General features: G+C 42.6%; 55 protein-coding genes and 3 tRNA genes (1 of these 58 running past the window's edge). 47 read left to right on the plus strand and 11 right to left on the minus strand.

Annotation, left to right across the window (positions count from 1 at the left end):
• The first annotated feature begins 36 nt into the window (after window positions 1-36).
• The 10 genes from PGU50_RS05885 (at window position 37) to PGU50_RS05930 (ending at window position 11,918) form a co-directional block, all read left to right on the plus strand.
• Window positions 37-110 (plus strand) — tRNA-Met (locus tag PGU50_RS05885).
• Between the two features lie 19 nt (window positions 111-129).
• A tRNA-Phe gene (locus tag PGU50_RS05890) sits at window positions 130-202 on the plus strand.
• A gap of 34 nt (window positions 203-236) precedes the next feature.
• Window positions 237-309, plus strand: a tRNA-Lys gene (locus PGU50_RS05895).
• Window positions 310-516: 207 nt separating this feature from the next.
• Complete coding sequence (locus PGU50_RS05900) at window positions 517-2,229, plus strand: ABC-ATPase domain-containing protein (protein ID WP_270246422.1); 1,713 nt, start codon at window positions 517-519, stop codon at window positions 2,227-2,229.
• A 27-nt stretch (window positions 2,230-2,256) separates the two neighbouring features.
• Window positions 2,257-3,720, plus strand: coding sequence for a D-alanyl-D-alanine carboxypeptidase family protein (locus tag PGU50_RS05905; protein ID WP_195255469.1), 1,464 nt, complete (start codon window positions 2,257-2,259; stop codon window positions 3,718-3,720).
• A gap of 465 nt (window positions 3,721-4,185) precedes the next feature.
• A complete protein-coding gene (gene ileS, locus PGU50_RS05910; RefSeq protein ID WP_117824583.1) occupies window positions 4,186-7,347 on the plus strand; it encodes an isoleucine--tRNA ligase in 3,162 nt (1,053 codons plus the stop codon).
• A gap of 38 nt (window positions 7,348-7,385) precedes the next feature.
• Window positions 7,386-9,854, plus strand: a complete 2,469-nt coding sequence (locus PGU50_RS05915) for a glycogen/starch/alpha-glucan phosphorylase (protein WP_008375560.1) — start codon at window positions 7,386-7,388, stop codon at window positions 9,852-9,854.
• Window positions 9,855-9,895: 41 nt separating this feature from the next.
• Window positions 9,896-10,795 (plus strand): SpoIID/LytB domain-containing protein, encoded by a 900-nt coding sequence (locus tag PGU50_RS05920; protein WP_118219794.1) that lies wholly within the window; start codon window positions 9,896-9,898, stop codon window positions 10,793-10,795.
• Between the two features lie 43 nt (window positions 10,796-10,838).
• Entirely contained in the window at window positions 10,839-11,615 is a 777-nt protein-coding gene (locus tag PGU50_RS05925) for a M23 family metallopeptidase (protein ID WP_270246423.1), read from the plus strand.
• Window positions 11,616-11,660: 45 nt separating this feature from the next.
• Window positions 11,661-11,918 (plus strand): GIY-YIG nuclease family protein, encoded by a 258-nt coding sequence (locus PGU50_RS05930; RefSeq protein ID WP_173689179.1) that lies wholly within the window; start codon window positions 11,661-11,663, stop codon window positions 11,916-11,918.
• Between the two features lie 115 nt (window positions 11,919-12,033).
• On the opposite strand, the gene trhA is transcribed toward PGU50_RS05930, so the two are convergent.
• Window positions 12,034-12,684 (minus strand): PAQR family membrane homeostasis protein TrhA, encoded by a 651-nt coding sequence (trhA, locus tag PGU50_RS05935; RefSeq protein WP_117835332.1) that lies wholly within the window; start codon window positions 12,682-12,684, stop codon window positions 12,034-12,036.
• Between the two features lie 332 nt (window positions 12,685-13,016).
• Between trhA and PGU50_RS05940 the strand changes: the two genes are divergently transcribed.
• Window positions 13,017-14,612: a DEAD/DEAH box helicase gene (locus PGU50_RS05940; RefSeq protein WP_270246425.1), complete on the plus strand. Its 1,596-nt coding sequence runs from the start codon at window positions 13,017-13,019 to the stop codon at window positions 14,610-14,612.
• 141 nt (window positions 14,613-14,753) lie between these two features.
• Here the strand turns inward: PGU50_RS05940 and PGU50_RS05945 are convergent, their stop codons facing one another.
• Both PGU50_RS05945 and PGU50_RS05950 read right to left on the minus strand, forming a co-directional pair.
• Window positions 14,754-15,299, minus strand: coding sequence for an NADH peroxidase (locus tag PGU50_RS05945; RefSeq protein WP_008375550.1), 546 nt, complete (start codon window positions 15,297-15,299; stop codon window positions 14,754-14,756).
• A 155-nt stretch (window positions 15,300-15,454) separates the two neighbouring features.
• Window positions 15,455-15,844 carry a Fur family transcriptional regulator gene (locus tag PGU50_RS05950; protein ID WP_117559496.1) on the minus strand — a complete coding sequence of 130 codons (390 nt, stop codon included), beginning with the start codon at window positions 15,842-15,844 and terminating at the stop codon, window positions 15,455-15,457.
• Between the two features lie 315 nt (window positions 15,845-16,159).
• On the opposite strand from PGU50_RS05950, the gene PGU50_RS05955 reads away from it, so the two are divergent.
• Window positions 16,160-17,080: a C40 family peptidase gene (locus tag PGU50_RS05955; protein WP_270203219.1), complete on the plus strand. Its 921-nt coding sequence runs from the start codon at window positions 16,160-16,162 to the stop codon at window positions 17,078-17,080.
• A gap of 233 nt (window positions 17,081-17,313) precedes the next feature.
• Window positions 17,314-17,523, plus strand: a complete 210-nt coding sequence (locus PGU50_RS05960; protein ID WP_022220329.1) for a DUF1858 domain-containing protein — start codon at window positions 17,314-17,316, stop codon at window positions 17,521-17,523.
• Window positions 17,524-17,622: 99 nt separating this feature from the next.
• Here the strand turns inward: PGU50_RS05960 and PGU50_RS05965 are convergent, their stop codons facing one another.
• Window positions 17,623-18,417: an adaptor protein MecA gene (locus PGU50_RS05965; RefSeq protein ID WP_008375545.1), complete on the minus strand. Its 795-nt coding sequence runs from the start codon at window positions 18,415-18,417 to the stop codon at window positions 17,623-17,625.
• A 386-nt stretch (window positions 18,418-18,803) separates the two neighbouring features.
• Between PGU50_RS05965 and PGU50_RS05970 the strand changes: the two genes are divergently transcribed.
• From PGU50_RS05970 to PGU50_RS06050, 17 genes are all read left to right on the plus strand, one after another.
• Window positions 18,804-19,037, plus strand: a complete 234-nt coding sequence (locus PGU50_RS05970) for a hypothetical protein (RefSeq protein WP_022220330.1) — start codon at window positions 18,804-18,806, stop codon at window positions 19,035-19,037.
• A 174-nt stretch (window positions 19,038-19,211) separates the two neighbouring features.
• A complete protein-coding gene (locus PGU50_RS05975) occupies window positions 19,212-21,071 on the plus strand; it encodes a glycosyl hydrolase family 18 protein (RefSeq protein ID WP_270246491.1) in 1,860 nt (619 codons plus the stop codon).
• 75 nt (window positions 21,072-21,146) lie between these two features.
• Window positions 21,147-21,890 (plus strand): N-acetylmuramoyl-L-alanine amidase family protein, encoded by a 744-nt coding sequence (locus PGU50_RS05980; RefSeq protein ID WP_243034401.1) that lies wholly within the window; start codon window positions 21,147-21,149, stop codon window positions 21,888-21,890.
• 38 nt (window positions 21,891-21,928) lie between these two features.
• On the plus strand, window positions 21,929-23,467 hold the full coding sequence (locus PGU50_RS05985; protein WP_173689193.1) for an L-threonylcarbamoyladenylate synthase: 1,539 nt from the start codon (window positions 21,929-21,931) through the stop codon (window positions 23,465-23,467).
• Window positions 23,449-24,078 carry a uracil phosphoribosyltransferase gene (upp, locus tag PGU50_RS05990; protein WP_270246426.1) on the plus strand — a complete coding sequence of 210 codons (630 nt, stop codon included), beginning with the start codon at window positions 23,449-23,451 and terminating at the stop codon, window positions 24,076-24,078. The genes PGU50_RS05985 and upp overlap by 19 nt, the downstream gene beginning before the upstream one ends.
• A gap of 11 nt (window positions 24,079-24,089) precedes the next feature.
• Entirely contained in the window at window positions 24,090-24,578 is a 489-nt protein-coding gene (locus PGU50_RS05995; protein ID WP_008375533.1) for a deoxycytidylate deaminase, read from the plus strand.
• A 133-nt stretch (window positions 24,579-24,711) separates the two neighbouring features.
• On the plus strand, window positions 24,712-24,918 hold the full coding sequence (locus PGU50_RS06000; RefSeq protein ID WP_008375529.1) for a pro-sigmaK processing inhibitor BofA family protein: 207 nt from the start codon (window positions 24,712-24,714) through the stop codon (window positions 24,916-24,918).
• Window positions 24,919-25,237: 319 nt separating this feature from the next.
• The gene (locus PGU50_RS06005) at window positions 25,238-26,164 is read left to right on the plus strand and encodes a hypothetical protein (protein ID WP_270246427.1); all 927 of its coding nucleotides are present in this window, start codon (window positions 25,238-25,240) and stop codon (window positions 26,162-26,164) included.
• The gene (locus tag PGU50_RS06010; RefSeq protein WP_270246428.1) at window positions 26,139-27,509 is read left to right on the plus strand and encodes a CpaF family protein; all 1,371 of its coding nucleotides are present in this window, start codon (window positions 26,139-26,141) and stop codon (window positions 27,507-27,509) included. Before PGU50_RS06005 ends, PGU50_RS06010 begins: the two co-directional genes overlap by 26 nt.
• Window positions 27,481-28,053, plus strand: a complete 573-nt coding sequence (locus PGU50_RS06015; RefSeq protein WP_055248076.1) for a type II secretion system F family protein — start codon at window positions 27,481-27,483, stop codon at window positions 28,051-28,053. The genes PGU50_RS06010 and PGU50_RS06015 overlap by 29 nt, the downstream gene beginning before the upstream one ends.
• Before the next feature lie 2 nt (window positions 28,054-28,055).
• Window positions 28,056-29,369: a hypothetical protein gene (locus PGU50_RS06020; protein WP_270246430.1), complete on the plus strand. Its 1,314-nt coding sequence runs from the start codon at window positions 28,056-28,058 to the stop codon at window positions 29,367-29,369.
• An 11-nt stretch (window positions 29,370-29,380) separates the two neighbouring features.
• A complete protein-coding gene (locus PGU50_RS06025) occupies window positions 29,381-29,581 on the plus strand; it encodes a Flp1 family type IVb pilin (protein WP_022220442.1) in 201 nt (66 codons plus the stop codon).
• A 37-nt stretch (window positions 29,582-29,618) separates the two neighbouring features.
• On the plus strand, window positions 29,619-30,986 hold the full coding sequence (locus tag PGU50_RS06030; RefSeq protein ID WP_270246432.1) for a DUF5702 domain-containing protein: 1,368 nt from the start codon (window positions 29,619-29,621) through the stop codon (window positions 30,984-30,986).
• Window positions 30,987-31,018: 32 nt separating this feature from the next.
• Window positions 31,019-31,927 carry a hypothetical protein gene (locus PGU50_RS06035; RefSeq protein WP_008374202.1) on the plus strand — a complete coding sequence of 303 codons (909 nt, stop codon included), beginning with the start codon at window positions 31,019-31,021 and terminating at the stop codon, window positions 31,925-31,927.
• Window positions 31,912-32,337: a prepilin peptidase gene (locus tag PGU50_RS06040; RefSeq protein ID WP_270203213.1), complete on the plus strand. Its 426-nt coding sequence runs from the start codon at window positions 31,912-31,914 to the stop codon at window positions 32,335-32,337. The genes PGU50_RS06035 and PGU50_RS06040 overlap by 16 nt, the downstream gene beginning before the upstream one ends.
• Window positions 32,331-32,747: a TadE family protein gene (locus tag PGU50_RS06045; RefSeq protein ID WP_055261909.1), complete on the plus strand. Its 417-nt coding sequence runs from the start codon at window positions 32,331-32,333 to the stop codon at window positions 32,745-32,747. Before PGU50_RS06040 ends, PGU50_RS06045 begins: the two co-directional genes overlap by 7 nt.
• A complete protein-coding gene (locus PGU50_RS06050; protein WP_008374199.1) occupies window positions 32,744-33,496 on the plus strand; it encodes a DUF6382 domain-containing protein in 753 nt (250 codons plus the stop codon). The genes PGU50_RS06045 and PGU50_RS06050 overlap by 4 nt, the downstream gene beginning before the upstream one ends.
• A 94-nt stretch (window positions 33,497-33,590) precedes the next feature.
• Here the strand turns inward: PGU50_RS06050 and PGU50_RS06055 are convergent, their stop codons facing one another.
• Window positions 33,591-34,322 (minus strand): ATP-binding protein, encoded by a 732-nt coding sequence (locus tag PGU50_RS06055; protein WP_270246433.1) that lies wholly within the window; start codon window positions 34,320-34,322, stop codon window positions 33,591-33,593.
• Between the two features lie 111 nt (window positions 34,323-34,433).
• Between PGU50_RS06055 and PGU50_RS06060 the strand changes: the two genes are divergently transcribed.
• Both PGU50_RS06060 and PGU50_RS06065 read left to right on the plus strand, forming a co-directional pair.
• Window positions 34,434-34,847, plus strand: a complete 414-nt coding sequence (locus PGU50_RS06060; RefSeq protein WP_008374196.1) for an HIT family protein — start codon at window positions 34,434-34,436, stop codon at window positions 34,845-34,847.
• A 17-nt stretch (window positions 34,848-34,864) separates the two neighbouring features.
• Window positions 34,865-35,419 (plus strand): RNA polymerase sigma factor, encoded by a 555-nt coding sequence (locus tag PGU50_RS06065; RefSeq protein ID WP_022220438.1) that lies wholly within the window; start codon window positions 34,865-34,867, stop codon window positions 35,417-35,419.
• 78 nt (window positions 35,420-35,497) lie between these two features.
• Here the strand turns inward: PGU50_RS06065 and PGU50_RS06070 are convergent, their stop codons facing one another.
• On the minus strand, window positions 35,498-36,565 hold the full coding sequence (locus PGU50_RS06070; protein ID WP_270246434.1) for an undecaprenyldiphospho-muramoylpentapeptide beta-N-acetylglucosaminyltransferase: 1,068 nt from the start codon (window positions 36,563-36,565) through the stop codon (window positions 35,498-35,500).
• Between the two features lie 143 nt (window positions 36,566-36,708).
• On the opposite strand from PGU50_RS06070, the gene PGU50_RS06075 reads away from it, so the two are divergent.
• Window positions 36,709-37,707: a DUF4367 domain-containing protein gene (locus PGU50_RS06075; protein WP_270246435.1), complete on the plus strand. Its 999-nt coding sequence runs from the start codon at window positions 36,709-36,711 to the stop codon at window positions 37,705-37,707.
• 58 nt (window positions 37,708-37,765) lie between these two features.
• The gene (locus tag PGU50_RS06080) at window positions 37,766-38,236 is read left to right on the plus strand and encodes a DUF6147 family protein (protein ID WP_270246436.1); all 471 of its coding nucleotides are present in this window, start codon (window positions 37,766-37,768) and stop codon (window positions 38,234-38,236) included.
• 454 nt (window positions 38,237-38,690) lie between these two features.
• Here the strand turns inward: PGU50_RS06080 and PGU50_RS06085 are convergent, their stop codons facing one another.
• Window positions 38,691-38,942: a TIGR03905 family TSCPD domain-containing protein gene (locus PGU50_RS06085; RefSeq protein ID WP_055261919.1), complete on the minus strand. Its 252-nt coding sequence runs from the start codon at window positions 38,940-38,942 to the stop codon at window positions 38,691-38,693.
• Between the two features lie 190 nt (window positions 38,943-39,132).
• Between PGU50_RS06085 and PGU50_RS06090 the strand changes: the two genes are divergently transcribed.
• The 9 genes from PGU50_RS06090 (at window position 39,133) to PGU50_RS06130 (ending at window position 49,102) form a co-directional block, all read left to right on the plus strand.
• Window positions 39,133-39,825 (plus strand): 5'-methylthioadenosine/adenosylhomocysteine nucleosidase, encoded by a 693-nt coding sequence (locus tag PGU50_RS06090; RefSeq protein ID WP_270246437.1) that lies wholly within the window; start codon window positions 39,133-39,135, stop codon window positions 39,823-39,825.
• A 138-nt stretch (window positions 39,826-39,963) separates the two neighbouring features.
• Window positions 39,964-40,869, plus strand: coding sequence for a hypothetical protein (locus tag PGU50_RS06095; RefSeq protein WP_270246438.1), 906 nt, complete (start codon window positions 39,964-39,966; stop codon window positions 40,867-40,869).
• Between the two features lie 271 nt (window positions 40,870-41,140).
• Window positions 41,141-42,262, plus strand: coding sequence for an ABC transporter ATP-binding protein (locus PGU50_RS06100; protein ID WP_270246439.1), 1,122 nt, complete (start codon window positions 41,141-41,143; stop codon window positions 42,260-42,262).
• Window positions 42,246-43,112 (plus strand): ABC transporter permease, encoded by an 867-nt coding sequence (locus PGU50_RS06105; RefSeq protein WP_270246440.1) that lies wholly within the window; start codon window positions 42,246-42,248, stop codon window positions 43,110-43,112. Before PGU50_RS06100 ends, PGU50_RS06105 begins: the two co-directional genes overlap by 17 nt.
• A 12-nt stretch (window positions 43,113-43,124) precedes the next feature.
• Window positions 43,125-44,579, plus strand: coding sequence for a Gldg family protein (locus tag PGU50_RS06110; RefSeq protein ID WP_270246441.1), 1,455 nt, complete (start codon window positions 43,125-43,127; stop codon window positions 44,577-44,579).
• 18 nt (window positions 44,580-44,597) lie between these two features.
• Window positions 44,598-45,539, plus strand: a complete 942-nt coding sequence (locus tag PGU50_RS06115; protein WP_270246442.1) for a DUF4340 domain-containing protein — start codon at window positions 44,598-44,600, stop codon at window positions 45,537-45,539.
• Between the two features lie 441 nt (window positions 45,540-45,980).
• Complete coding sequence (locus PGU50_RS06120; protein ID WP_173688807.1) at window positions 45,981-47,282, plus strand: ABC transporter substrate-binding protein; 1,302 nt, start codon at window positions 45,981-45,983, stop codon at window positions 47,280-47,282.
• Window positions 47,283-47,342: 60 nt separating this feature from the next.
• Window positions 47,343-48,257, plus strand: coding sequence for a carbohydrate ABC transporter permease (locus PGU50_RS06125; RefSeq protein ID WP_270246443.1), 915 nt, complete (start codon window positions 47,343-47,345; stop codon window positions 48,255-48,257).
• Window positions 48,258-48,271: 14 nt separating this feature from the next.
• Window positions 48,272-49,102: a carbohydrate ABC transporter permease gene (locus PGU50_RS06130; protein ID WP_270246444.1), complete on the plus strand. Its 831-nt coding sequence runs from the start codon at window positions 48,272-48,274 to the stop codon at window positions 49,100-49,102.
• Here the strand turns inward: PGU50_RS06130 and PGU50_RS06135 are convergent.
• Window positions 49,097-49,969, minus strand: a complete 873-nt coding sequence (locus tag PGU50_RS06135) for an AraC family transcriptional regulator (protein ID WP_270246445.1) — start codon at window positions 49,967-49,969, stop codon at window positions 49,097-49,099. The two genes, PGU50_RS06130 and PGU50_RS06135, sit on opposite strands and share 6 nt — an antisense overlap.
• A 4-nt stretch (window positions 49,970-49,973) precedes the next feature.
• Complete coding sequence (locus PGU50_RS06140) at window positions 49,974-50,849, minus strand: AraC family transcriptional regulator (RefSeq protein ID WP_270246446.1); 876 nt, start codon at window positions 50,847-50,849, stop codon at window positions 49,974-49,976.
• A gap of 102 nt (window positions 50,850-50,951) precedes the next feature.
• Here PGU50_RS06140 and PGU50_RS06145 point away from each other — a divergent pair, with 102 nt between their 5' ends.
• The 3 genes from PGU50_RS06145 (at window position 50,952) to PGU50_RS06155 (ending at window position 55,285) form a co-directional block, all read left to right on the plus strand.
• The gene (locus PGU50_RS06145; protein ID WP_270246447.1) at window positions 50,952-53,174 is read left to right on the plus strand and encodes an alpha-galactosidase; all 2,223 of its coding nucleotides are present in this window, start codon (window positions 50,952-50,954) and stop codon (window positions 53,172-53,174) included.
• Between the two features lie 103 nt (window positions 53,175-53,277).
• Window positions 53,278-54,693: an aminotransferase class I/II-fold pyridoxal phosphate-dependent enzyme gene (locus PGU50_RS06150; RefSeq protein ID WP_270246448.1), complete on the plus strand. Its 1,416-nt coding sequence runs from the start codon at window positions 53,278-53,280 to the stop codon at window positions 54,691-54,693.
• Complete coding sequence (locus tag PGU50_RS06155; protein WP_270246449.1) at window positions 54,686-55,285, plus strand: guanylate kinase; 600 nt, start codon at window positions 54,686-54,688, stop codon at window positions 55,283-55,285. Before PGU50_RS06150 ends, PGU50_RS06155 begins: the two co-directional genes overlap by 8 nt.
• Before the next feature lie 327 nt (window positions 55,286-55,612).
• Here the strand turns inward: PGU50_RS06155 and PGU50_RS06160 are convergent, their stop codons facing one another.
• The gene (locus tag PGU50_RS06160) at window positions 55,613-56,539 is read right to left on the minus strand and encodes a SufB/SufD family protein (protein WP_270246450.1); all 927 of its coding nucleotides are present in this window, start codon (window positions 56,537-56,539) and stop codon (window positions 55,613-55,615) included.
• A 17-nt stretch (window positions 56,540-56,556) separates the two neighbouring features.
• Complete coding sequence (locus tag PGU50_RS06165; protein ID WP_022220430.1) at window positions 56,557-57,282, minus strand: ABC transporter ATP-binding protein; 726 nt, start codon at window positions 57,280-57,282, stop codon at window positions 56,557-56,559.
• A 334-nt stretch (window positions 57,283-57,616) separates the two neighbouring features.
• Between PGU50_RS06165 and holB the strand changes: the two genes are divergently transcribed.
• On the plus strand, window positions 57,617-57,671 hold the 5' portion of the coding sequence (gene holB, locus PGU50_RS06170) for a DNA polymerase III subunit delta' (RefSeq protein WP_117558721.1). Its footprint extends 935 nt past the window's final position; 55 of the gene's 990 nt are visible here — the first part of the coding sequence; it begins with the start codon at window positions 57,617-57,619; its stop codon lies beyond the right edge, outside the window.

A 57,671-nucleotide genomic window follows, 5' to 3' on the forward strand; every position in this document is an offset into this window, starting at 1 on the left:
CATATTTAAAAAAAATGTGCTATAATGAGATATCATCGCGGGATGGAGCAGTCTGGTAGCTCGTCGGGCTCATAACCCGAAGGTCGTAGGTTCAAATCCTGCTCCCGCAACTCACACATTAGTGTGTATGCCCAGATAGCTCAGTCGGTAGAGCAGAGGACTGAAAATCCTCGTGTCACTGGTTCGATTCCGGTTCTGGGCACTGTCTTCGAAAGAAGGCAAGCTGTATAACAGATGGAGCATTAGCTCAGGTGGTAGAGCACTTGACTTTTAATCAAGTTGTCCGGGGTTCGAATCCCCGATGCTTCATGATTTAGAAGATGTAAATCCTGTATAAATTGGGTTTACATCTTTTTTCGTTTTATAGAAAATTTAATATGTACCAAGTAAATTTTTGCTAGTAAAATAGAATGATACCAGGGTCAAAAGGTCAGAAAGCCGATGCAAGCTTGCCTGCAAGAGGATTTTTGACCTCTTGACCCCAACATCATAGAATTTGATAAGAGGGAGCAGGATATGAAATCAGCAGCAGAATTAGAAAAAAATTTGATGAGTATCAATCGAAGAAGCTATCCAGCTTACAAAGATTTGAGAGGAAGCTATCAGTTTCAGGGATACCAGCTCAATATTGATCATGTACAAGGAGATCCATTTGCTTCTCCGTCAAAGCTGAGTATTCAGGTGAAGAAAATCCAGGCGAGATTTCCAGAAGAATATTATAAAGAAGAACACAGAAGAATTGCGCTTCAGGATTATCTGACAAGACAATTCGGAAAAGCTGTTTCCAAATTTATTTTCCAGGCAAAGGGTTCCGGGAAAAGTGGATTGATTGGGATAAGCCGTTGTGGACAGGAGGTTCTGGACAGGACTGCATTTGAAATTAAGGATGGAGATCTTCTGGTACGGTTTGAAGTTGGATTTCCGGCAAATGGACGGACGATCAATGCATTTGAACTGAGGAAGATTTTGTTTGAGTATCTTCCGGAAATAGCTGACAGATCTTTATATTATAAGAACCTGAATCAGCAGGAAGTGAAAAAGTGTATAGAACTTGCGGAAGATCAACATTATATAAGAAGAGAACTGACAAAGCGGAGACTTATTGCATTTGTGGCAAATGGTTCTATACTGCCAAGAGAAAGCGGTGTATCACAGAAGCCTATGAAAGGTGCAATTGCTTTTGAAGCACCGGAAAGAATGGAAGTAGAGATGGAACTTCCACACCGGGGTAAAATAAAAGGAATGGGAATCCCGGAAGGAATTACTTTGATCGTGGGTGGAGGATATCATGGAAAATCAACACTTCTGAAGGCACTCGAGCAGGGAATTTACAATCACGTTGCCGGAGATGGAAGAGAATACGTGATTACTTCGGATACTGCGATGAAGATCCGGGCCGAGGATGGAAGATGTGTATCCCATATCAATATTTCACCGTTTATCAATGATCTGCCGAATAAGAAAGATACAGTAAATTTTTCCACAGAGGATGCCAGTGGTTCGACTTCGCAGGCTGCAAATGTGGTAGAAGCGGTACAGTCAGGTGCAAAATGTCTTTTGATCGATGAAGACACCTGTGCGACGAACTTTATGGTCAGGGATGAGCTGATGCAGGCTGTCGTATCAGGTGAACAGGAACCAATCACACCATTTACTCTTCAGGCAGGTAACCTGTATCAAAAGCAGGGAATTTCTATTATTCTGGTGGCCGGAAGTTCTGGATCTTATTTTTACATTGCTGATCATGTGCTGCAGATGGATAATTACCGAACGTACGATATCACAGAAAAAGTGAAAACGGTGATTGGTGAAAAAAGTGAGACCGGAGAGAAAAAGGTTCCGGTTGATGTAGCTGTCTTATTTGATAAAGATCATCACAGAAGCTTAAAGGCCGGAAAAATGGAAAAGAAGAGAGATCAGGTGAAGATAAAACAGTTTGGTAAAGATTCATTTTCTATTGGAAGAGAAAATGTGGATCTGAAATATGTAGAACAAATCCTGGATGCAGAACAGACAACGGCATTAGCGTACTGCCTGAAGAATCTGCTGGAAGAAATGGAACGGAAGGAACAGGATGTTGATCTTTGCGTGGAAAAGCTCTGGAGTCAGATTAAGAAGCAAGGTCTGGCATCCCTTTGCAAAGGAAGTTATCTTTCTGTATCAATGGCACAGGTCCGTAAACAGGATATTTACGCATGCCTGAACAGATATCGGGGATTTATCGGATAAGATTAAAGAATTTGGAGGAGAAGATCCGTGAGGAGATGGAAGAAAATTTTAAGTGCATCGCTGGTGGCAGTGATGGTTGGAAGTCTTGGAATGACCGCATTTGCAGAAGATACGTCAGCAAATGAACCAATTGATACAACGGTCAGCAATTATAATCTGACAGAGGAAGAAACTTCCGGAAAAAATCAAGAAGAAATTAAAGCCCTGCAGCAGCAGAAAATCGATGAAGTAACACAGCAGGCATATGATATGAAGATTGCCAGCAATGAGCTGGAGAACTGGCCGGAAGGACCGGCTACTTACGGAGAGGCTGGGATTGTCATGGAGGCAAAAAGCGGTGCAATCCTTTATGCGAAAAACATTGACGGAAAGGCTTATCCTGCCAGTATTACAAAGATTTTAACGGCACTTGTCGCATTGGAAAACGGCAATCTTGATGACAAGATCACGATTACACAGAATAGTGTGGATTGTGTAGCAGAGGGGGATGCTTATATCGGAATGATCGCGGGGGAGGAAATTTCTTTAAATGATGCGCTTCACGCACTTCTGATGGCATCTGCAAATGAAGTTGCTTATGCGATTGCTGAAAATGTGGGTGGTTTAGGATATGATGGCTTTATTGCAAAGATGAATGAACGCGCAAAAGAGCTGGGAGCAGTAAATTCTGATTTTGAAAATCCGAATGGACTGAATGCGCAGAACCATTATACGACGGCACGTGATATGGCACTTATTACACAGGAACTGCTTGAAAATCATGAAGAATTCAAGACGATTGCCCAGACACAGCAGTATACGATCGGTGCAACCAATCTGGTAAATCAGGCGAGAACCTTTCAGCAGAGTGATCTGATGTTTTACGAGGGAAACGACTATTATTATCCAAAGACAATAGCCGGAAAAACCGGTTATACGGATGAAGCACTCAACACACTGGTATCCTGTGCAGCGGATGATAATCTGGAGCTGATCAGTGTTGTCTTGAAGACACATGGGAAAAATGTATACCCAGACTCCGTCAATTTACTGGAGTATGGATTTAATAATTTCGCAAAATATACGATTGCGGATTATGAAGACTCCGCAGATTTTAAAGAAATTGATCCGAATGCATATGTTGTACTTCCGGAAAATGTAAATTTCCAAAGCCTGGATTACGAAATTACGCAGGATGACACGAACAGCAGCACCGGAACAGTAACTTATACTTATCAGGGCAACCCGGTCGGAAAAGCAGCTGTGACATTAAGTGATGAATATCTGCAGAAGGATAACACAGAAAATGAAGCACAGGTGTCCGGCGATAAGTCAGACAGTGAAACACAAAAGCAGGCTCAGAGTACAATACCACGAGAGGTAATCCTTGTAATCTGTGTGATTGCAGCAGTACTCATTCTTATTATTGTATGGAGGGCTGTTCTGAAACATTTGAGAAAGAAGAAAGTGGAAACAAACAGAAAGCGCAGAAGAGAAGTTGACAAAGATTAACGTCTGGTCAGCTAAATATAAGGAAAGAATCACGAAATCCCGCAGAACCCCTTGACGAAGCAAGGGGTTCTTTATTATAATAACCTAGAAATGGTGAAAAAAGATCAAAAGACATTGACGAAGACAGTAAGGTTTATTTGAAAGGTAAAGCGAACCGGAGATGGTGGAAGACCGGTACAAGTAGGGTAGATCTGAACATCACTTCCGAGTTGCAGTAACTGAAAGTAATCTGGCGAGTAAGTTCTGACGGTTATTTCCCCCGTTACAGGAAACTCATATGCTGGTATGCAGTAACAGGTGGTTAACGATGTACAGACTTTCGTCCTTTTACGGGTGAAAGTCTTTTTTAATTTTACAGGAAATTCCAAATACTTCCTGCAAAATTAAGGGCACTACGTGCCGGGGCACATTTTTCTATATACCCAAAAATGCATACAAAGTCATTGATTCAGAAAGGAGCTTATCATGGCTAAGTACAAAAAAGTGGATACAGACCTGAAGTTTGTAGACAGAGAAAAAGAAGTTGAAAAATTCTGGAATGAAGAAGATATTTTCAAGAAAAGTATGGAGAACCGTAAAGAAGGAGAAACTTATACTTTCTACGATGGACCTCCGACAGCAAATGGAAAACCGCATATCGGACACGTTCTTACCCGTGTAATCAAAGATATGATCCCGAGATACCGTACAATGAAGGGCTACATGGTTCCGCGTAAGGCAGGATGGGATACTCACGGACTGCCGGTAGAGCTGGAAGTAGAAAAGCTGCTCGGCCTTGATGGAAAAGATCAGATTGAAAAATATGGTGTAGAACCATTTATCAATAAATGTAAAGAAAGTGTCTGGAAATACAAAGGAATGTGGGAAGATTTCTCTTCTACAGTAGGTTTCTGGGCAGATATGGAAAATCCATATGTTACTTATGATAATAACTTTATCGAGTCTGAATGGTGGGCTCTGAAGAAAATCTGGGATAAGGGACTCCTTTACAAAGGATTTAAGATCGTTCCGTATTGTCCACGTTGTGGAACACCACTTTCAGCACAGGAAGTTGCACAGGGATATAAGGACGTCAAAGAACGTTCTGCTATCGTTCGTTTCAAAGTGAAAGACGAAGATGCATACATCCTTGCATGGACAACCACACCTTGGACTCTTCCGTCTAATATCGCACTCTGCGTAAACCCGGAAGAAGATTACGCCAAAGTAAAATGTGCAGACGGATATACTTATTATATGGCATGCGCTCTGCTTGACACCATTCTTGGGAAATTTGCAGAAGAAGACAAACCGGCATACGAAGTTCTGGAAACTTACAAAGGAAAAGATCTGGAATACAAAGAATATGAACCGCTTTACCAGTGTGCATATGACTGCGCAGCAAAACAGAAAAAGAAAGCATTCTTTGTTACCTGTGATGATTATGTAACTCTGACAGATGGTACTGGTGTTGTTCATCTGGCACCAGCATTTGGTGAAGATGATGCGAAAGTAGGACGCAAATATGACCTTCCATTCGTACAGCTCGTTGACGAGAAAGGGGATATGGGCGAAACAACTCCATTTGCAGGACTTTTCGTAAAGAAAGCAGATCCGGAAGTACTTAAAGATCTGGATGCTCGTGGACTGCTCTTCGATGCTCCGAAGTTTGAACACAGTTATCCACACTGCTGGAGATGTGATACTCCACTGATCTACTATGCAAGAGAATCATGGTTCATCAAGATGACAGAAGTTAAAGATGACCTGATCGCAAATAACAATACTATCAACTGGATCCCGGAAAGCATTGGTAAAGGCCGTTTTGGTGACTGGCTTGAAAATGTTCAGGACTGGGGTATCAGCCGTAACCGTTACTGGGGAACTCCACTGAATATCTGGGAATGCGAATGCGGATGCCAGCACTCGATCGGAAGCATTGAAGAACTGAAATCCATGTCAGACAACTGCCCGGATGATATCGAGCTTCACCGTCCATATATTGATGATGTAACAATCAAGTGTCCGAAGTGTGGAAAACAGATGCACCGTGTACCGGAAGTTATCGACTGCTGGTTCGACAGCGGATCCATGCCGTTTGCACAGCATCACTATCCATTTGAAAATAAAGAAGTATTTGAACAGCAGTTCCCGGCTCAGTTCATTTCTGAAGCCGTTGACCAGACAAGAGGATGGTTCTATTCTCTGCTGGCAATTTCAACCCTGATCTTCAACAAAGCACCATACCAGAACGTAATCGTTCTCGGACATGTACAGGATGAAAATGGTCAGAAGATGAGTAAATCCAAAGGAAATGCGGTTGATCCGTTTGATGCTCTGGAGACATACGGTGCAGATGCGATCCGCTGGTATTTCTATGTAAACAGTGCACCGTGGCTGCCGAACCGTTTTCATGGAAAAGCGGTTATGGAAGGACAGAGAAAGTTCATGGGAACACTCTGGAACACCTATGCATTCTTCGTATTGTATGCCAATATTGATGATTTTGATGCAACAAAATATGCACTTGAATATGACAAATTATCTGTAATGGATAAATGGCTCTTATCAAAACTGAATACACTGATCAAGACAGTAGATAATCATCTTGCAAATTACCGGATTCCGGAAGCTGCAAGAGCACTTCAGGACTTCGTAGATGATATGAGTAACTGGTATGTAAGACGAAGCCGCGAACGTTTCTGGGCAAAAGGAATGGAACAGGATAAGATCAATGCTTACATGACTCTTTATACAGCACTCGTTACTGTATCAAAGGTTGCAGCACCTATGATTCCGTTCATGACAGAAGAAATTTACCAGAACCTGGTAAGAAGCGTAGATGAAAGTGCTCCGGAAAGTATCCACCTTTGTGATTATCCGGTTGCAAATGAAGCTTATATCGATAAGACTCTGGAAGAGAACATGGATGAAGTCCTGAAGATCGTTGTAATGGGACGTGCATGCCGTAATACAGCCAACATCAAGAACCGTCAGCCGATCGGAAAGATGTTCGTAAAAGGTGCTTCTAATCTGCCGGAGTTCTATCAGGATATCGTGACAGATGAGCTGAATGTAAAAGAAATCGAACTTACAGATGATGTTCGTGCATTTACTTCTTATACATTTAAACCACAATTAAAGACAGTTGGACCAAAATATGGTAAATTGTTAGGTGGAATCAAGAATGAACTCAGCAATTTGGACGGAAATGCTGCTATGGACGAACTGAATGCGACAGGTGTTCTGAAGCTTCAGGTAAATGGACAGGAAATTGAACTTGCAAAAGAAGACCTTCTGATCGACATGGCACAGATGGAAGGATATGTATCTGAGAGTGACTATGGTATCACCGTTGTACTGGATACAAACCTGACAGAAGAACTTCTGACAGAAGGATTTGTACGTGAGATCATCAGCAAGATCCAGACTATGCGTAAGGAAGCCGGATTTGAAGTTATGGATAAGATCAAGGTAACTTACGACGGAAGCGAAAAGGCAGAAAAAGTATTTGCAGAGTATGCAGAGCAGATCGGACAGGAGACACTTGCGGTAGCAGTTGAAAAGGCTGAACCTGCAGGCTATGTGAAAGACTGGAAGATCAACGGTGAAGCTGTAAATATGGGCGTAGAAAAGCAGGGAGAATAATCCCTGCCGCTGCGCAAAAATGAGAAGGGAATATAGGCATGTACAGTAAAAGATTTGAAAAAGAAACTTTTAAAAATGATGTGAAAGAAAATGTGCGGACACTGTATCGTAAAGAGATTGAAGAAGCAACTCCGCAGCAGATTTTCCAGGCAGTATCTTATGCAGTAAAAGAAGCAATTGTAGATGACTGGCTTGCGACACAGAAAACATACGAAAAAGAAGATCCAAAGACCGTATATTATATGTCAATGGAATTTCTTATGGGACGTGCACTTGGCAACAACCTGATCAACATGACTGCATATAAAGAAGTAAAAGAAGCCCTTGATGAGATGGGCATTGATCTGAATGTGGTAGAAGATCAGGAACCGGATGCGGCACTTGGTAATGGTGGTCTTGGACGTCTTGCAGCTTGCTTCCTGGATTCACTTGCATCTCTTGGATACGCAGCTTACGGCTGTGGAATCCGTTACCGCTACGGTATGTTCAAACAGAAGATCAAAGATGGCTATCAGGTAGAAGTACCGGATAACTGGCTCAAAGATGGCAATCCGTTTGAAATCCGTCGTGACGAGTATGCAAAGGAAGTCCGTTTTGGTGGTACCATTCGTGTACAGTATAATGAACAGACCAAGAAAGAAGATTTCATCCAGGAAAATTATGAATCCGTACTTGCTATTCCATATGATATGCCGATCGTAGGATATGGCAACCACGTAGTCAATACACTGCGTATCTGGGATGCACAGGCAATCACAGACTTTAAACTGGATGCATTTGACAGAGGAGAATACCATAAAGCGATCGAGCAGGAAAACCTTGCAAAAACGATCGTCGAGGTTCTTTATCCAAATGACAACCACTATGCAGGAAAAGAGCTTCGTCTGAAACAGCAGTATTTCTTTGTATCTGCCAGTCTTCAGGTTATGCTTGATAAATATAAAAAGAAACACAAAGATGTGCGCAAACTGTATGAAAAAGTTACGATCCAGATGAACGATACTCACCCGACTGTAGCAGTTGCAGAGTTGATGCGTCTGCTCATTGACCAGGAAGGTCTTGGATGGGATGAAGCATGGGAAGTAACAACAAAGACGGTTGCTTACACCAACCATACGATCATGTCAGAAGCACTTGAAAAATGGCCGATCGATCTATTCTCAAGACTGCTTCCGCGTGTATACCAGATCGTACAGGAAATTAACCGCCGTTTTGTAGAACAGGTTCGCCGTATGTATCCGGGCAATGAAGATAAAGTCCGTAAGATGGCTATCCTGATGGACGGTCAGGTAAGAATGGCACATATGGCTATTATTGCAGGCTACTCCGTAAATGGTGTTGCAAGACTTCATACAGAGATTCTGAAACATCAGGAATTAAAAGATTTCTACGAAATGATGCCGGAGAAATTCAACAACAAGACCAATGGTATCACACAGAGAAGATTCCTTCTTCATGGAAACCCGCTGCTTGCAGACTGGGTAACAGACCACATCGGAGACGGCTGGATCACAGATCTGTCCCAGATGTCAAAATTAAAACCGCTTGCAGATGATCCGAAGGCAAGAGCAGAATTTATGGATATCAAATACAAGAACAAAGAACGTCTTGCAAAATATATTCTGGAACACAATGGAGTAGAGATCGATCCGAGATCTATTTATGATGTACAGGTTAAGCGTCTTCATGAATATAAGAGACAGCTTCTTAATATTCTGCATGTAATGTATCTGTACAACCAGATCAAAGAACATCCGGAGATGTCCTTCTATCCGAGAACATTTATCTTTGGTGCAAAAGCTTCCGCAGGATATGTCCGTGCAAAAGAGATCATCAAACTGATCAACTCTGTAGCAGATGTGGTAAATAATGACCTGAGCATCAATGGAAAGCTGAAAGTCGTATTTATCGAAGATTACCGCGTATCCAACGCAGAATGGATCTTCGCGGCAGCAGATGTCAGCGAACAGATTTCTACCGCTTCCAAAGAAGCTTCCGGAACAGGTAACATGAAGTTCATGCTGAACGGTGCACCGACACTTGGAACTATGGATGGAGCCAATGTAGAGATCGTAGAAGAAGTTGGAATTGAAAATGCATTTATTTTCGGCCTCAGTTCTGACGAAGTTATCAACTATGAGAATAATGGCGGATATAACCCGCAGGAGATCTACTTCAATGACTGGGATATTAAGAGAGTCGTTGACCAGTTGATGGATGGAACTTATTCACATGGTGACCATGAGATGTTCCGCGACCTGTATAATTCACTTCTGAACACACAGGGGGGAGACAGACCGGACAGATACTTTATCCTGAAAGACTTCCGCTCTTATGCAGAAGCACAGAAGAAAGTGGAAGAAGCTTACAAAGATCCGGATCGTTGGGCTAAGATGGCACTTCTGAATACAGCAAGTTGTGGTAAATTTACTTCAGACAGAACCATTCAGGAATATGTTGATAATATCTGGAAACTGGATTATGTTACAGTTAAACCAGAAGCATAATCAGTCAAAACCTCTCATACAGTGGTATGGGAGGTTTTATTATGCGAAAATACTTCAGACAGGCAGGCTATTTTGCTGCCATTCTTATATTACTTCCGTATGTGGTTACGATTCTGCTGAATGGCAGAAGCAGTTTGGCGCAGGACAATGGGACGAGCCCGTATGTGACCGTAAAAAGTGACGAAAAGAACAGAAAAATTTCACTGGATGAATATGGGATCGGGATTCTGGCTAAAGAAATTGAGGGAGATGCGGAGGAGGAAGCGTTAAAGGCACAGGCAGTGTTGATCCGGACCAGCATTTACAAAAGCATCCAGGATGAGGGCACCAGCACTGTCCTGACGAAGGAATACTGGACCAGGCAGCAGATGGAGAGCAACTGGGGAGCAGATCATTATGGAGAATATTATGAGAAGATGAAAGCTGCGTGGGATGAGACGAGGGGACAGGTTCTGATGTATGACGGAAAGCTGATTCTGACCCCGTATCACCGGTTAAGCAACGGAAAAACAAGGTCTGGAAATGAAGTGTTTGGTTCGGAAGAGTATCCGTATCTTCAGAGCAGGGAATGTCCCGAAGATGTGGAGGCAAAAGAGGAGATGACCGTGTCCATGATCCAGGGAAGCGACATGGAAGTGACAGGAACAGACAGTGCCGGGTATGTGACAGCAGTCCGTTGTGGCAGTGAAACAGTAAATGGTGAAGAATTCCGGAGAACCTACCATCTTGCCTCGTCATGTTTTGCGCTTCAGGATTATGACGGGCAGACAAGGGTTACGGCGAAGGGAATCGGGCACGGTCTTGGGATGAGCCAGTACACGGCAGAGAAGATGGCAGAGGAAGGGAAAACCTGTGAAGAAATCCTGCAATATTTTTTCACTGATGTCAGTCTGGAAGAGGTCACGGATATTGTGATCGAAAAAAACGAAAAGGGAGAATAAGTTGGTCATTTTCTGGCAAAAATATTGTCAGAGGTGATAAAATATGAATAAAAAGCAGCAGTCCTCTAATAAGAGGAGAAAAAGAGCGTCGATCGGTCTTGCGGTTTGCTTTGCCGCTGCTATTGTGCTTACAGGAGCCTATACATGGAGAAATTACCGGGCAAATGTGAAGGATGAGCAGGCAAAGATCGAGGAAGAACAGCAGGCGAAAGAGGAAGAAATCAAAAGAAATACGGAAGAGACAAGCAGTATTGCAAAGAAAGCGCTGGAAGATGAAGAACCTGTGACAAAAGAGGACAGCCAGGCTGAAAATACGGCAGCAGATGGAAGTACAGAGAACCGGATGGATACATGGGAGACGGACAGCACGCAGACCGCAGGAACGGCAATGAACCTGAATTTCGGGGAGGACAGCCAGCTTCTGTGGCCGGTGGACGGCAATGTGCTGATGAGCTACAGTATGGATAAAACCGTATATTTTTCTACATTGGACCAGTACCGATATAATCCGGCGATGATCATATCCGGTGCGGTGAACGATAACGTGATCGCAGCAGCACCAGGTATTGTCAAATCCATTGATACCTTTGCGCAGACGGGAATCACGGTGACACTGGATATGGGGAATGGCTACGAGTGCATGTACGGACAGCTCAAGGAAGTGCAGGTGAAAGTCGGTGATTATCTGGAAGCGGGAAATGTGATCGGATATCTGGAGATTCCGACCAAGTATTACAGTCTGGAAGGCTGCAATCTGTATTTCGAGATGTTAAAAGATGGTCAGCCGGTCAATCCGATGGACTATCTGGCTGAAGAATAAGAGCAGAAGAAAGGAAGAGGGGCTTTTTGGTCCCTCTTTGAAGCAATGAATTATACATATATTTTAAAATGCAAGGATGAAACATTATATACTGGGTGGACGAATGATATTGAGAAGCGTCTGGAAGCGCATAATGCCGGGAAAGGCGCAAAATACACCAGATCCCGGAGACCGGTAGAGCTGGTATATCTGGAACAGTTTGAGACGAAGGAAGAGGCGATGCGGCGGGAGTATGCGATCAAGCATATGACGCGGAGGGCGAAGCTTGGACTGGTGATGAACTATAAAGAGACGGGGCAGTAAGGCATGAAACAGGAGAAGCAGATTAGCTTCTCCTGTCGGCATTTTGTGCAGAATAAAAAATTACTTTCGCAGCTTTAGTGGGGCGAGATTTCTGGATTTTTCGAGGATGCAAGGTTTACAATAAAGAATACATTACAACAAAGTGGCATGCACTTCCGCCCATCACGAAGAGGTGGAAGATTTCGTGGCTGCCAAAATTCTTATGCTTATTGTTGAAAATCGGAAGCTTCAGTGCATAGATCACACCGCCGATTGTGTAAATGATTCCGCCGGCGAGAAGCCATCCGAATTCTGTACGTGTCAGATTGTTGAGGATCTGACTGAATGCGAGGACACAGATCCATCCCATACTAATGTAGAGGACGGAGGATACCCATTTCGGGCAGAATACCCAGAACCCTTTAATAATAATTCCGGTGATTGCAATACCCCATACAAGTGCGAGCATGATAAGTCCGGTTCTGCGTTCCAGTACCAGCAGGCAGATCGGTGTGTAGCTTCCGGCGATCAGTACGAAGATCATCATATGGTCGATCTTTTTCAGGATCGTGTTGACACGTTCGGAAAGATCAAAGGTATGATAGGTTGTGCTTGCGGCGTATAAAAGAATCAGGCTGACAGCATAGATTGCAAGCGAGATCAGGTAAATCCGGCTCGGTTCGTGGGCTGCTTTTATTAAAAGTGGAAATGCGGCGAAAATTGCCATCAGCATGCCGATAAAATGTGTGATTGCACTTCCTGGATCTTTAATATGTTTCTTTTTCATCACAAATCCCTCCTTAGAGATGAATAATTAAAACTACAACATGTAGTAATCAATACTACATTAAGTATATGAGTATATTATACCGTTTATGCATAAAATGCAAGTGAAAATTGACTTTTTAAAAATTATTTGTTAGAATATAACGCGAATGTTACGATGCTCTTTACTTGTATTGTCACCAAGTAAGGAGTTTTTTATTGTGCATTGCGACGGATAAGGAAGTTGGCGCAAGCGACCGCCGCAGGCGCGAGAATGCGCTCTGGCAGATTTTATATGATGGAGTTTAAGGTCATATTTGTAATTGGTAATGTATTTAATAGAAAGGATAATGGATGGAAACAGTTAGATTTGAAGAAATGGGACTTTCGGAAGAGATTCAGAAAGCAGTAAGATACATGGGATTTGAGGAGGCTTCACCGATTCAGGCAAAGGCAATTCCGGCAATGATTAGCGGGATCGATTTGATCGGGCAGGCACAGACCGGAACCGGTAAGACCGCAGCATTTGGAATCCCGATTCTGGAAAAGGTAGACCCGAAGCTGAAAAAGCTGCAAGCGATCGTTCTCTGCCCGACCAGAGAGCTTGCAATCCAGGTGGCAGACGAGATCCGCAACCTGTCCAGATATATGCATGGAATTAAGGTTCTGCCGATTTACGGAGGACAGGATATCGTAAAGCAGATCCGTTCCTTAAAGAGTGGAACACAGATCGTCATAGGAACTCCAGGGCGTGTGATGGACCACATGCGCAGAAAGACGATGAAGCTGGATTTTGTACACACGGTTGTGCTTGATGAAGCAGATGAAATGCTGAATATGGGATTCCGTGAGGATATCGAATTTGTATTAAGTGGTGTTCCTGAGGAGCGCCAGACCGTGCTTTTCTCAGCAACCATGCCGAAGCCGATCATGGAGATTACGAAGAAATTCCAGAATAACGCAAAAGTGATCAAAGTTACAAAAAAGGAACTGACTGTTCCGAATATTGAGCAGTATTATTATGATGTAAAGCCGAAGAAGAAAGAGGAAGTTCTTTCCAGACTTCTTGATATTTATTCACCAAGGCTTTCGGTTGTATTCTGTAATACGAAGAAGCAGGTGGATCTTCTGGTAAATGCACTTCTCGGACGCGGATATTTTGCGGCAGGACTTCACGGGGATATGAAGCAGGAACAGAGAGACCGCGTGATGCAGGGCTTTCGGACCGGTAAGACAGAGATCCTGATAGCAACGGATGTGGCGGCCCGTGGAATTGATGTAGATGAAGTGGAAGCAGTATTTAATTATGATCTCCCGCAGGATGATGAATATTATGTACACCGTATCGGGCGTACCGGACGCGCAGGACGCGAAGGAAGAGCATTTTCTTTCGTATCAGGAAAAGAAGTTTACAAACTGAAAGAGATCCAGAGATACTGCAAGACGAAGATCTATGCACAGAAAGTTCCGTCACTGAATGACGTTGCGAATACTAAGATGGAAAATATTCTGGATGATGTGGAGCGTGTGATCGAGCAGGAAGATCTGGACATGATGATCAATGCCATCGAAGAACGTGTCAATAATTCTGAATTTACAGCAATGGATATGGCGGCTGCATTTTTAAAGATCTGCTGTGGAATGACAGAGGATAACAAAAATACAGAGGAAAATGACTGGGAATTTGGAGATACCGGTGCAGGTGAGGACGGAATGGTACGTCTGTTCATCAATATTGGAAAGAAGCAGAGAGTACGTCCGGGAGATATTCTTGGTGCAATCGCCGGGGAAAGCGGAATGGATGGAAAGCTGATCGGAACGATTGATATGTATGATAAGTATACATTTGTTGAGGTGCCGAGGGAATATGCCCGTGAGGTACTGAATGCGATGAAGAATGTGAAAATTAAAGGGAAGACGGTGGCTGTGGAGCCGGCGAACCAGAAATAGGAGGTCGAGCCAGCTCGAATGCGCTGCGCTACTTCTCGCTGTAGGCTGTCGCCTAATAGGGATAAATAGAAGAGCCCCTGGAAGAATGAATAAATTCGTTCTTCCAGGGGCTCTTCTATTTATCCCTGCTCGGCTTGTAGCTTAGCCAAAGTAGCGTTTGAGTAATCCTTCGAATGCTTTTCCGTGTCTTGCTTCGTCTCTTGCCATTTCATGAACTGTGTCATGGATCGCATCGAGGTTTGCAGCTTTTGCACGTTTTGCAAGGTCAAATTTGCCTGCTGTTGCACCGTGTTCTGCTTCTACTCTCATTTCAAGGTTCTTCTTTGTGCTGTCTGTTACAACTTCGCCAAGAAGTTCTGCGAATTTAGCAGCGTGTTCTGCTTCTTCGTGAGCAGCTTTTTCCCAGTAAAGTCCGATTTCCGGATAGCCTTCTCTGTGAGCTACTCTTGCCATTGCAAGATACATTCCTACTTCTGAACATTCACCTTCAAAGTTTGCTCTGAGGTCGGCAAGGATGTCTTCGCTTACGCCTTTAGCTACTCCAACTACATGCTCTGCAGCCCATTCTCTTTCGCCTTCTTTTACTTCTGTGAACTTGTCAGCGCCTACGCCACATACTGGACATTTCTCCGGTGCTGCTTCGCCTTCGTATACATAACCACATACTGTACAAACAAATTTCTTCATAATAATAATCTCCTTTTCTTTTTTTGATAGTATATTTGATTTCTTTTAGTTAGCAATATTAGTAACTGTTACTGATATTAAGATAACATATACATCCTTCTTTGTCAACTATAATTGATAAGTTTTTTCAAAATTTCTGAATTTATACTACATAGTCAGGATTTTCTTAAACAATCACCGCAGATACCGTAGAAAAGCATGGTGTGTGATTCAATCTGACCGTCGAAACTTTCGGATGCGAGATGGTTGATCTTATCCATGTGATCAAAATCCATATCAATCATTCGCTTGCAGCACTTGCAATAGAAATGATAATGCGGATTGGTACGTGCATCAAAACGATCGCCGCCATCGGGTGTTGTAATTTTAATTGCCTCGCCTATGTCGGCAAGCAGATTTAAATTGCGGTAAACGGTTCCGAGACTGATATTTGGAAATTCTTCTTTGATATGCATATATACAGTATCTGCTGTTGGATGTGTTGTAACAGAGGAAAGATAATCCTTAATTGCCTCACGCTGTCTGCTGTATTTTAAACTTGCCATTGATGTCACCTCCTACAAATAGATAATAATAATAATTACTAAAATCATATTATAATAATATTCTTATAATGTCAATAAAAAATTGTATATTGAATAAAAGAATAAAAAATGGAAATACTGTTAAGCGAGATGTAATAATTTGTAACAAATATGACGAAAAAACAAAGTGTATAAAGAACGGTGTAGAACTGTGTACTACGAAATAACTGAGGAAAACTTGACAATGTGAAATTTGATTGATATAATATCACCGTAACAAATGTAACAATTCTGTAATATTTACAAAAGATAAGAATACATGAAGGAGGGAGATTTATGCATTCAAATCTAAAAAAAGGATTGTTCCTGGTTACTTTTCTGGGGATGACAGTATCTCCGGGAATTTCGGTTATGGCAGCAGATGGAGACACCGCAGAAGCTGCAAAGATGCCGGGCGTAGGGATAGAAGCGGTATTGAATGATCTTTATTCTCAGAACAGGGAGATTAAAGCTGAGGATTATCTGGTACCGGAAAATAAGGGTGAGTATTTAGATATGGCATTTGCCAATGTAACAAGTTTTCTGTATGTCAGAAGCGAACCGACGAAGGAAAGTGAATATGTCGGAAAGCTGTATCCGGGATACGCGGCGAAGATCACAGGTCCTGTGGGAGAATGGACGGCAGTTGAATCGGGAGATGTCACCGGATATGTAAAAACAGAATATATACTGACAGGAGCAGAGGCGCAGACGTATGCGGAGAATCTGGTAACGGAAGCGCAGCAGGAAGGAAAAGAAGAAGCAGAAGCATTTAACTATGCAGTGTCCAGGGAATCCGAAGAAGCGCAGATGACGCAGGAAGTCCAGGGGAATGTACAGCAGACGGAGACTACCGAGGTTTCCGCACAACCGGCGTCAAATGGACAGGCGATCGTTGATTATGCATGCCAGTTCATTGGGAATCCGTATGTCTGGGGCGGCACAAGTCTGACAGATGGGGCAGACTGTTCCGGATTTGTACAATCAGTATTTGCGCATTTTGGAATCAGTCTTCCACGGACAACGTATGACCAGATTAATGCAGGCGTGGAGGTAAGCTATGATCAGGCGATGCCGGGAGATCTGATCTGTTATGATGGCCACATCGGAATTTATATTGGGAACGGTCAGATCGTCAATGCACAGAACCCGGAACAGGGAATCGGGATTTCACCGGCGACTTATACGACAATTCTTTCAGTAAGAAGAATCGTGTAAAAGCTTGGAAACACCAGTGAAAGCAGGCATTTGAAAAATGTGAAAATGCTGAATATTTGTGGGTTATCCACATTGTCCACATAAAAACATACGTTTTTTGTGGAAAACGGGGGAAAATATTTTACAAAAGCAAAGAAACCTTAATATCCGAGCAATACAGTCGGATATTAAGGTTGTTTTTTGGGATAAATGGTATTATAATAAGGGATACGAAAAGCAAAGGAGGAAGAAAGATGGCAGTCGAAGTAACAAAAACAATGACAATTGGCGAATTGCTTCAGGTAGCTCCACAGACAGCACCGGTTCTTATGGAAGTTGGAATGCATTGTCTTGGATGCCCGGCTTCACAGGGTGAGTCTCTTGAAGAAGCAGCAATGGTTCATGGAATTGATGCAGATCTTCTTATCGCAAAGATCAACGCACTCTTAGCAGCTGAAGCATAGACCGTGAATAAATAAAAGATATAATTTAACGGGGACGACAGATCATTAATCTGCCGTCCCCGTCTTTTTTCGCCAAGTTAAAAATTGTGGATTTGTCTATTATTTAAATGAAGTCAGAGTCTGTATTGCGTTTTTGGCAAGGATCATATCACAGTGTTCTTCCAGAAATGCAAGTGATATACCACCACCCTGTTCCGGTGAACCATACTCGGAGAGCATATTACAGATCCGGTTAAAATCAGAAGACGGATGCTCCCCCTGTGCAAGTGTCAGGATGTACATGTTCTCTGCTTCATCCTTGTAAAGTGTGTTCGGACCATCATACATCTCAGCTAAAAAATGACTGGCATGAATCACACTGTCAAGTCTTGAGAAAGAGAAAAGCCGGACCGGTGGAACAGAAGGTTCAGCAGGAGCTGCTTCTTTGGCTTCTGAAGCAGGAGCCTGTTCCTGGACCGGAGTATCGGCAAGTGCTTCCGGGTTCTCCGGGAGCTGGGATACAGCCTCTTTCATCTGGCGGAGAATGTCGAGAAAATCTTCGGCTCCGTCAAGTTTTTTCAGATGTTCCAACACGGATTTGTGCTTATCAGCAGCTTCGTCCGCAGGAGTAGGTGTGAATCTGGAAAAACGGGTATCCAGTTCATCCGGATCATCAACTTTGGTTATATTCAGAACGATAGAATCACCGGCGGTCGGGATTGCTTCGATCATCAGTGGCAGATTGTCGCTTTCGAATCCAAATTCAGAAGCGGCCTGCTGCATCATCTCGCGGAATAAAGACTTTGCCTTCTCGGAGCCGTAAGCAAGCTCGCTGAGCTTTAACTGTCTCTGGGCGAGATCATCACGGGTAAGTGTGCAGCGGATCTGATTATCATTTATCTTTTCTATCTTCATAAAGTATCACTTCCTATTCAATCAAAAATCTATCTGAACAATTACTAATAGTATAAACAAAAAACGGAACGATGTAAACAAAATAAAAAATAAAAAATGCTTGCTTTTTTATAAACTCTTTCTTATAATGGCGTTACAGGAAAATAAGACAGACCAGTCAATCGCACAAATCTTGAATTTATCATACGCATTTCGCACACAGCGTACAGAATCAAGTACATTCAGGTCATATCAGACGATTTATCAACAGAACCTAACAATTGAACCGAAGTATGGACAGTGATCATTTTCTTGTCATCGGAAAAAGCACAGGAGAAGTAATATATCACAAGTGTTGCCTTATGGTCGCTTTTTGCCGTAAAAACTGTCTGACTCAAGGGGGAAATATGGACGAGCAAGAGAAAAAGTATCAGGATTTATTTACGGAACTGACAAATTATGAGCGTAGCGGTGTCCGAATGCAGATGAATGGCTTTCCGGCAAGTCCGCTTCAGATCGTGTCAGCGCATATGGTAAGAGAAGAAAGTAATTATATGCGGGATTATATTCTGGATGAACAGGGAATGATCCGGGAACTGGATTTTAACAGTATAGAAACAGACCATTCACAGGTGGAATGAAAAAAGCAGAGCCCCCTCGCCAGGACATGACCTGTGGGGAATGGAAATAGTTTTCAGATGTGTACAAATGTCAGATATATGTGGTATAATAACCTAAAGTATGCGCATATTACAAGCTTAGTTAAGCTGTGAAAATATGCTGCAAACAGGAGGTGTCATGTGGACGAAAGAAGAATGACCAATGAGCAAAGGGAAAGAGAGCGCAGACGCAAAGCTGCGGCAGCAAGAAAAGCTGCTGCAAGATACGAGGATCCGGGCGTAGGTTATCAGAGACGGAGAAGAGCAAGAAAAAGACGTCGCCGTGTCAGAAACGTGTGTATTGCATTGCTGGTGATCTTTATAGTTGTCATTGGGCTTGCCGGTGGAACAATATACTGGATAAAGTATGGGCCGACAAAAGAAACCTATGATTTGAATAAATATTTTGGAATTACGGCAAAGTCGCAGATGGGTGTAACGATCAACAACGAGGTACTGGATGCTCAGGCAATTACAGAAGGTGGAACTGCATATCTGTCTTATAACTTTGTACAGGATTATATCAGCGATCGTTTCTACTGGGATTCCAATGAGCATATACTTTTGTATACACTGCCGAGAGATATGGTAAAGGCAGCGGCAGACAGTAAGGACTATTCTGTTTCAGATACTGTGAACAGTGAGGATTATACAATTGTAAAGACAGAAGGAGATACAGCATATATTGCACTGGATTTCCTGCAGAAATATGCAAATTTTGACTACGAAGTTTATAAAGATCCGGCAAGAGTCGTGATCACCAGTAAGTTTGGAGAGCGTCAGACGGCAAAGGTTAAGGATGATTCCCAGGTAAGGATTCTGGGAGGTGTAAAAAGTCCGGTGCTCGAAGAAGTGAAAAAGGGAGATAAGCTTACGGTTCTTGAAGATGTAAGTGACTGGAAAAAAGTCTGTACAAAGTCCGGAATTGTCGGGTATATTCAGAAGTCAAAGCTGAAGGATGCCAAGAAAGAGACAATCTCAAGAGAATTTGAGGAACCGGATTATACAGGAATCAAGAAAGATTACAAGATCAATCTGGTATGGCATCAGGTCACAAGTGAAGCTGCCAACGAAGGGATTGAAGATGCGCTTGCAGCTACAAAAGGACTCAATACGATTTCCCCTACATGGTTCAGTGTAACGGATAATTCCGGAAATATCAGTTCCATTGCAAGTACAGACTATGTGGATTATGCACATCAGTGTGGACTGGAAGTATGGGCGCTGGTGGATAATTTTGACCAGAATGTAGACGATATGGAGCTGCTCAGTCATACTTCAAGCAGGGAGAATCTGGAGAATCAGCTGGTAAATGCAGCACTTCAGAATGGAATTGACGGAATCAACGTGGATTTTGAACAGATACCGACGGATGTCGGAGAGCATTACATTCAGTTTATCCGGGAGCTTTCTGTGCTGTGCCGGGTGAACAATCTGGTCCTTTCTGTAGATAATTATGTGCCGAAGGGTTATAACACACATTATCACAGAGAAGAACAGGGGGTTATGGCAGATTATGTGATCATTATGGGATATGATGAACATTTTGCCGGTTCCTATGAAGCAGGTTCTGTGGCATCTTACAATTATGTAAAAGAGGGAATTGAAGAAACCCTGCGGGATGTACCGGCAGATAAGGTGATCAATGCAGTGCCATTCTATACAAGGCTGTGGAATGAGACACCGAAGACGGACGAAGAGCGTGCGGAAGATCAGGGAACCGAGGCTGCAAGCTATTCAATGAAAGTTACCAGCGAAGCACTTGGCATGGAAGAAGCGGCACAGCGGGTAAGCGAAGCCGGAGCAACTGTGACATGGGATGATACGGCGAAGCAGAACTATGCAGAGTGGCAGGGAGATAACGATTCAACCTACAGGATCTGGCTGGAGGATGCTTCTTCACTTGAAGTCAAACTCGGACTTATGAAGGACAATAATCTGGCAGGAACGGCGGCATGGAAACTTGGATTTGAGACTTCCGATATCTGGGATCTGATTCAGAAATATGTAAACTGATTACATAATGAGAAAGGTATAGAAAAGAGCTTTCCATGCATATATTTGTAAAAATATATGCAGGAGGCTCTTTTTTTGAATAAAAAAATCAGTGAAATGGTAAAAAGGGGGAAAACTATTTTCAAGAGCAAAATAAAGTGGATTCTGGCTCTTATTTTACTGACGGGATGTATTTATGGCAGCTATACATTAAGCAGGTATACCGAGGCGGATCAGGTGGAGGCAAAGCAGGCTCAGGTAATCCTGGATGCCGGACACGGGGGAAGTGATCCGGGAAAAATCGGGCTGAATAACCTTCTGGAAAAGGATATCAATCTGGCGATTACTGAGAAAGTGAAAAAATGTCTGGAAAAGGAAAAGATAACAGCAGAGCTTACAAGAAAAGAGGATAAAGGGCTTGTAACAACAGGAGACGGAAGTAAAAAGACAGAAGATATGCAGGCAAGAGTGAAGATGATCAACGAGACGAAACCTGTCCTTACAGTGAGTATCCATCAGAACAGCTATGAAGACCCGGAAATTCATGGAGCGCAGGTGTTTTATTATAGCCATTCCCGGGAAGGAGAGGCTGTTGCGAAAATCCTGCAGGAAAGTTTGCAGGAGATTGATCCGGAAAATCACAGGCAGGCAAAAGCAAATGAGACCTATTATCTTCTGAGGCGTACAAAAGTGCCTACGGTGATCGTGGAATGCGGTTTTCTGACTAATCCGGAAGAGGCAGAAAAATTGTCGGGAGAAGAATATCAGGAGCAGGTTGCAGAAGCTGTTGCAAAAGGAATCGCAAAATGTCTGGAATACCTGAACGAGTATGGAAATTAAAATTGCCATGCCATGTGGATAATGCTATAATGAAACACATGGAAACAATAATAAAAAAAATAGACAGAAACCAAATAGATCAGGAGATTATGGAAGAAGCCGGTTCAATCCTGAAGAACGGCGGTCTGGTGGCATTTCCGACAGAGACAGTCTACGGACTGGGGGCAAATGCGCTTGATGAGGAGGCAGCGAAAAAGACCTATGCAGCAAAAGGACGCCCGTCAGACAACCCGCTTATCGTCCATATTGCGAGACTGGAGGATCTGGGTGCGATCGTTGAATCTGTACCACTTATTGTAGATGAGATCGCGGCACATTTCTGGCCAGGGCCACTTACGATGATTTTCAATAAGAACGAAAAAGTTCCGCTGGGAACAACCGGTGGTCTGGAAACGGTCGCTGTGCGTATGCCGGATGATGAGATTGCCCGTGAGCTGATCCTTGCAGGAGGCGGATATGTATCAGCACCAAGTGCCAACACATCCGGAAGACCGAGCCCGACGACAGCACAGCATGTGGCAGAGGATTTAAGTGGCAAGATCGAGATGATCCTGGATGGAGGAAGTGTAGATATCGGAGTAGAGTCTACGATTCTGGATATGACGGTGACTCCACCGATGATCCTGAGACCGGGAGCGATCACAAAAGAGATGTTAAGTGAAGTGATCGGTGAGGTGGCTGTGGATGAAACTTTGATTTCAGAGAACAGCACAAAAGCACCGAAAGCACCGGGAATGAAGTACCGTCACTACGCGCCGAAGGCAGAGATGATCATTGTTGATGGAGAGCCTGAAGAGGCTGTTCGGGCGATCAAGCAGATTGCTTACGAGCAGGTAAGACTTGGATATAAGGTGGGGATCATTGCGTCTAATGAATCGGTTGATCAGTATACGACCGGTGTAGTAAAATGCATAGGTTCCCGTGTGAATGAAAAGACGGTTGCGAGAAACCTTTATAAAGTCCTACGTGAATTTGATGAAGAGGAAGTTGATTACATTTACAGTGAAGCATTTCCGGAGGCAGGTATCGGAACTGCGATCATGAACCGGCTGGGCAAAGCAGCAGGACATCATGTACTGCAGGCATCTGAGATCACGAAGCTTCAGGATTACCGCAGGATCGTATTTGTGAGCAACAGCGCGAACTGTCGTGCTCCGATCGCAGCAGCAATTCTGAAAAAGCAGCCGCTTTTCCAGGAATACGAGGTGTGTGCGAGAGGACTTGTGGTTCTCTTCCCGGAGCCACTGAATCCGAGAGCAGAAGAACTTCTGGCGAGACATCATATTGAGACAGAAGGATATGAGACTGTTGCATTATCAGAAGAGGAATTTGGGGAAGATACGCTTGTTCTGGCAATGCAGGACAGTATCAAACAAAAGATACAGAATGATTATCCGGGAAAAGGACAGGTCTATACACTATGTGAATTTGTAAATGGAAGTAAAGAGATTCCGTCTGTATATGGTCAGACACAGGAACAGTATGAGCAGATGTATGAGCTGATCCAGGGGTATGTCAAAAAACTTGCCAATAAGTTAAACGAGGAGGCAAAAAACAAATGTCAAATGTACACGTAATGGATCATCCGCTGATCCAGCACAAAATCGGGATTATCAGAAGAGAGGAAACAGGTTCAAAGGATTTCAGAATGATGATCGGTGAGATCGCAATGCTGATGTGCTATGAGGCAACCAGAGATCTGAAATTACAGGATGTCGAGATCCAGACACCGATCTGCAAGATGACAGCAAAAGAGCTTGCAGGAAAGAAGCTTGCTGTTGTTCCGATCCTGAGAGCAGGACTTGGAATGGTAGAAGGTATGCTTGCGATGATTCAGGCTGCAAAGGTAGGTCATATCGGTCTGTTCCGTGATCCGAAAACTCTTGAACCGGTAGAATACTACTGCAAACTTCCGGCTGACTGTGAAGAAAGAGAAGTATTTGTAGTAGATCCGATGCTTGCTACGGGAGGATCCTGTATCGCAGCGATCCAGATGCTGAAGAACAGAGGCGTAAAAAATATCCGTTTTATGTGTATTATTGCAGCACCGGAAGGAGTAAAGAAGCTTCAGGAAGCTCATCCGGATGTTGAAGTGTATATTGGAGCATTGGATGAAAAGTTAAATGAACATGGATATATTGTTCCGGGGCTCGGAGATGCCGGAGACCGTATTTTCGGAACAAAATAGAGGAAACGATCATGAGTGGAAAAAGACAGGATTATATTTCCTGGGATGAATATTTTATGGGAGTTGCCATTCTCTCGGGAAGACGGTCAAAAGATCCGAATACCCAGGTGGGATGCTGTATCGTAAGTGCAGATAACAAAATTCTGTCAATGGGATACAACGGTCTGCCACGAGGCTGTTCGGATGATGAATTTCCGTGGGAACGGGAAGGTGAGGATCCGCTGAAGACAAAGTATGTATACACCGTACACAGTGAACTGAATGCAATCTTGAATTACAGTGGAGGAAGTCTTGAAGGAGCCAAACTTTATGTATCGCTTTTTCCGTGCAATGAATGCGCAAAAGCGATCATTCAGAGTGGAATCAAAGAAGTAATTTATGATTCAGACAAGTATGCAGATACAACTTCTGTAAAAGCATCTAAAATGATGTTTGACTGTGCCGGGGTGCGATACCATCAGTATCACCGGACCGGGCGAAAAGTGGAAATTGAATTATAAAAGATATGTGGAAGTGCCATTGGACTGCGAAGTGCAGACAGTGGCGCTCTTTTTTTCGTAGGAACTTCTTTTCAAAGGTAAAAAACATATCTGTGTGAAAAAGTTCATAAGATAGAGCAGGAGGTGGCGGAGCATGAAAAGAAGAGGATCATGGCAGATAAACTTTATTGTCAGGGCTTTGACAGGAATGGGCAGTATTTTTCTGGTTAATCAATGGATGGACTATAGAAACATTCCTGTTTCTGTCGGACTAAATGTCCTGTCATTTTTTGTGTCCGGATGTCTTGGAATTCCGGGAGTTGCCATGCTTTATGGGATTATGTTTTATCAGTTTATGTAGGTGTTGCGCAAAACGTTTTTTTCTGGTTTAAAGCTATGGACAAAGGGAAAAGTGGCGCATATAATACGTCTTACAAGAGAGGCAAAGCAATAAGTTAGAAAATCAAAAAATCAGTTTCAGCAGTATTTATATTCTGATAAATACTGTGTCAAAAAAGGAATGCAAACGTGTTCCGTCATATGCTATTCGGCATTTGATTCAAAGTTTGAAAGAAAAAGGGCGGACATGCCGGAAAGGAGCAGAGCAAAGAATCGACAGAGAAATTTTAATTTGTGATCCAGAAGAAGAGTATGTCAGAAGACTTGCGGAGGCGCTGCTTTTGAAAAAAGAGGTGACAGCAGGAGTGCGAATCTGTTCGTCGCCGGAAATGGTACAGGAGTTACTGAAGATTGGTCTGATAAAGGTATTGTTGATCAGTGAGGATGTTCCATATGAAAAAAGAAAGCAGATTTTTACCGGGAAGAGAATTATTCTGACGAGACAGCATTGTGTGGATCTGGGAGAGGAGGAAACGGAGCTTCGGAAATATCAGCCGGTTGACGGACTGATGACCGGGATTTTAAAAGGACTTCAGGAGGAGAAGTTTCCGGGATCGTGTGCGGATAACGGAAATGGAAGAATCCTTGGAGTATATTCACCGGTTCACAGAATTGGAAAGACAACGTTTTCACTGAAACTTGGGAAAGCACTGGCACAGTCAGAGGACGTGCTGTATCTGAATCTGGAAACCTATGCAGGCATGGGAGGATATTTCCGGGATCAGGATGCTCCTGATCTGGCAAATGTTCTTTATTATGCAAAACAGGAAAGAGATGATATCGGGATACGGATTGCATCCATGGTAAAAAGAATGGGTGATCTGGACTATATCCCGCCAATGAAAGTATGGACAGATCTTCGTGCTGTGCATACAGAGGAATGGAAAACTTTATTTGAAAGACTGATCAGCCAAAGTGTATACAGCGTGATCATTCTGGATATCGGAAATGGGATGGAGGATGTATTTCAGATGTTAAGGCTGTGTGACCAGATTCTCATGCCGTGTGCGGAGGATGTATATGCGATGGCAAAAATTGCGCAGTACCAGCATATGTTGAAGGTACTGCGGTATCAGGAGCTGGAGTCGCGTACCATGTATATCAATATGGGGAAAAATATGCGTCAGACAGTAAAAGAAACAGTTGAGTTATTAAAAGAAAGTACAGAAAAGAGGTTCTTCTATGCGGAGGGCAGAACAACTTCATGAAGAAATTCTGGCGCAGATGGATCTGTCGAAGGAAGCAAGCGATGAAGAGCTGCTGGAACTGATTCACAGGATACTGGAAGAAAAATCGAAAGAAGAGTTCATTCCGCTTGGAGAAAAGGCAATTCTCGGGAGAGAGCTTTTTAACGCGTTCAGGAAGCTGGATATCTTGCAGGAGCTGATCGAGGATGAAGAGATTACGGAAATTATGATCAATGGAACGCAGCCGATTTTCATCGAGCGTAACGGAAGGATTTATGAAACCGATAAAAAGTTTCTTTCAAAGGGAAAGCTTGAAGATGTGGTTCAGCAGATGGTAGCAGGCTGTAACAGGGTTGTCAATGAGGCAACACCGATCGTAGATGCGAGACTGGAGGATGGATCCAGAGTAAATGTGGTACTGCCGCCGGTTGCGCTCAATGGACCGATCGTCACGATCAGAAAGTTTCCGAAAAGCAGGATTACGATGGAGACGATGATCGATACAGGCTCTATCGGAAAAGAAGCGGCAGCAATGCTGATCCAGGCCGTGAAGGCAAAGTATAACATTTTTATCAGCGGAGGGACAGGATCAGGAAAGACAACCTTTCTGAATGTATTGTCGGATTTTATTCCGAAAGAAGAACGTATTATTACCATTGAGGACAGCGCGGAACTGCAGATCACAGGGATTCCCAATCTGGTGCGGCTTGAAGCACGGAATGCAAATGTAGAAGGAACAGGGGAGATCAATATCCGTGATCTGATCAGGACAGCGCTCCGGATGCGACCGGAGAGGATTATTGTCGGTGAAGTCAGAGGAGAAGAAGCACTGGATATGTTACAGGCATTTAATACAGGTCATGACGGGTCGATCAGTACCGGTCATGCGAACAGTCCGGATGATATGATGAGCAGACTGTCTACAATGGTACTGATGGGGATTAAACTTCCGCTGGAAGCAGTTATGCGTCAGATCGCTTCCGGAATCGATATCCTGGTACATCTGGGACGCCTTCGGGACAAGAGCAGGAAAGTATTGGAAATCATGGAGGTATTGGGATATGAAAAAGGAGAAATCAGGCTTCAACCGTTATTTTCCTTTCAGGAGACGGGAAGTAAGGATGGAAAAATCCAGGGGGAGTGGGTGAAAAGGTCCACACTTACACGGACGGAAAAACTTATGGCGGCAGGGTATCAGCCGGAAGGAGTATGCCCTGGCAATAACGGAAAGTATTCTTCTGGTGTTCCTGATCGCCATGCTGTTCTATTCAAGACTATGGATGATGGCAGTGCTTTTTCCTCTGGGAATGAAGTATTACGAAAGGATGATCTGTCAGGTGGAGGAAAAAGGGAAGAGACGTTTTGAAAGACAGTTCCAGGATGCGCTTCAATCACTGGAAGCGCAGCTGAATGTGGGATACTCTATGGAGAACGCGATCAAAGAGGTACAGAGAGACCTGCAGATCATGTATGACAGGCATACACTTATTGTACGGGAATTTACGTATATGGTAAGGCAGCTGAATCTGAACGTAACCGCGGAAGCTGCCTGGAAGGATTTTGCTGCAAGAGTAGCACTTCCGGAGGTGGATACATTTGTCACTGTATTTTCCCTGGCAAAGAGGAGCGGAGGCGACAGTATTCTGATCATTAAAAATGCGGTTAGACAACTTGGTGATAAAGCGGAAGTAAAAAGAGAAATCGATACCGTAATTGCAGCGAAAAAAATGGAATTTCAGATTATGTCAGTGATTCCTTTGGGAATTATTGGTTATATGCGTCTGAGCTTTCCGGAATTTATGGCGGGGTTATACGGGAATCTGCCAGGAGCGGCTTTTATGAGTATTTGTCTTGGAGCTTACATTGCTGCCTGGAGACTTGGATGCAAGATTGTGGAAATCGAGGTATAGAAATGTGGTTTTGTATCGGAATGTATTTCTTTCTCGGAGCTTGTGCATGGATGTATTTCAAGAAGAAATCACTTTTCAGAAAATGGGACAGGCTTCTCAGGCAGATATTTTTTTTGATGTTGGCGGTGACAAGTCTGGCATTTTTGTCGGAAATCGTGCAGAAGACAGGGACGGAAAACTCTGAAACCATGCAGATAAAGCGGAACGGGTACGGGGAAGGACAAAAAGAAGCGGCGCTTTCTATGCAGGTTGAAGGAGAAAAAAAGCAGGATATAGAAATTCGTGTGTCACCGAAGATTTACAGTGAAAAGCGGCTGGAAAAGGAGTTTCAGAAAGCGAGGAAAGAGCTTGCAAAAGTGATTTCCGGGGAAAATAAGGATCTGTCGCATATAAAGACAGATCTGAATCTGGTAACAGCATTAGACGATTTTCCGTTTTCGATTTCCTGGGAACTTAGCAGATATGATGTAATGGATTCGCTTGGGAGACTGGATCAGGAAAAAATCCGGGAAGAAGATCCGGAGAATCAGGGGATTGAGATGAATATTACCGGAGTTCTGCATTATGAAGATAAGGTATATCCGTGTGAGATGGATCTTGTTATTTTTGCAGGACAGGAGAAAACGCTTTCCACGAAAGAGCGGGTTCTGGAACTGGTAAGATTACAGGACAGTGCTACGAGGCAGAAAGCATATCTTACACTGCCACCCAGTCTGGATGGAAGAAAAATTGCCTGGACAGAGGAGAAAGATTCAAAAGTGATTCCGATTCTGATGCTCGGAATGGCGATAAGCATTCTGCTTGTCGGAAGAGAAATACAGAAAGAAAGCAATCGGAAGAAGACGAAAAAAGAGCAGATGATGCTGGATTATCCGGAAATTATCACAGAGTTTACGATGCTGACCGGTGCCGGAATGACAGCAAAAAATGTGTGGAAAAGGATTGCGGAAGATTATGGGATCACCAGGGGAAAAACGGGAAGAAAAAGAGAAGCATATGAAGAAATCTGGAAAACCTGGCAGGAAATGAAAAGTGGGATTCCGGAGATGGAATGTTATGAAAGATTTGCAAGAAGATGTGATCTGATTCCGTATATGAAAATGGGAGCACTTCTTTCACAGAATCTGAAAAAGGGTGCAAAAGGAATTTCTGAAATGCTTCGTATGGAGGCAGTACAGGCACTGGAGGACAGAAAGAGCAGGGCGAGACAGCTGGGAGAAGAGGCAGGAACCAGACTTTTGATCCCAATGCTTTTGATGCTGATCATCGTGATTACGATCGTAGTTGTACCGGCATTTTTGTCGATCCAGGTGTAGGAGGTGAGAGCATGAAGGCGGTAAAAAAGAAGCTGTGGACAGGATGGATCAGAATTCAGAAGATTCTGACGGAAAAAGACGGGATATCAACGGTAGAATTGATCCTTGTACTGGTCGTCATTATCGGTCTGGTTATCATTTTTAAGAAACAGCTTAATGAACTTGTAACTAAAATATTTGAAAAAATAACGAATGAAAGTTCAGGAATCTAAAATAAAAATTTTATTTCAGAAATGAGTGTGTACAGAGATGAAAAAAATGGTAAAGGGAGAGATTACTGTGTTTCTAAGCCTGGTCTTTCTTCTGCTTCTTACTCTGGTTGGGGCTTTGCTGGAAAGTGCCTCGATCCAGCTGGCAAAGAATGAGAGAAGAGCAGACGCAGGCAGGGCAGTGGAATCTGCGTTTGCAGAATATCAGAAAGATCTTCTGGAGCAATATGGTATTTTTGCAATAGAAGGCAGTTATGAATCCGGAACAATGTCTGAAGAAAATATTTTAAACCGACTGTCCTTTTATGGGGCAGAAAATATAGAAACAGAGATTGCGGCAATCCGTTATCTGACAGACCAGAATGGGAAAGAATTTCTGCGGCAGGCGGTTGAATACGAGAAAATGAAGACAGGAGCTGCGGCGATAGAGAATCTGACGGGAAAGGTATCCGAATGGAAGGAGCAGGAACTGAAAGCAAATGAATATGGGAAAGAGAATATAGAGACGAGTAAAGAACTTGACCAGATGCTGGAAAGTGAAAAAGGAGAACTTCCTGCAGAAAATAATCCATTGGCGGATATTGTGGATATACAGGCGCAAGCACTGTTAAATCTGGTCAGCCCGGAAGGATTTACGCTGTCATCGAAAGCTGTAAAGTCAGAAGAGACTGTATCGAACCGAAAGCTCAGGCAGGGATACGGAACCATGAAGGAAAAAGATAATGGAGCTGGAGATACCATTTTTTTCAATCTGTACCTTATAGATAAGTTTGGCAATGCTGCAAATAAGAAAAAGAATACGGTACTGGACTATGAGATGGAGTATTTGTTAGGAGGAAAGGCGAGCGACAAGGACAATCTGGAATACGTGATCGGGAGAATCCGAATCCTTCGATTTGCAGTGAATTATGGATATTTGCTGACCGATAAGGACATGCAAATGGAGGTGGATACCCTTGCAACGACACTGAGTGCGGTGTTTCTTTCACCGGAGATCGGACCTGTGATCAAGCATGCGCTGCTTCTTGCATGGGCTTATGGAGAAAGCCTTACGGATGTTAAGACGCTTCTGGCAGGGAAGAAGGTTCCGGCTGTAAAGAGTAAGGAGAGCTGGAATCTGACGTTGGATGGTCTGCTTGAACTGGCAAAGAACAGAAGTATTCCGGAAGGGAAGGAGACAGAAGAGGGAAATTCTTATGAGCAGTATCTGCAAATGATGCTGGTTTTAAAATCAAAGGAAGAACTGTCGATGAGAGCATTGGATCTGGTGGAAATGAATCTGCGATCCGGAATGGAGAAAACGTTTTTCCGGGCAGATGCCTGCGTATCAGGAGCAGACTTTGACATGACATGTTATCTGAGAAGAGGAATCCGGTATCAGTATCATATTTTATATCAATATCAGTAACAAAAAATGAAAATGTTAGGAGGTGGATACAGGTGTCTTTTCTGAGGACAATCGAAATAATAAATAAAATTCCTTTGATGATGTATAGAAAAATATTGAATTACAAACACATATTTGATATTCGCAGAAAGGAGGAAGGATTTGATTTTCTACCTGATTTGATCGCCATATCTTGTGTCAAAGAAAAGGCATCTGTATCTGCCTCGGTAACAGTAGAAGCTGTACTTTGTGTTCCGTTGTTCCTATATGCGGCGGTGAGTTTGATTTGGATGCTGGAACTCAGAAGCATCCAGTCTGCAGTAAGATGCGGACTGCAGAGTGCAGGAAAGCAGGTGGCAGAGAGTTTTGCAGAAATTCCGGTGCTGAACCCGATAAGTCTGCATGCAGATCTTGTAAATGCGGTCGGGAAAGAAAGAATGGATCGAAGTATGATTGTTGGCGGAAGCGGAGGAGTCAGCTGTAAAAGATCCTGGGCGATACCGGGAATGGGAGTGCTGGAACTGACGGCAGAATATGAAGTAGAATTGCCGGTTCCTGTCTTTCATATTCCGGTACTGCATTATAAAGAAAAAATGAGGATGAAGACATGGACCGGTTATGTAAAGACCTACGAAGCAGGAATTGGGGATAATGAACTTGTATATGTGACAGAAACAGGGATCGTATATCACCGGAATTATCAGTGCACTTATCTGGAACCGTCCGTGCGCAGTGTTGCGAAAACACAGTTAGGGGAACTGAGAAACAGCAGTGGAGGAATTTATCATTTGTGTGAACGGTGTGGATGGATGCCGGGAAATGATGGCAACTGCTATGTCACAGATTACGGGGATCGTTATCATACTTCATTATCATGCAGCGGACTGAAGAGAAAAGTTTATACAGTTCCGCTGTCAGAAGTAAAAGGAAAAGGAGCATGTTCGAAATGTGGTGGAAAATAGCAAAATTGGCAGGATTATTTTTTTTAGGATTCGGAGCAGCACAGGATATAAAATATCAGAAAATCTCGACAGAATATCTGCTCGCAGGAAGCTGTGCGGCGATTCTGTACCGTGCGTTATTTGGACGGATGCATTGGAGTGTATGGGTTGCCGGACTGGGATGTGGAATTGTATTTCTCATGATATCGAAATGGTCACAGGAGGGAATAGGGTACGGAGACAGCTGGATGATCTTGAATATGGGTATTTTTCTTGGGATCTGGAATCTGCTTGGAATGCTGATGCTTGCATTTTTTGTGGCTGCGATGGCAGCAGGAGCAGGTCTTTGGAGCGGAAAATGGAAACGGACGACAAGAATGTCATTTTATCCTTTTCTTCTGATCGGCTATCTGGGGACATTTATATGGTAAAGCTAAAAGGAAGTACAGTAGTTGAGATGGCGTATCTGATGCCGGTAGTATTGCTTTGTTGGATGGCAGTCATTTTCGCACTTTTTTATTACCATGATAAAAATATTATCGGTGGGGCGGCATATGAGACTGCGATTGTCGGAAGTGAAGAATGGCGATGGAAAAAGGAAATAGAAGATGGAAAAATGGAGCAGTATTTTCAGAAAAGAATTGAAAACAAACTGATATTTTTTGATACAGTATCGGTGGAAACTGCGGTAGTAAAAGATGAATTTGAAGTGACAGCAGGAGCGCAAAAGAGAAAAATGCGCGTATCTGTTAAACGCAGTGCGGCGCTGACCGTGCCAGAGGAAAAAATACGCAGGAAAAAAGTATTGCAGGAGATTGTAGAAAGGAACCAGGAGGAATGAGAGAAGAGTACGAAAGAGATTTACATCATGCCTGGATGATTCTGGAAACAGATGAGCTATATAAAGAAGATTATCAGATGCGGATGCTGATGGAAAATGCGATTCCCGGACTCTTGTCGGTAAGAGGGCAGGGAAAAGATGATAAAAGCCAGTACCGCTATGAGATCAGTGGGAAGATATCCGTGAAGGCAAAGGGAGAAAAAGAGCACTGGAAATTTGCAGATCTGGAAAATTTTATGAGACAGTTTATCCAGGTGCTTTATGCAGTGAAGAATTATCTGCTGGACGTGAACTGTCTGAGCCTGGATCCGGGACATATTTATGTATCGGATGAAATCTATTACTTTTGTTATTGCCCGGGACTGGAAGGTAATATTCTGGAAAAGTTTCATGAGCTTACAGAGTATTTTGTCAGGGAGACAGATTATGAACAGAAAGAGGCAGTCTATCTGGCATATGAATTACATAAGGCTTCAATGGAAGAAAATTATAATATTGAGTATGCGCTGGAGCGGATACTGGAGAAAAAGGAGAATGAAATGGAGAGTATACAGCCGGAGAAAAAAGCAGGATATGATCTGCAGGAGGAACTGATCCTGGATGACTGGATTGCAGAACAGGAAATGAAAGGGCAGGTTGTAAAGGACAGACAGAGCGTCTGGGGATTTCTGAATCAGCGCCTTCAGAAACGTAGAAAAAAACGGGAATCCCAATGGGATGAGATAATGGCGGATGATTCAGAGGAATAAGTAAGATAGGACATGTTTTTCTTTTTACTACATTTTCCAGTTTATGGAAAGAAGTACTTGTAAAACAATTACGTGTTTTTTATAATAAAAATGATTATGTAATTGGTAACAAAAGCAAAAAAGAAGTGCCTTTTCCACAGGAGGAAGTAACTGTTACTGTTCCGGCGTGAGCTGTGATTGTCCGGTTGACAATGGCAAGACCAAGACCGGTGCCGTTTGGTTTGTAAGTGACAAAAGGATCAAAAATCGTGTCGAGATATTCCGGTGAGATTCCACATCCGGTATCAGATATGGTAATCTGAAGCATTTGATCTTTGAGGACTGCTTCCAGACGGATTGAACCGGCAGACGAAATGGCTTCACGGGCGTTTCTTAAAAGGTTGAGAATCGCTTCATGCAGCTTTAATCTGTCGGCCGTCAGAGATGGAAGATCAGGGGCTATCAGAGAAGAGAATTCAATGTCGGTATCTACGCAGGAGGCGGCAAAGGACAGGCAGATCTGTCCCAAAAAGTCCTGTGCAGAAAACGTGCTCAGATGCAGATGTTCACTGTTATTATAGGCAGACAGCTCCTGCAGCAGAGAGATTGTGTATTCAATGTCTTCGCGAAGCTCTGACCAGTGGCTGAAATCTCTGGTTTCAGGGTGACTGGACTCTATGAGCTGAAAGGTACTGTAGATCAGCGTCAGTGGATTGCGAACTTCATGACTGATCTTGCTGATTGTATATTGCTGTGAATCCAGGAGTTTCTGAAGTAATTCACGAATTTCCGGACTGGAATTCATAAGCTGATGTAACTTTTCATAATCATTTGCAGTAAATGGCATGGTAACGACCATCCTTTCCATGATATAAAGTAGTTGTAGTTTATCATTGAAAGTCTGGTTCGTAAACAAATTCGAGATTAATCGAAGAAAATGTAGAAAGAAGGAAAAAACATGAGGGATGAGAACTGTATTTTTTGTAAAATCGCAAATGGAGAAATTCCATCTGCAACCATATATGAGGATGATGATTTCAGAGTAATTCTGGATCTTGGACCGGCGACAAAGGGACATGCACTGATCCTGCCAAAAGAACATGCGGCAGATATTTATTCTATTGATGAAGAACTGGCAGGAAAAGCATTTAAGCTTGCAAAGAAGATCACAACAAGATTAAAAGATGTACTTGGATGTGACGGATATAATATCGTACAGAATAACGGGGAAGTGGCCGGTCAGACCGTATTCCATTTCCATATGCATCTGATTCCGAGATATAAAAATGACAAGAGCGGATTCGGCTGGAAACCGGGTAAACTTACAGATGAAGATCGGGATGAAATCCTGGAAAAACTGAAAGAAAAATAAAATAGTGAGGTACTGGAGTGAGTTTTCAGAATAAGAATAAAAAGGAATTCGAGAACGTGTACCATAAAAATAAGTTCAACGTTTATCGGATAGCAATGGATTATTCTGGCAGTCACAAAGAGTCAGCGGAAGAGATATTCCAGGAGGTTTTTCTAAAACTATATACACACTTTGATACAGTGGATGAAGAATACATGGCAGCATGGCTGGTAACAACAACGAAAAATACAGCTATCAATTATATGAAGAAGCGGGCAAGAGAATGTCCGAAGGCAGATATTGAGCTGTTTTCGGATCTGTACTCGAAGGAATATGCGGAAAGTGCAGAGGAGCATGTATTTCACAAAATTTTACAAAAAGAAAAAGTGGGTTATGGATGGACGATTCTGGATGCATTGTACGAAGAAAATGAAAACTGGTACGAAGCAATTACCATGGTTTACTGTCTGGAGAGAAAACAAAAAGATGTGGCTGAATCTATGGGGATCAGTATCCAAGCACTGACGGGTGTACTGTACAGAGCAAGAAAATGGGTAAAGATACATTACAATTCTGATGATTACACAAAATAGCACCGATGGATATGTAAAGAAAACAGGTGTCGTTCCGGCACCTGTTTTTGAACAATGTAAATAACTGTTGTTAAAAAATTATTTGGAAGCAGCATCTTCGATCAGACCGATAATTGTCTTGATCGGATCCTGCTGAGAAGACTGATTCATTGCATTTATGAAGTCTTCACGGGAATCATAAAGCTTGTGGACAGCTGCGAGAAGCTTTTCATCTGTAAGCTCTTCTTCTTCCATAACCATACTGAATCCCTGACGTTCAAAAGAACGGGCATTCAGAATCTGGTCACCACGGCTTGCATTAGCTGAAAGTGGAATCAGAAGATTTGGTTTGCGAAGAGCAAGCAATTCGCAGATTGCATTTGCACCTGCTCTTGAGATTACAACATCGGCAAGGGCGAAGAGATCTTTCAGTTCATCCTGAATATATTCAAATTGAACATAGCCGTTCAGACCGGTGAGCTTTTCATCGATCTTGCCTTTACCACAGAGATGAACAACCTGGAAATCTTTTAAGAGTTCAGGAAGAATCTTGCGTACTGCGTTATTGACTGCGACTGCGCCAAGACTTCCTCCGACGATCAGGATAACTGGTTTTACTTCCTTGAAACCACAGAAAGCGCGGGCTTTTTCTTTATCTCCGGTGAAAAGCTCCTGACGGATTGGGGATCCGGTAAGGACTGCTTTATCCTGAGGAAGAGAACTTAAAGTTTCCGGGAAGTTACAGCATACTTTTGCAGCTGAAGGAATGGAAAGCTTATTAGCCAGTCCCGGAGTCATATCCGATTCGTGAATGATAACAGGAACATGGTTCTTCTTTCCGGCAATCACAACAGGAACACTTACAAATCCACCTTTTGAAAAAATTACATCCGGTTTTAACTGCTTGATCAGGCGGTTGGCTTCACTGAAGCCTTTCAGGACGCGGAACGGATCCGTAAAGTTCTGAAGGCTGAAATACCGGCGGAGCTTACCGGAAGAGATACCATGATATGGAATTCCCTGCTGTTCAACCAGCTGCTTTTCCATACCGTTGTAAGAACCGATGTAATGTATGTCATACTGCAGTTCCCGAAGACGGGGAAGCAGTGCAATATTAGGTGTAACATGTCCGGCAGTACCTCCGCCGGTCAGAATGATGCGTTTCATAATAAAAATCCTCCCATTGATGGTGCGAATTAAGATTCGCAGTTGATACAGGCAGAGAGACTGCCCTGATATCATAATATTAAACAGGTGAAGGAAAAAGGTCAAGTTAAAGGGAAAAGAAATCCAAAAGAATGAGGTTTAAAATGGAAAAACATGAAGATAATCTGGATAAGCTTTTAAAAGCTGAACTGGAAAAAGAAGCCGGGGAAATCATGGAAGAAGTGGACTCGGACGAATCACTGCAGGACATTTCCTTTCCGGAAGACCTGGATGAAAAGATGTGGAGTAAAATCCAAGAATATGAAGAACAGCAGAAAGCATATGAAAAACTGTCAGATGCCGACAAGGAGGCAATCCGTCTCGGACGAGAGGTTCAGGCACTTCGCGGCGGGGAAGATACGAAGGATCGTCTTAAGAAAGATGTGGAAAGTGACAGTTATATAGATAATGTTGTGCCAATTGAGCATGGGAAACATGAAACAGATAATAAAGCAAGTGACGACGGTACGAACGGAGAGACCGAGAAGGAAGCCGGGAAGAAGAAAGTTAAGAAGAGAAAACGGCACTGGAAGGCATATGGAATCGTGGCGATCGTGGCTGTGTTTGCTATGATGTGGAGTATGGTGAGTATTGGTGGGACGCCGTTCTTTGGGAAACTGTGGACGCAGACTATCGGAGATAGGAAGATGACACAGGTAGATACGGAGAGAGAGGATGGGGATAAAAATAAAACGGATGATCATGATGAAGCAAAAGTATATGAAGAAATAAAACAAAAGTTTGGCGTTGATGTTGTTAGATTAAAAAGAAATTCAGATGGAATGATGTTGGTACAGAGTGATATTGATGAATCGTTGAAAAGAGTTTGCTTAATTTACAGTAATGAAGAAACTATAATAGAATATCAAATGGTTTTCAATTATAAGGAACAATCGCATGGGTATGATGTAGAAGATAAGAAAATTAAAGAAGAGCAAATAGAAGTAGATGGGAATAAAATTGATATTATTCAGTATGAATTATCAGATGGAAGTGAGGAAAACATTGCGCAGTTTAAGTATGAAGATGTTTTTTATATTTTAAATACAACTATGAAAGAAGAGAAATTTAAAAAAATTTTAAAAAATTTATTTTTTTTCTAAAAATGGCGTGAGTTTTTTCTCTCTCGATTGTTAATATAGTGTAGAGAGGAGGCGAAAGGTGAAAAAAAGCAAAATTTTGTCACTGATTATGACAATGATTATGGTTTGTACATTGTTTATCAGTACGCAAGGAGTTGCAAAGGCATCAGATGTACCGGAATGTGTTGATGGTTCTTATCTAACCAATGAAGATTCTTCAGAGGTAACAGTGGGATCGATGAGTAGAGGCGTGTATTTAAAAAGTGGCTCATCAACAATTACAAAAGCTGGACCTGGTAAGATTGCGGCAGGAGGAAACACGGTAGGGCAGAAAGTTGTTTCCAAAATTACAGTGGATGTAACAGTAGAAAGATATGTAAATGGAAAATGGGGTTATTATACTTCATGGATTGAAACAAATTATAATTCCGTTTATGTAGGTACAAGTAAAACTTTATCTGTACCAACTGGATATTATTATCGAGTGTACTGTGTACATTACGCAAATTCAGATGTAAGCGATTCATTCACCAACGGCATTTACATCTAAAAAACACAAACCAACAACATCCCAACCCCTTACCCACTCTAACCTACCCCGCACCACCAAACCAAAAATATTTTTTATAAAATATTCATACGACTATCAACCGGTGCGGCAGTTAGCGAAAGTAAGGACGAGGGAACAATATGAGGGAGGGAGATGGGAAGATTCCTTTTAACACCTGTCTGAATTGCAGGTTGATAAAGTTCAACATCTCCGGTCTTGCAGACTGACAAGAGGGCGAACAGAACTGTAAAGACCACAACTAATAAACGTATTTTCTGATTGGACAGAAAGCATATGACCAAATAATACAACCCGGTCGTGAAGTATGTGAGTATGGAACATCAGAGCAAGCAAGAAGCCTAACTAATGTTAAACTGAATTAGACCAAAACAAGCAGGTCGGGATAATTCCTGACCTGCTTGTTTTGACGCAAAATTGCGAAAAAATTATTTGATTACTGGTTATTGTTTAAATATTCTTTTAAAGCAAGTGAAAGCTGATCCGGGCAGGATGTTGCTTTGTATCCGCATTTGATACCTTCGATACGTGAAATTGCTTCGTGAATATCCATTCCTTCAACGAGGCGTCCGATGCCCTGTAAGTTACCGTTACATCCGCCTGTGAACTCAACATTATGAATACGTCCAGCTTCATCTACTTCTAAGTGAATATTCTTAGAACAGACGCCGTGTGGTGTAAATTCCATGAGTATAGTCCTCCTTTATATTTATACTATTATTGTGTCTTATCAAATTGCCTCAATGATTATAACACAGCCTTATAAGAAAATGCTAGTGCATATTATAAGAAATCTGATATAATAGCTATTGTAATTTTGAAGGGAAATCTATAGATATAGATAAAAACAATATGTAGGAAAAACGGAGGATTTTCAAATGATAGGAATTATCGGAGCAATGGATGAAGAGGTGGCAATCTTAAAGAAATCGATGGAAGTTCAGGATACGATGGAACGTGCCGGAATGACTTTTGTCAAAGGTATTATGAGTGGCAAGGAAGTTGTAGTTGTAAGAAGTGGTATCGGAAAAGTCAACATGGGAATCTGTGCACAGATTCTGATTGACTGTTTTGGTGTGGATACGCTGATCAATACAGGTGTGGCAGGTTCTCTGGATGCAGATATCAACATTGGGGATATCGTGATTTCTACAGATGCAGTTCAGCACGACATGGATGTAAGTATGCTTGGCGATCCGGTAGGACAGATTCCGAGAATGGATACTTTTTCTTTCCCGGCAGATGAGAAGCTTGTGAAGCTGGCAGTGGAAGTAAACAAAGAAGTGAATCCGGACATTCAGACATTTACCGGAAGAGTGCTCAGCGGAGATCAGTTTATTTCCGGCAAGGAAAAGAAGGAATATCTGGTAAAGACATTTGATGGAAAGTGTGCGGAGATGGAAGGCGCAGCAATGGCGCAGACCGCATATCTGAATAAAGTTTCGTATGTCATTATTCGTGCAATTTCGGACAAAGCTGACAACAGTGCAACGATGGATTATCCGGAGTTTGTGAAGATGGCAATCACCCATTATGTAGGGCTTGTCAAAGGTCTTGTAGAAAGAATGTAATGCGTAAGGCAGCAAAGTAAAACAGAAAAGCAGCGTCATTTTCCAGACAGGATGTCGGATTGTGGCGAACGATTAGGGAATCCAAATTCGGAGGTTTACGGTATAATGACGGTAAATCTAAGAAGGAGGATTCTTTTTATGTTGGAAATGTTCGTGGTGAGAGAAACGGTATTTTTTCTGACGGGAGTGATGATCGGGATCGGCGCGATTGCAAGACTGATTACCGGGATTTCACTGAAAAAGCTGGTAAGAGCAGCAAGTAACATGAGTAAAAGCAATCATCCGCTGATGCGGCTTGTAAGGGCGAAATTTGAGCATGGGTGTATGGTGAGTGATAAAGTACAGAATGTTGGTGCATTTGTAGAGAAATATTTGTATGAATACCGGGTGCTTGGCGTGAGGCTGCATACCTGGAGGCAGTGGGCGAAGGGGAGCATCTGGCTCTGCCTTATCTTTGGAGCCACAGGAACAGCGCTTGCTTATGCAGCGGGGGAGAGGAAACAGGGACTTTACAGATATGGTATTTTGGGCGGTATGGGAGCTTTGGCGCTCTTTCTACTCCGGATGCTTGCGGATGATGCCTATCAGCTGGAGGCAGCGAAAACCTATATGGTAGATTTTCTGGAAAATACATATGCTCATCGTTATGAGAAGACCAATCAGAAAGAAATCCAGGTTACGGTTCAGAGAGCGGATGAGATTCCGGAGAAAATGGATGCAGAGGAAAATGAAGCGGCGCATTCTGGTCAGGTGCAAAGACCATTTTCAGAAGAAACCGTGCCAGCAAGCGCAGCTACGGTAAATGCGGTTTCTGCGAACGAAAAACGGTATACAGAAGATGGACAAATGCAGCAGACCGTGCAGACAGTAGCAAAAGTGGGACAGGCGAAAGCAAATCAGACTGATGAAATGCGGACGCAGCAGCCTGGAGCACGGATGGAAGATACAGCCGGTTCCAGATTTAAGCAGGAAGATACCGGCGAAAAGCTGGAGCCGACAAAAGAGGCAAGAATCCGGGAAATTCTGGAAGAATTCCTTGCCTGACTGGTGTGGATAATCGCGAGTTAAGTGAAATCTGCCCAGTATATAAAAAAGTCTTTTTTGGGTAAAAAATGATTTAAAAATATAAAATACCGATATGTGGAAAAGCTGATTCCAGATATCGGTATTTCTATTATTATCGGGCAGGTGGTACACTTTTGCAGTTCACAGTTTTAAAGAAAAAACACAGAATGAACACAGATTGCCCCCAGAAGTTTCACAAATCATCCGTATAATTGAAAAGCATGAAATTTTGTAGTCAGGAGGAACAACATTGATTGAGGTAAAAAATCTTGTAAAGAAATACGGCTCACATCTGGCTGTAGATCATTTGAATTTTACTGTAGATACCGGGCAGATCTATGGATTTCTGGGACCGAACGGTGCCGGAAAGTCCACAACGATGAATATTATGACCGGCTATCTTGGCGCCACAGAAGGTGAAGTGCTGATCAACGGGCACAATATACTGGAGGAACCGGAGGCAGCAAAAAAATGTATTGGTTATCTGCCTGAGATGCCACCGCTTTACACGGATATGAAGGTGAATGAATACCTGAGGTTCGTAGCGGAATTGAAGAAGATCCCAAAAAAGGAACGGCAAGAGCAGATTGAGAAGGTCATGCTGATGGTGAAGATCATGGATGTACAGGACCGGCTGATCAAGAACCTGTCCAAAGGTTATAAGCAGAGAGTCGGACTTGCGCAAGCAATCCTTGGATTCCCGGAGATCATCATTCTGGATGAACCGACGGTCGGACTGGATCCGAAGCAGATCATTGAAATCCGTGAACTGATCCGCGAGCTGGCAAAAGAGCATACCGTGATCCTGAGCTCGCACATTCTGGCAGAGATCCAGGAAGTCTGTGATTATATTATGATTATTTCCAAAGGGAAACTGGTGGCAAGTGATACACCGGAGAATCTGGAAAAGCTTCTGACGAATCAGCAGACTGTGGAAATCCTGGCAAAGGGAAATGAAGATACGGTACGGAAAGTCATCGGCACAATCGGTAATGTGCAGAAGGCATCCGTGGAATACGGAAAAGAAGAAGGAACGGTAAAAGCGAGTCTGTTCCCGAAGGATGGAAAAGATATCAGGGAAACAGTATTTATGGCATTTGCACAGGAGGGCTGCCCGTTACTTATGTTGTATCACAGCCGCACGACGTTGGAGGATGTCTTCCTGGAGCTGACGCAGGGAAGCACACCTACAGCAGCAAAAGCGATGAAGGACGGTGAAAAGAAAGGCTGGATGGTAAAGCGGCGCAAGAAAAATGCGCAGGAAGAGGCAGAAGAGAACGAGCTGACTGAGATGGATGAAGAGCCGGAAGAAAATGCCGTTCCGACAAGTGAGGATGAAAAGGAGGATCTCGAAAATGACAGCAATTTATAAACGAGAATTAAAATCCTATTTTCAATCAATGACAGGCTATGTCCTGATCGCCTTCCTTGTGATCTTCACGGGAATCTATTTTATGGCGTACAACTTAAATTCGGGATATCCCTATTTTTCATATGTTCTGATGAATATCAACTACGTGTTGATCATCATTATCCCGATGCTTACCATGCGTTCCTTTGCGGAGGAACGGAAGAACAAGACAGACCAGCTTCTGCTTGCCGCACCGGTAAAATTATTTGATATTGTGATGGGGAAATACCTTGCGATGGTGACGGTATTTGCGGTACCGTGTCTGATTTTTTGCATTTTCCCAATTATCATTAAGAGCTTTGGAACGGCGTATCTGAAGGTGGATTATCTGTCGATCCTGATGTTCTTCCTGCTCGGATGCGTGTATCTGGCAATCGGAATGTTTCTTTCGTCACTCACAGAAAGCCAGATCATTGCGGCAGTAACAACCTTTGGCGTTTTGCTTCTGATCTATCTCTGGGGAGGACTGATCAATTTCTTCCCGACATCAGCTACAAGCGGCATGATCGGTATTGTGGTATTCGTTACCATTGCGGCGCTGATCATTTACCGGATGACGGGAAACTGGATGATCGCAGGAATTATCGAAGCGATCGGAGTTGTTGCGGTTGTGATCGTAAGCTTTGTAAAATCTTCATTATTTGAAAATATTTTGGTCAACATCATGAAGAAGCTGTATCTTGCAGATGTATTTGACAACGTAGCATATAACAAGCTTTTCGATGTGAGTGGGCTGATCCTGTATCTGAGTGTGGCAGGTGTATTTATCTTCTTGACCATGCAGTCCATTCAGAAAAGACGTTGGAGTTAGGAGGGAGAAGACATGGAAAAAATCAAAAAAATGTTCAGCAGCAAGTCTTCCCGGAACGGAACTTACAGCGTAGGGCTTGCAGTAATCGTGATTGCAATCGCGATCGTGATCAATCTGGTGGCAGGACAGCTTCCGGAAAAAGTAAGAAATATTGATATCAGCAGCAACAATCTGTACGATATCAGCAGTGTGTCCACAAAAATGCTGAAGAAGCTGGATAAAAAAGTAGATCTGAAAGTGATCGCAGAACAGGATTCTGTGGATACCAGGATTAAGACTTTTGTGAAAAAATATGCGGCGCTTTCCGGCAAAGTAAAAGTGGAATGGGTGGACAGCGTACTGCATCCGTCCATTCTTCAGAAATATAATACCGATGGGAATGTAATCGTTGTGTCCTGTGATGCAACCGGAAAGTCTACAACGATTTCATTTTCAGATATTATCCAGTCCGATTATTACTCTTATTATACGACCGGAAATGCCAGTGAAAGTTCTTTCGATGGAGAAGGACAGCTTACCAGTGCGATCAATTATGTAACCAGCGAGGAAACAAGCAAGATTTACCGAACCAGTGGTCACGGAGAATCGACATTTTCAAGTTCGGTAAGTGATCTGCTTACCAAGAATAATCTGGAGACGGAAGAAATCAACCTGAGTATGAGTCCGGAAATCCCGGATGACTGTGACCTGTTGTTCCTCTATGCACCGACATCGGATATTACAGATGATGAAAAGACAATTATTGAGAAATATCTGAGTGACGGCGGAAAGGTTTATCTGATCCTTGGAGATACGACTTCAGACACACCAAATCTGGACGGAATTATGTCGGATTATGGACTGAAAAAAGTCAGCGGTTATATTGCAGATACCCAGAGATGCTACCAGGGAAATTATTATGCAATCTTCCCACAGCTTTCTCTGAGTGGTGACCTGGGAAGCGGCATCAGCAATCAAATGGTACTTCTGCTGAATTCACCTGGTATGGAGAAAACAGATACGGATAATGATAATCTGACGGTTACTCCATTTATGCAGACATCAGACAGTGGATATGCAGTGACAGAAAATAACCAGACACAGGGACAGTATATCCTGGGAGCCGTTTCTACCAATGCGATTTCTGCGGATTCTTCAGATTCGGACAGCGAGGATGAAGACGATAAGAGTGATGCAACGGATACAGACACAAAGACAGCAAGACTTACGGTGCTTGCTTCTGCATCTATGATCAGCTCGGATATCACAGATCAGCTGACGACACTGGATAACCTGACTTTGTTTGTAAATTCAGTGACAGAGAATTTTGATAATGTAAACAATGTTGCGATTGAAGCGAAGAGTCTTTCGACTGAGACCAACACACCGATGCATGCAGGTGCATTCAGCATCCTTGTGATCTTTATTATTCCGCTTGCAATTCTGATCCTTGGAGTTGTGATCTGGATGAGAAGACGGAAAGCGTAAGAGGCAGGAGGAAAAAAGATGGAGAAAAAAACAAGGACAATAGGAATCCTTCTGCTCGTACTGCTTGTTCTGCTCATTACATTTTTCGGGCTGAAAAAATGGAATACATCTAAGTCAGAGGCAGAAGAGAAGAAAAAAGAAAATGCAGTGGTGCATATTTTTGAGACAGATTCGCTGGAGTCGATCGAGTATAAAGAAGCATCTGGGGAAGAAATGTCCTTTGTAAAAGAAGATGATACCTGGGAGTATGCGCCGGACACCACGATCGCACTGACGGAGAGCAGTATGCAAAATATGGAAGATGCATTTTCGGATATTCGGGCGGTAAAAGAGATCAAGAATCCGGATGGCCTTTCAGACTATGGATTTGATTCACCGGAATATAATCTTACGCTGACCGGAAAGGATGGCGAGGCACATAAATTTCTAATCGGGAATGCTTCCGGAGAAAATTATTATTTCATGGAAGATGGAACAGAAAAAGTGTACACGGTATCGACAGATCTGATTTCGGAAATGGTATGGCAGCTTGCAGATGTTGCTGAAAAGGACAGCTTTGTAACAGTTACATCTGATAACTTTGTAAAAGAGACTGTGACAAAACCGGGTGACGAGGTAAAAACCTACGAAGCGGACAATGAGGATCAGGAAGATACTGTCACAAGTATTATGACAGCACTTTCCGGATTCTATTTTACAGATTGTGCAGATTATCATGTGACGGACGCGACGCTTGGCAATTACGGGCTTGCGGAAGATCAGCGGACGAAGGTGGAGCTGACTTACAAGGATACGTCGGATGATGATAAGGAAAAGACAGTTACATTCTATGTGGGAAGCAAGGACGACAGTGCGACCTACTATTATGTACAGATGGACGGTTCACAAAGAGTAAGCCGGGTACTGATCGATACGGTAGAGAAGGCGCTTGGATGGAAAGTGGACAGTAGTGCAGAGTAAAAAGGCTGCGGGAAAATGAAATAACAAGCAAGAGGAACGATGTTTTTTGAATTATACCAAACGACATCGTTCCTTTTTATTACCCAGTAAATGTATTTGTTTGTGTAAAACAATTCGTAGCTGGATTACAGATTTTCTGTACATTGCAAAAAAAATGGACAGCTGTGAATCTATAGACAAAAAACGGGTAATTGTATAAAATAATGCAAAATAACAAGAAAAGATAGTTTTTTAACGATATAATTACACATATTAAACAGTCGAAATGCTTATTGACAGGTAAAAATGTAGCGAAAAAGGGGTTGATAGAAAAAAACAAGGACAAAAAGCAGTATACGGAAGACATGAAGACATTCCGACAGGAAGGGGAATACTATATAATTCAGATATGCATAAAACAGATGAATAATTATTCAGAACAATGTGCGAGGAGGAAAGAAAATGAATTGGAAAAAAGTTAGTGCGGTAATGTTAGTAGCAGTGATGACTGCGTCGTTAGCAGCATGCGGCGGTAGTGGAAGCAGTGACAAAAGCTCTGATACAAAAGAAGAGAGTCAGGATACAGGAAAAAGCCTTGTTGTTGCAATCTGGGACAGCAACCAGGAACCGGGACTTCGTGAAATCATGGATGATTTTACAGCAGAGACAGGAATTGATGTAGATATCCAGATTACTCCATGGAGAGATTACTGGACAATGCTTGAAGCAGCAGCAACAGGTGGATCTATGCCGGATGTATTTTGGATGCATTCCGATCAGATCGGTACATATGCAGAATATGATGATATTCTTATGAATCTTTCCGATAAGATTAAAGAAAGCGATAAAATTGATTTATCAAACTATCCGGAAGAACTGGTTAATATTTATCAGAATGCAGATGGAGACCAGCTTGCAGTACCGAAGGATGTAGATACCTGTGCAGTATGGTATAACAAGACCATGTTTGATGAAGCAGGAATTGATTATCCAACAGCAGACTGGACATGGGATGATTTCCGTGAAGTTGCTAAGAAACTTACTAAAGATGATGGAAGCCAGTATGGTGTTGCTATAGCACCGGCGAACTATCAGGAATCATGGTACAGCACAATTTACGCATACGGTGGAGAGGTTCTTACACCAGATAAGAAAAAATCAGGATTTGATGAACCAAAGACAATTGAAGCAATGGAAATGATTGAAAATATCATCAAAGATGGTTCAATGCCAGATTACACTGTACTTTCAGAAAATGATTCAACAGCACTTATGGAAGCTGGAACAGTAGCAATGACATTCCAGGGATCATGGAGTATTCCGGAACTTGCAGGAAATGATTATGTAAAAGAAAACTGTGATATTGCTCCTCTTCCGAATGGACCAGAAGGAACAAAATCTATTTACAATGGACTTGGCTGGGCAGCATCTGCAAACAGCGAAAATCCAGAAGGTGCATGGAAGCTGATTGAATATCTTGGATCAAAAGAAGCTCAGGAAAAACAGGCAAATCTTGGAGTTACAATGTCAGCATATGAAGGAACTTCAGATACTTGGGTAAATTCACAGCCAGGATTCAATATGCAGGCTTATCTTGATATGAGAGAAGATGCACAGGCATATCCGAGTTCAAAGAACACACAGGTATGGTTCCAGATGATGTTAGAGAAGATGGTAGACGGATTCAGCGGTGCAAAACCTATGAAAGATGTTTGCGAGGACGTTGCAGTTGAAATGAACAAATTCCTTGCAGAAGAACAATAGTAAATTTTTAATGGGGTATCTGAAATGGGTACCCCTTTTGAAATCTAAGGATGGTAAGAAATGAAGGTAAAAAAAGCAAAGAAAAAAATGACAAACAGGGAACGCTCGGAATTTCTTTGGGGCTGGCTATTTATCTTGCCAACGATGGCAGGGCTTATGATCTTAAATATCATTCCAATCTTCCAGACAATTTACCAGAGCTTTTTTAAGACAGGTTCATTCGGAAGAGGAAATATTTTTGTTGGACTCGAAAACTATAAGAGACTTTTTGCCGACACAGCAGTATGGCAGGCTCTTTTAAATACATTAAAATATGCGATAGTTGAAGTACCTTTTTCAATTATAATTGCAATTGTACTGGCAGTTATGTTGAACCAGAAAATGCGTGGACGTTCTGTCTACAGAATGATTTATTTCATGCCTATGGTATGTGCACCGGCAGCGGTTGCCATGGTGTGGAAATGGTTATATAACTCAGAATTTGGACTTTTAAATCATCTGTTAGAAGCCATAGGACTTCCGAAAGTCAACTGGGTATCAGATCCGAAAATAGCATTTATTTCACTTGCAATTGTTGGAATCTGGAGTGTTATCGGATATAACATGGTTCTGTTCCTTGCAGGACTTCAGGAAATTCCGAAAGATTATTATGAAGCGGCAGAAATTGATGGTGCAAATGCAGTAACACAGTTTTTCAAGATTACATTACCGCTTATTTCACCAACAATGTTTTTCGTTGTCATTACAAGAGTTATTGCTTCATTACAGGTATTTGATTCCATTTTTATGATGATTGGCAAGAACAATCCGGCTCTTCCAAAGACACAATCATTGGTATATCTGTTCTACAGATATGCATTTGTGGAAAATAACAAAGGATATGGATCTGCGATTATCGTATTACTTCTTTGCATTATTATGTTGATAACAGTATTCCAGATGAAGGCACAGAAGAAGTGGGTATATTATAACTAGAGTAGGTGAAGAAAATGAAAAAGATAGGAAATTGGCATAAATTAATAAAACATGTCTTTTTGATTATAGGTGCAGTAATCATGCTGGTTCCGTTTGCATGGATGATCCTGACTGCATTTAAAACAAAATCAGAAGCAACACAGATGAATCCGTTTATAATTTTCCCGTCACAGTGGAGAACACAGGCTTTTGCAAATGTTGTACGGAAAATGGATTTTATTAAACTGTATATCAATACATTGTTAATGATTTTTGGAAGAATTATTTGTGCAGTACTTACTGCAACAACTGCAGGATATGCGTTCGGACGATTAAAATTTAAAGGAAGAGATTTGTGCTTTTCACTGGTACTTTTCCAGATGATGGTTCCAGTTCAGATCTTTATTATTCCGCAGTACCTGATGGTATCAAAGCTGGGAATGCTGAATACAATTTTTTCATTGATTTTCCCAGGACTTGTAACTGCATTTGGTACTTTCCTTATGAGACAGGCATACATGGGACTGCCAAAAGATCTGGAGGAAGCTGCCAGACTGGATGGCTGTAATATTGGTCAGACATTTTTATATGTTATGATGCCACTGACGAAATCATCCATGGTAGCACTTGGAATTTTCACAGCATTATTCGGATATAAAGACTTAATGTGGCCATTGATCGCAAATACCAATCAGCAGTCTATGCCACTTGCAGCAGGGCTTGCAAAATTACAGGGACAGTTTTCTTCAAACTATCCGGAATTGATGGCGGGATCTTTGATTGCTTGTATTCCGATGCTTGTGCTTTATTTGCTGTTCCAGAGACAGTTTATTGAAGGAATTGCAACTTCAGGCGGTAAATTATAAGGATTTACCGCTGTGAAGTTTTTGATATTCGCTGGGACTGGTGTTGTAGACCCGGCGAAATGCTTTTGAAAATGTCTGAGAATCAGGATAACCGATCTGATGAGAAATGTCCTGAATTTCAAAATTTGTAGAAGTAAGAAGTTCCAGTGCCTTTTGCATCCGAAAAAGAATCAGATAATTCTGTGGCGACTGATTCAGGTGTGACTGGAATAAGGAACACAGGCGGGAACGGCTAATTCCAAGATAATTGGAAATATCCTGCACATGGATATTACAGTCATAATTGTCTGAGATAAATTCGAGTGCCTGATTAAAAAGTGCTTCATTTGTGTCTGCTTTAGACGCGGAAGAAAGTGTATTTTTTGCTGTATTTGAAGAAATCAGCAAAGACATCAGGTGAAACAGGAAGCTGAGCTGTCTGAGTTCACTGCCGGGAGCTGGTTTCCAGGTATTCAGTAACTGCTGGATCAGGATTGTAAATTGTTCTACAGGGATATAGCTGTCCCGGACCAGAGTATCCTGATCGAAACCGGTCTGTTTTAACCAAAGAGATGCTTTGGGACCGTAAACACTGACCCATGCATAGTGCCATGGATCTTCAGAATCTGCACTGTAATAAACTGGTGTATCAGGCGGGCAGAGAAAAAGCTGCCGCCGGGAGAGACGCCAGGTTTTTCCATTGGCCTGAAAGGTACCTTTTCCGTCTATGATAAAATGTAAATGGTATTGCGGACGTGGTTTGTCCCATGTATGTCCGGGTGGACACTTCTGAATTCCGCATGAAAAAAGAGACAGATCACTGCTTTGTGGATTAAGATGGGATAAGCAGTGGTAATCCGGATATTCTTCATAAATCGGTGTTAACATGATTTTAAAACTCTCCTTTTTCAAAATATAATTTACGATATTGTGCGGGCGTAACAGAAAAATTCTTTTTAAACGCTTTGGAAAAGGTCAGTGTATCCACATAACCAATTCTGGCAGCGATATCTGCGACAGAAAGACTGGTATCGCGCAGTAATTGTGTAGATTTTTCGAGACGATAAGAGATTAAATATTCCTGGGGAGAGGTGTTTAATTTTTTTTTAAACAGTGTATACAGCCAGGAACGGGTAATTCCGATATAGTCTACAATATCTGCGACACATATGTGATCGTAATTTTTCTTGATAAAACTTAAGGCAAGGTTGACATAATCTTCAGGAGAATGGACAGATGGCATATTAGTATCTATTGTAGATTGACTTATTGAAGTTAATATGGATAATATTTGGTATAAATAAGCAGTACGCTTGATGTCATTTGCAAGTGTATGTTCTCTGTCATGAAGTATTTTCTGAATAATCATATAAAATTCAGAGACTGGAATTGGCAGATTGCAAATAGGATGCTCTATGCTCAGCGGAGTTCCAGCCAGATACTGGGCAGCTTTTTTTCCAGCGAAACCAATCCATGTGTATTGGTAAGGATTATCCGGATCTGCATGGTAGTAAGTCGTTACCTGTGCAGGGACAAGAAAAGCCTGATTTGCATTAAGCTCATATTCAGTATCTTCGATTTGAAGATATCCATGTCCACCTGAAATGAAATGGATCACGTACTCATTTCGCCATACAGGACCAAATGAATGGGTTGGAGAACAATTCTCAAATCCACAATAAGTTAAATATAAATCTGTAGATTGATGACCGACGGCATACAGACAGTCATAATTTTTACTTCTTGGTTGGTTTTCCTGAGATGTCATATTTTTTCCTCCTAAGCTAGTAATATTTTAGCACGGACATAAGAAAAAGTCTATAAGGTCAACAACTGAGAGGATGAAAGAAAAAGGAGGAAGTGAAGAAATATGTCAATTATTTACAACGAAAAAACAAGAGAATTCCATCTCTATAATCAGGAGATCAGCTACATCATCAAGATCCTTGACAACGACCAGCCGGGGCAGCTCTACTATGGGAAACGCCTGACACACAGAGAGGATTTTGGACATCTTTTTGAATATGCGATGCGTGATATGTCACCGTATGCTTTCGAGGGAAATTCTACATTCTCACTGGAGAATATCAAGCAGGAGTATCCGACTTTCGGCTGCGGAGATATGCGTTTTCCGGCATATGAGATCGAGCGGGAGAATGGAAGCCATGTAGTCGAGTTTGTATATAAAGAGCATAAAATTTATAATGGCAAACCAAAGCTTGAAGGACTTCCGGCGACTTATGTAGAAAGTGATGATGAGGCGCAGACTCTGGAACTGGTTCTGGAGGATACAAGTATCAATACAAGAATTGTCCTTTTATATACGATCTATGAAGCATTTCCGGTGATCGCGAGAAGTGTACGTTTTGAATGTGATTCTGACGAAAAGATCACACTTCTTTCTGCAATGAGCGCCTGTGTGGATCTGCCGGACAAGGATTATGAGATGATCGATCTTGCCGGTGTGTGGGCGAGAGAGCGCCATGTGAGAAGACATAAGCTGGATTACGGTATCCAGAGTATTTACAGTATGCGCGGATGCAGCAGCTACCAGTTCAATCCGTTCCTTGCACTTGCGCGTGAAAATGCAGACGAGTTCCAGGGGCAGGTCTACGGTTTCAGCCTGGTTTACAGCGGAAATTTTCTTGCACAGACAGAGGTAGACAATTATGATACCGCCCGTGTGCTGATGGGAATCCATCCAAATGGATTTAAGTGGACACTTGGAAAAGGCGAATCCTTCCAGACACCGGAGATGGTAATGGTATATTCGGAAGCCGGACTTAACGGAATGAGCCAGACCTTTCACAAGCTGTACCGCACACGTCTGGCAAGGGGAACCTGGAGAGATAAGGTTCGCCCGATCCTGATCAACAGCTGGGAAGCATTTTATTTTGATTTTGATGCGCCAAAGCTTCTGGGACTTGCGGATGCGGCAGCAGATCTTGGAATGGAGCTTTTTGTATTGGATGATGGATGGTTTGGAAAGAGAGATGACAGTACTTCTTCCCTTGGCGACTGGTATCCGAATGAGGAAAAGCTGAAAGGAACGTTAAAGGAGCTGGCAGAAAAGATCAATGCCAAAGGTTTAAAATTCGGGCTCTGGATTGAACCGGAGATGACGAACAAAGACAGTGATCTGTACAGGGCGCATCCGGACTGGCTTCTTGCAGAACAGGGCAAGCGGATCTGCCACAGCCGGACACAGTATGTACTGGATTTTTCTAAGAAAGAGGTACGTGAATATATCGGGGACATGCTGGAAAATCTTCTTGCAGAAGTGCCGGTATCTTATATCAAATGGGATATGAACCGTACATTTTCAGAGGTGTTCTCCAATGGAAATGACAGAGAGTATCAGGGAAAGGTCTGCCACAAATATATCCTTGGTGTGTATGAACTGTATGAGCGCCTGACCAGCCGTTTTCCGCATGTATTGTTTGAATCCTGTGCAAGTGGTGGGGCAAGATTTGATCCGGGAATGCTTTACTACGCACCGCAGGGATGGACTTCGGATGATACTGACGCAATCGAACGTCTGAAAATCCAGTATGGAACTTCGATGGTTTATCCGGTAAGCTGCATGGGAAGCCATGTATCAGCTTCACCGAACCATCAGACAAACCGTGTGACACCGATCGAGACAAGAGCGGATGTGGCTTACTTCGGAACTTTTGGATATGAGCTTGACCTTTTAAAGCTTGGCGAGGAAGATAAGGCAGAAATCCGCCGTCAGATCGCATTTATGAAGGAGAAGAGAGATCTGATCCAGAAAGGAACTTTCTATCGACTGAAGAGTCCGTTTGAGGGAAATGAGACCGCATGGATGATCGTATCGGAGGATCAGAAGAAGGCGCTGGTCGGTTATTACCGGGTAATGCAGCCGGTCAATGTTGGATTTAAGAGACTGAAGCTGAAAGGGCTGAAAGAAGATACCTGTTATAAGGTCAGCGGATATGATTATGACTGCTATGGCGATGAGCTGATGCAAGTCGGAATGATCCTGTCCGATTCTGCGTCCGGTGTATGGAAGAAGGGCGTGAATGATAAGGGAGATTTCCAGGCGAAAGTGTTTGAGATTGTGGCTGTGTAAGCCGGAATATATGGGAAGGACGAAATGGGAGAACCGTTTCGTCCTCTTGCGTTTTCGGAAGAAAAATTATATGATGTTTCTAAAAGACTTAAAGAGGTTTAAAATGGAACGACTATACGATAAATTAAAAGCATATTCCGAGAGCGATTTTTACGCATTTCACATGCCAGGACATAAGAGAAACAAGGCACTTCTTGGAATTGAACTCCCATACGATCTGGATATCACGGAAATCGATGGTTTCGATGATCTGCATCACGCAGATGGTATTTTAAAAGAGGAGCAGGAAAGAGCCGCAAGGGTATTTGGGGCAGAGGAAAGTCATTTTCTGGTAAATGGAAGTACTGCCGGAATTTTAAGTGCAGTGATGGGATGTACGCACCGGGGAGATAAGATTCTGGTGGCACGCCATTGTCACAAATCCATTTACCATGCAATTTATATGAATGGTCTTGTACCGCGCTATGTGTATCCGGAATTTGATATTTCCATGCATATGAACGGGGAGATCAGCAAAGAAGATGTGGCAAAAGCACTTGCTGCAGAGCCGGATATCAAAGCCGTTGTGATCGTATCTCCAAATTATGATGGCGTGGTATCGGATGTGAAAGGAATTGCAGAAGTGGCACATTCGTATAGGATTCCACTGATCGTAGATGAAGCACATGGACCTCATTTCGGATTTCATCCGGCATTTCCGGGGCGCGCAAATGATCTGGGAGCAGATGTGGTGATCAATAGTCTGCACAAGACATTGCCGTCCCTTACCCAGACAGCGATCCTGCATATCAATGGGAAATTTGCAAATTGTAGAAGAATTAAGAAATATCTGGATATGCTGCAGAGCAGCAGTCCGTCGTATATTTTCATGGCAAGCCTGGATGCCTGTGTAGATTTCCTGGATGGAAAATGTGAGGAAGCATTTGAACTTTATGTAGAGAGGCTGCAAAAGTTCAGAGAAGAGCTGGAACCATTACAGCATTTACAGATTCTCCGTACAGAACATTATGATATTTCCAAAGTTGTGATTTCCACAGCAAATGCAAATATTACAAGCCCGGAGCTTGCGGAACGGCTGCGAAAAGAATATCATCTGGAAATGGAAATGACCGGAGGAACCTATGTACTTGCGATGACGACCGTGGCAGATACGCAGGAAGGACTGGACAGGTTAAAAGCTGCGTTACTGGAAATAGACGGTCAGCTGGAAGCAAAAACAGCCGTTTCCGGAAGCATAGAGATTTCCGGAGAGCTTCCTAGACTGGAGCAGTATTTTACACCGCAGGAGGCAGCAGACCGGGAAGAAGACGGAGAAGCAGAAGAGATTCCGTGGAAAGAAAGTGAAGGACACATTTCTCTGGAATACGCATATCTCTACCCACCGGGAAGCCCGGTTATCGTACCCGGAGAGCGGATCAGCCGGGAAGCAGTAGAACTTCTTCGTTATTATGAAACACAGAATCTCCAAATAGAAGGAATACAGACGGAAGGCAAGATAAAGGTGTGGAAACATGAGTAAAATATATTATCTGATGGGAAAAAGTTCAACGGGGAAAGACACAATCTACAAAGAACTGAGAAAAAGAATGCCACAGTTAAAAAATGTAACGATCTATACAACCCGTCCACGGCGTGAGGGAGAAAAAGAAGGCGAAGAATATTTCTTTACAGACGAAACTGAACTTGATAAGTTCAAAACAGAAGGTCGATTGATCGAAGAACGTGCTTACAATACAGTTTATGGTATCTGGCACTATTTCACCGCTGATGACGGACAGTTCGATTTTGAACAGAAAGATCAGGATTATCTCATGATCGGAACTCTTGAATCCTATGAAAAATTGAAAACCTATTTTGGAAACGAAAAAGTAGTTCCACTTTACATCGAGGTAGAAGACGGAGAGCGCTTAACCCGAGCCCTCGCCCGTGAGAAAACCCAGAAAGAACCCAAATACGCTGAAATGTGCCGCCGTTTTCTCGCCGATTCCAAAGATTTCTCCGAAGAAAACCTCGCCCACGCCGGAATCACAGAACGCTACGAAAACACAGACCTTGAAGACATCCTCGAAAAAATCTGTAAAAAAATACTAAAAAAGCAGAGTCAGCTATAAACCATACAAAACTCAACCATTCATAAATAACACCGATCTCAACACCCCAGTGAGACAGGTCCACCTGTTCAGATGAATCCTGCATTGAGAAATTCTTGAAACTTAAATAAGATTTTATAATGTAGTGGAGTTAAGACACAGAAAAAGACAAAAATTATCCTCTGGATCTGCGAATTTTGCACTATGGAACCGAGACTTAATCAATTGTGGAAGCCATTGCTGACACAATTGATGCTTTCAAAGGCTCGGTGGAATGGTTAGTGCAACTGAGCATAGCCAGAGGATAATTTTGTCTTTTTCGTCTCTTTTACTACTACACGTATGACTCTAATTCAAGAAGTTCTCAATAATCACCCCTTCTGCTTCCTCTTCCGTCATTCCAAGAGTCCGCAGCTTGATCAACTGTTCATCATTGATCCTTCCGATTGCAGCTTCGTGGATAATAGCCGCATCCACATGCTTCGCATTGATCTCAGGAATTGAACTTACTTCTGCATGATCCATGATAATAGAATCACACTGAACATGTGCATGGCAACGGTTCTTTCCGACAGCCCTCGGATGGAAGACCTGTCTGGATTCGCCTTTTGCGACCGAACGGGATACGATCTGCGCAGAGCTGCCTTCTCCGAGCAGTTCCACCATCATATTTGAAGTAGCTTCCTGTTTTCCATGTGTCATCAGTTTTTCAATGACATAAAGCTTGGAGCCGGCTTCCAGATGTACATTATTTTCACGAACCGTAGAATCGACTCCTTTGATCTGAGCAGTATCCAGTGTAAATACAGAATTTTCACCAAGATAAATTTCGGTAACAGGATTGAGTACACGGGTTCCGGTGCCTTCGCCCTCTCCATAATGCTTTTCTACATAGCGTACATTTGCATTTTTTTCCACATGGAAAGTATGAATACCATCATGGCGGCTTTCGTTACATCCGCTGTTGTGGATACCACATCCGGCAACGATGGTTACATTTGCACCTTCTGCTACATAAAAATCATTGTAAACAACGTCCGTCATTCCGCTTGCATCAACAACAACCGGAATATGAACTTCTTCGCCGTCTGTTTTTCCATCGATGAAAATATCGATTCCCGGCTTGTCCTGTTTTTTCTTGATTTTAATATGCTCACTGTCTCCGTGGCAGAGAGCGATTCCATTATGTCGTAAATTGAATGCACCGGACTGTGTAAAACCGGTGTCATCGATCTGTGCTAATACTTTTTCTGTAATTTTATCCAATAAAGTCATTGTATGCTCCTCCCCTGTTATCTACATTTCAGACAGCTGTAAGAATCGGCTGTCTTTCCTAATAATTGTGGAAGGATATCCGCAGTCTGTCCGATCGAAGCGATCTTTCCGCCTTCGATCACCATGATCCGGTCAGCCATCTGGATGATTCTCTCCTGATGAGAAATAAGAATAAGACTCTGTTTTTTCTCTTTGTGCATTTTTTCAAACTGTTCGATCAGCATAGAAAAACTCCAGAGATCGATTCCGGCCTCCGGTTCATCGAAAATACAGAGTTTGTGCGGCTTTGCGAGAACGGTTGCAATTTCCAGACGCTTCATTTCACCGCCGGATAAGGTTCCGTCTACTTCACGTTCAATGTATTCGTTGGCACAAAGTCCAACGGTACTTAAAAGTCTGCAACAGACATCTCTTGTCAGATCTTCTCCAGCCGCAAGTGATAAAAGCTTGCTTACCGTCATTCCTTTGAAGCGCGGTGGCTGCTGGAATGCGTAACCGATTCCGGCTTCTGCCCTGTGATTGATATCATAATCACTGATATCGGTTCCGTCTAAGATGATCTGTCCGGCACTTGCCTGATCAATCCCCATTAGCACTTTTGCAAGTGTGGATTTGCCACCGCCGTTCGGACCGGTGATCACCAACATTTCTCCGTCTTCTACGTTAAAACTGATATTTTCTACAATGCTGCGTTCTATTCCGTTTTCATTCACCTGGAATGTAAGATTTTTTACTTCCAGCATGAGTTCATCCCCTTTCTGTGTAAGAAACTTATATAAAGTTTGTCTGGTTAAAAAATTTATATTCATAAATTGTATGATGTAAGTATCAAAAGAATAAATTGCGTAACAATAGAGCAATCTGATTACATCATTGGATACAGAATCTTTATATATTTATGTCTATTATAAAACATATCGAAAAAGTTGTCATCTTTTATTATTGAAAAGCATACCTGCAAAGCTAAATTCGCAGAATTTTCAGAAATAATTCAGAAAGACCACAGGAATTTGCTCTAGGTATCTGCATAAATTTATGTTATACTAATGGAATAGTAAGAAAGAAGAGGGTGATAATATGTCAGGATTTAAAGATGTCGTAGGACATAGCGAGATCATTCAGTATATACAGA

The sequence above is a fragment of the Coprococcus sp. AM11-30B genome, assembly GCF_027674365.1.
Classification (GTDB): domain Bacteria; phylum Bacillota; class Clostridia; order Lachnospirales; family Lachnospiraceae; genus Allocoprococcus; species Allocoprococcus comes.

Excerpts from the sequence above, each read along its gene's own strand:
- PGU50_RS05900 (WP_270246422.1), top strand. The coding sequence starts at position 517 with ATGAAATCAGCAGCAGAATTAGAAAAAAATTTGATGAGTATCAATCGA.
- ileS (WP_117824583.1), top strand. The coding sequence starts at position 4,186 with ATGGCTAAGTACAAAAAAGTGGATACAGACCTGAAGTTTGTAGACAGA.
- PGU50_RS05915 (WP_008375560.1), top strand. The coding sequence starts at position 7,386 with ATGTACAGTAAAAGATTTGAAAAAGAAACTTTTAAAAATGATGTGAAA.
- PGU50_RS05920 (WP_118219794.1), top strand. The coding sequence starts at position 9,896 with ATGCGAAAATACTTCAGACAGGCAGGCTATTTTGCTGCCATTCTTATA.
- PGU50_RS05925 (WP_270246423.1), top strand. The coding sequence starts at position 10,839 with ATGAATAAAAAGCAGCAGTCCTCTAATAAGAGGAGAAAAAGAGCGTCG.
- PGU50_RS05930 (WP_173689179.1), top strand. The coding sequence starts at position 11,661 with ATGAATTATACATATATTTTAAAATGCAAGGATGAAACATTATATACT.
- trhA (WP_117835332.1), bottom strand. The coding sequence starts at position 12,684 with ATGAAAAAGAAACATATTAAAGATCCAGGAAGTGCAATCACACATTTT.
- PGU50_RS05940 (WP_270246425.1), top strand. The coding sequence starts at position 13,017 with ATGGAAACAGTTAGATTTGAAGAAATGGGACTTTCGGAAGAGATTCAG.
- PGU50_RS05945 (WP_008375550.1), bottom strand. The coding sequence starts at position 15,299 with ATGAAGAAATTTGTTTGTACAGTATGTGGTTATGTATACGAAGGCGAA.
- PGU50_RS05950 (WP_117559496.1), bottom strand. The coding sequence starts at position 15,844 with ATGGCAAGTTTAAAATACAGCAGACAGCGTGAGGCAATTAAGGATTAT.
- PGU50_RS05955 (WP_270203219.1), top strand. The coding sequence starts at position 16,160 with ATGCATTCAAATCTAAAAAAAGGATTGTTCCTGGTTACTTTTCTGGGG.
- PGU50_RS05960 (WP_022220329.1), top strand. The coding sequence starts at position 17,314 with ATGGCAGTCGAAGTAACAAAAACAATGACAATTGGCGAATTGCTTCAG.
- PGU50_RS05965 (WP_008375545.1), bottom strand. The coding sequence starts at position 18,417 with ATGAAGATAGAAAAGATAAATGATAATCAGATCCGCTGCACACTTACC.
- PGU50_RS05970 (WP_022220330.1), top strand. The coding sequence starts at position 18,804 with ATGGACGAGCAAGAGAAAAAGTATCAGGATTTATTTACGGAACTGACA.
- PGU50_RS05975 (WP_270246491.1), top strand. The coding sequence starts at position 19,212 with ATGACCAATGAGCAAAGGGAAAGAGAGCGCAGACGCAAAGCTGCGGCA.
- PGU50_RS05985 (WP_173689193.1), top strand. The coding sequence starts at position 21,929 with ATGGAAACAATAATAAAAAAAATAGACAGAAACCAAATAGATCAGGAG.
- upp (WP_270246426.1), top strand. The coding sequence starts at position 23,449 with ATGTCAAATGTACACGTAATGGATCATCCGCTGATCCAGCACAAAATC.
- PGU50_RS05995 (WP_008375533.1), top strand. The coding sequence starts at position 24,090 with ATGAGTGGAAAAAGACAGGATTATATTTCCTGGGATGAATATTTTATG.
- PGU50_RS06000 (WP_008375529.1), top strand. The coding sequence starts at position 24,712 with ATGAAAAGAAGAGGATCATGGCAGATAAACTTTATTGTCAGGGCTTTG.
- PGU50_RS06010 (WP_270246428.1), top strand. The coding sequence starts at position 26,139 with ATGCGGAGGGCAGAACAACTTCATGAAGAAATTCTGGCGCAGATGGAT.
- PGU50_RS06020 (WP_270246430.1), top strand. The coding sequence starts at position 28,056 with ATGTGGTTTTGTATCGGAATGTATTTCTTTCTCGGAGCTTGTGCATGG.
- PGU50_RS06025 (WP_022220442.1), top strand. The coding sequence starts at position 29,381 with ATGAAGGCGGTAAAAAAGAAGCTGTGGACAGGATGGATCAGAATTCAG.
- PGU50_RS06030 (WP_270246432.1), top strand. The coding sequence starts at position 29,619 with ATGAAAAAAATGGTAAAGGGAGAGATTACTGTGTTTCTAAGCCTGGTC.
- PGU50_RS06040 (WP_270203213.1), top strand. The coding sequence starts at position 31,912 with ATGTGGTGGAAAATAGCAAAATTGGCAGGATTATTTTTTTTAGGATTC.
- PGU50_RS06045 (WP_055261909.1), top strand. The coding sequence starts at position 32,331 with ATGGTAAAGCTAAAAGGAAGTACAGTAGTTGAGATGGCGTATCTGATG.
- PGU50_RS06050 (WP_008374199.1), top strand. The coding sequence starts at position 32,744 with ATGAGAGAAGAGTACGAAAGAGATTTACATCATGCCTGGATGATTCTG.
- PGU50_RS06055 (WP_270246433.1), bottom strand. The coding sequence starts at position 34,322 with ATGCCATTTACTGCAAATGATTATGAAAAGTTACATCAGCTTATGAAT.
- PGU50_RS06060 (WP_008374196.1), top strand. The coding sequence starts at position 34,434 with ATGAGGGATGAGAACTGTATTTTTTGTAAAATCGCAAATGGAGAAATT.
- PGU50_RS06070 (WP_270246434.1), bottom strand. The coding sequence starts at position 36,565 with ATGAAACGCATCATTCTGACCGGCGGAGGTACTGCCGGACATGTTACA.
- PGU50_RS06075 (WP_270246435.1), top strand. The coding sequence starts at position 36,709 with ATGGAAAAACATGAAGATAATCTGGATAAGCTTTTAAAAGCTGAACTG.
- PGU50_RS06085 (WP_055261919.1), bottom strand. The coding sequence starts at position 38,942 with ATGGAATTTACACCACACGGCGTCTGTTCTAAGAATATTCACTTAGAA.
- PGU50_RS06090 (WP_270246437.1), top strand. The coding sequence starts at position 39,133 with ATGATAGGAATTATCGGAGCAATGGATGAAGAGGTGGCAATCTTAAAG.
- PGU50_RS06095 (WP_270246438.1), top strand. The coding sequence starts at position 39,964 with ATGTTGGAAATGTTCGTGGTGAGAGAAACGGTATTTTTTCTGACGGGA.
- PGU50_RS06105 (WP_270246440.1), top strand. The coding sequence starts at position 42,246 with ATGACAGCAATTTATAAACGAGAATTAAAATCCTATTTTCAATCAATG.
- PGU50_RS06110 (WP_270246441.1), top strand. The coding sequence starts at position 43,125 with ATGGAAAAAATCAAAAAAATGTTCAGCAGCAAGTCTTCCCGGAACGGA.
- PGU50_RS06115 (WP_270246442.1), top strand. The coding sequence starts at position 44,598 with ATGGAGAAAAAAACAAGGACAATAGGAATCCTTCTGCTCGTACTGCTT.
- PGU50_RS06120 (WP_173688807.1), top strand. The coding sequence starts at position 45,981 with ATGAATTGGAAAAAAGTTAGTGCGGTAATGTTAGTAGCAGTGATGACT.
- PGU50_RS06125 (WP_270246443.1), top strand. The coding sequence starts at position 47,343 with ATGAAGGTAAAAAAAGCAAAGAAAAAAATGACAAACAGGGAACGCTCG.
- PGU50_RS06130 (WP_270246444.1), top strand. The coding sequence starts at position 48,272 with ATGAAAAAGATAGGAAATTGGCATAAATTAATAAAACATGTCTTTTTG.
- PGU50_RS06135 (WP_270246445.1), bottom strand. The coding sequence starts at position 49,969 with ATGTTAACACCGATTTATGAAGAATATCCGGATTACCACTGCTTATCC.
- PGU50_RS06140 (WP_270246446.1), bottom strand. The coding sequence starts at position 50,849 with ATGACATCTCAGGAAAACCAACCAAGAAGTAAAAATTATGACTGTCTG.
- PGU50_RS06145 (WP_270246447.1), top strand. The coding sequence starts at position 50,952 with ATGTCAATTATTTACAACGAAAAAACAAGAGAATTCCATCTCTATAAT.
- PGU50_RS06150 (WP_270246448.1), top strand. The coding sequence starts at position 53,278 with ATGGAACGACTATACGATAAATTAAAAGCATATTCCGAGAGCGATTTT.
- PGU50_RS06155 (WP_270246449.1), top strand. The coding sequence starts at position 54,686 with ATGAGTAAAATATATTATCTGATGGGAAAAAGTTCAACGGGGAAAGAC.
- PGU50_RS06160 (WP_270246450.1), bottom strand. The coding sequence starts at position 56,539 with ATGACTTTATTGGATAAAATTACAGAAAAAGTATTAGCACAGATCGAT.
- PGU50_RS06165 (WP_022220430.1), bottom strand. The coding sequence starts at position 57,282 with ATGCTGGAAGTAAAAAATCTTACATTCCAGGTGAATGAAAACGGAATA.